The 57,671-nt window shown below is 47.5% G+C and carries 45 protein-coding genes (1 of these 45 only partly in view); 23 read left to right on the forward strand and 22 right to left on the reverse strand.

Features of this window, described 5'->3' with window-relative positions; genetic code table 11:
* From LWL52_RS02830 to LWL52_RS02865, 8 genes are all read left to right on the forward strand, one after another.
* Positions 1 to 540, forward strand: the 3' portion of a protein-coding gene (locus LWL52_RS02830; RefSeq protein WP_242920641.1) for a GumC family protein. Its footprint begins 1,803 nt before the window's first position; 540 of the gene's 2,343 nt are visible here — the last part of the coding sequence; the start codon falls outside the window, past its left edge; its stop codon occupies positions 538 to 540.
* A gap of 141 nt (positions 541 to 681) precedes the next feature.
* Positions 682 to 2,145: a lipopolysaccharide biosynthesis protein gene (locus LWL52_RS02835; RefSeq protein WP_242916734.1), complete on the forward strand. Its 1,464-nt coding sequence runs from the start codon at positions 682 to 684 to the stop codon at positions 2,143 to 2,145.
* Between the two features lie 29 nt (positions 2,146 to 2,174).
* Positions 2,175 to 3,170, forward strand: coding sequence for a glycosyltransferase family 2 protein (locus LWL52_RS02840; RefSeq protein WP_255748288.1), 996 nt, complete (start codon positions 2,175 to 2,177; stop codon positions 3,168 to 3,170).
* 140 nt (positions 3,171 to 3,310) lie between these two features.
* Positions 3,311 to 4,207: a glycosyltransferase family 2 protein gene (locus tag LWL52_RS02845; protein WP_242916738.1), complete on the forward strand. Its 897-nt coding sequence runs from the start codon at positions 3,311 to 3,313 to the stop codon at positions 4,205 to 4,207.
* A gap of 15 nt (positions 4,208 to 4,222) precedes the next feature.
* Entirely contained in the window at positions 4,223 to 5,392 is a 1,170-nt protein-coding gene (locus tag LWL52_RS02850) for a glycosyltransferase family 4 protein (RefSeq protein ID WP_242916740.1), read from the forward strand.
* A complete protein-coding gene (locus tag LWL52_RS02855) occupies positions 5,373 to 6,641 on the forward strand; it encodes an O-antigen ligase family protein (RefSeq protein ID WP_242916742.1) in 1,269 nt (422 codons plus the stop codon). Before LWL52_RS02850 ends, LWL52_RS02855 begins: the two co-directional genes overlap by 20 nt.
* Before the next feature lie 1,320 nt (positions 6,642 to 7,961).
* Positions 7,962 to 8,240 (forward strand): hypothetical protein, encoded by a 279-nt coding sequence (locus LWL52_RS02860; RefSeq protein ID WP_242916744.1) that lies wholly within the window; start codon positions 7,962 to 7,964, stop codon positions 8,238 to 8,240.
* A 55-nt stretch (positions 8,241 to 8,295) separates the two neighbouring features.
* Complete coding sequence (locus LWL52_RS02865) at positions 8,296 to 10,293, forward strand: T9SS type A sorting domain-containing protein (RefSeq protein ID WP_242916746.1); 1,998 nt, start codon at positions 8,296 to 8,298, stop codon at positions 10,291 to 10,293.
* A gap of 259 nt (positions 10,294 to 10,552) precedes the next feature.
* Here LWL52_RS02865 and LWL52_RS02870 read toward each other — a convergent pair whose 3' ends face one another.
* The 6 genes from LWL52_RS02870 to cysQ form a co-directional block, all read right to left on the reverse strand.
* Positions 10,553 to 11,452 carry a sulfotransferase gene (locus LWL52_RS02870; RefSeq protein WP_242916748.1) on the reverse strand — a complete coding sequence of 300 codons (900 nt, stop codon included), beginning with the start codon at positions 11,450 to 11,452 and terminating at the stop codon, positions 10,553 to 10,555.
* A gap of 82 nt (positions 11,453 to 11,534) precedes the next feature.
* Entirely contained in the window at positions 11,535 to 12,776 is a 1,242-nt protein-coding gene (locus tag LWL52_RS02875) for a sulfate adenylyltransferase subunit 1 (protein ID WP_242916751.1), read from the reverse strand.
* 12 nt (positions 12,777 to 12,788) lie between these two features.
* On the reverse strand, positions 12,789 to 13,694 hold the full coding sequence (gene cysD / locus LWL52_RS02880; RefSeq protein WP_242916753.1) for a sulfate adenylyltransferase subunit CysD: 906 nt from the start codon (positions 13,692 to 13,694) through the stop codon (positions 12,789 to 12,791).
* Entirely contained in the window at positions 13,687 to 14,295 is a 609-nt protein-coding gene (gene cysC, locus LWL52_RS02885; protein ID WP_255748294.1) for an adenylyl-sulfate kinase, read from the reverse strand. Before cysC ends, cysD begins: the two co-directional genes overlap by 8 nt.
* Before the next feature lie 3 nt (positions 14,296 to 14,298).
* The gene (locus tag LWL52_RS02890) at positions 14,299 to 16,074 is read right to left on the reverse strand and encodes an SLC13 family permease (RefSeq protein WP_242916757.1); all 1,776 of its coding nucleotides are present in this window, start codon (positions 16,072 to 16,074) and stop codon (positions 14,299 to 14,301) included.
* Positions 16,071 to 16,859, reverse strand: coding sequence for a 3'(2'),5'-bisphosphate nucleotidase CysQ (cysQ, locus tag LWL52_RS02895; protein ID WP_242916759.1), 789 nt, complete (start codon positions 16,857 to 16,859; stop codon positions 16,071 to 16,073). The genes LWL52_RS02890 and cysQ overlap by 4 nt, the downstream gene beginning before the upstream one ends.
* Before the next feature lie 1,572 nt (positions 16,860 to 18,431).
* On the opposite strand from cysQ, the gene LWL52_RS02900 reads away from it, so the two are divergent.
* The 7 genes from LWL52_RS02900 (at position 18,432) to LWL52_RS02930 (ending at position 29,981) form a co-directional block, all read left to right on the forward strand.
* Positions 18,432 to 21,755 carry a T9SS type A sorting domain-containing protein gene (locus LWL52_RS02900; protein ID WP_242916762.1) on the forward strand — a complete coding sequence of 1,108 codons (3,324 nt, stop codon included), beginning with the start codon at positions 18,432 to 18,434 and terminating at the stop codon, positions 21,753 to 21,755.
* A gap of 307 nt (positions 21,756 to 22,062) precedes the next feature.
* A complete protein-coding gene (locus LWL52_RS02905; protein WP_242916764.1) occupies positions 22,063 to 22,980 on the forward strand; it encodes a hypothetical protein in 918 nt (305 codons plus the stop codon).
* 90 nt (positions 22,981 to 23,070) lie between these two features.
* The gene (locus LWL52_RS02910; protein ID WP_242916767.1) at positions 23,071 to 24,156 is read left to right on the forward strand and encodes a glycosyltransferase family 4 protein; all 1,086 of its coding nucleotides are present in this window, start codon (positions 23,071 to 23,073) and stop codon (positions 24,154 to 24,156) included.
* Between the two features lie 189 nt (positions 24,157 to 24,345).
* Complete coding sequence (wecB, locus tag LWL52_RS02915; RefSeq protein WP_242916768.1) at positions 24,346 to 25,467, forward strand: non-hydrolyzing UDP-N-acetylglucosamine 2-epimerase; 1,122 nt, start codon at positions 24,346 to 24,348, stop codon at positions 25,465 to 25,467.
* 40 nt (positions 25,468 to 25,507) lie between these two features.
* The gene (locus tag LWL52_RS02920; RefSeq protein WP_242916769.1) at positions 25,508 to 27,019 is read left to right on the forward strand and encodes a heparinase II/III domain-containing protein; all 1,512 of its coding nucleotides are present in this window, start codon (positions 25,508 to 25,510) and stop codon (positions 27,017 to 27,019) included.
* A 12-nt stretch (positions 27,020 to 27,031) separates the two neighbouring features.
* Entirely contained in the window at positions 27,032 to 28,234 is a 1,203-nt protein-coding gene (locus tag LWL52_RS02925; RefSeq protein WP_242916770.1) for a glycosyltransferase family 4 protein, read from the forward strand.
* A 745-nt stretch (positions 28,235 to 28,979) separates the two neighbouring features.
* Positions 28,980 to 29,981: a sugar transferase gene (locus LWL52_RS02930; protein WP_242916771.1), complete on the forward strand. Its 1,002-nt coding sequence runs from the start codon at positions 28,980 to 28,982 to the stop codon at positions 29,979 to 29,981.
* Between the two features lie 124 nt (positions 29,982 to 30,105).
* On the opposite strand, the gene fahA is transcribed toward LWL52_RS02930, so the two are convergent.
* The 3 genes from fahA to LWL52_RS02945 all read right to left on the reverse strand — a co-directional run bounded on the left by fahA (position 30,106) and on the right by LWL52_RS02945 (position 32,954).
* Positions 30,106 to 31,377, reverse strand: coding sequence for a fumarylacetoacetase (gene fahA / locus LWL52_RS02935; protein WP_242916772.1), 1,272 nt, complete (start codon positions 31,375 to 31,377; stop codon positions 30,106 to 30,108).
* Between the two features lie 199 nt (positions 31,378 to 31,576).
* Positions 31,577 to 31,846: a NifU family protein gene (locus LWL52_RS02940; protein WP_242916773.1), complete on the reverse strand. Its 270-nt coding sequence runs from the start codon at positions 31,844 to 31,846 to the stop codon at positions 31,577 to 31,579.
* Between the two features lie 4 nt (positions 31,847 to 31,850).
* Positions 31,851 to 32,954 carry an Mrp/NBP35 family ATP-binding protein gene (locus LWL52_RS02945; protein ID WP_242916774.1) on the reverse strand — a complete coding sequence of 368 codons (1,104 nt, stop codon included), beginning with the start codon at positions 32,952 to 32,954 and terminating at the stop codon, positions 31,851 to 31,853.
* 526 nt (positions 32,955 to 33,480) lie between these two features.
* Here LWL52_RS02945 and dnaG point away from each other — a divergent pair.
* The 3 genes from dnaG (at position 33,481) to LWL52_RS02960 (ending at position 37,862) form a co-directional block, all read left to right on the forward strand.
* Positions 33,481 to 35,394, forward strand: coding sequence for a DNA primase (gene dnaG / locus LWL52_RS02950; RefSeq protein ID WP_242916775.1), 1,914 nt, complete (start codon positions 33,481 to 33,483; stop codon positions 35,392 to 35,394).
* A gap of 346 nt (positions 35,395 to 35,740) precedes the next feature.
* Positions 35,741 to 36,988, forward strand: a complete 1,248-nt coding sequence (locus tag LWL52_RS02955) for a bifunctional 3,4-dihydroxy-2-butanone-4-phosphate synthase/GTP cyclohydrolase II (RefSeq protein WP_242916776.1) — start codon at positions 35,741 to 35,743, stop codon at positions 36,986 to 36,988.
* Between the two features lie 196 nt (positions 36,989 to 37,184).
* Positions 37,185 to 37,862: a hypothetical protein gene (locus LWL52_RS02960; protein WP_242916777.1), complete on the forward strand. Its 678-nt coding sequence runs from the start codon at positions 37,185 to 37,187 to the stop codon at positions 37,860 to 37,862.
* Between the two features lies 1 nt (position 37,863).
* Here LWL52_RS02960 and LWL52_RS02965 read toward each other — a convergent pair whose 3' ends face one another.
* Both LWL52_RS02965 and LWL52_RS02970 read right to left on the reverse strand, forming a co-directional pair.
* Positions 37,864 to 38,634 carry an ABC transporter permease gene (locus LWL52_RS02965; RefSeq protein WP_242920643.1) on the reverse strand — a complete coding sequence of 257 codons (771 nt, stop codon included), beginning with the start codon at positions 38,632 to 38,634 and terminating at the stop codon, positions 37,864 to 37,866.
* Positions 38,634 to 39,530: an ABC transporter ATP-binding protein gene (locus LWL52_RS02970; protein ID WP_242916779.1), complete on the reverse strand. Its 897-nt coding sequence runs from the start codon at positions 39,528 to 39,530 to the stop codon at positions 38,634 to 38,636. The genes LWL52_RS02965 and LWL52_RS02970 overlap by 1 nt, the downstream gene beginning before the upstream one ends.
* Before the next feature lie 317 nt (positions 39,531 to 39,847).
* Here LWL52_RS02970 and LWL52_RS02975 point away from each other — a divergent pair, with 317 nt between their 5' ends.
* The 3 genes from LWL52_RS02975 to LWL52_RS02985 all read left to right on the forward strand — a co-directional run bounded on the left by LWL52_RS02975 (position 39,848) and on the right by LWL52_RS02985 (position 43,083).
* Positions 39,848 to 40,594: a DUF72 domain-containing protein gene (locus LWL52_RS02975; RefSeq protein ID WP_242916781.1), complete on the forward strand. Its 747-nt coding sequence runs from the start codon at positions 39,848 to 39,850 to the stop codon at positions 40,592 to 40,594.
* Positions 40,595 to 40,742: 148 nt separating this feature from the next.
* Complete coding sequence (locus LWL52_RS02980) at positions 40,743 to 41,372, forward strand: HAD family hydrolase (protein WP_242916783.1); 630 nt, start codon at positions 40,743 to 40,745, stop codon at positions 41,370 to 41,372.
* A gap of 223 nt (positions 41,373 to 41,595) precedes the next feature.
* Positions 41,596 to 43,083 carry a S10 family peptidase gene (locus LWL52_RS02985; protein WP_242916785.1) on the forward strand — a complete coding sequence of 496 codons (1,488 nt, stop codon included), beginning with the start codon at positions 41,596 to 41,598 and terminating at the stop codon, positions 43,081 to 43,083.
* Positions 43,084 to 43,287: 204 nt separating this feature from the next.
* On the opposite strand, the gene LWL52_RS02990 is transcribed toward LWL52_RS02985, so the two are convergent.
* On the reverse strand, positions 43,288 to 43,803 hold the full coding sequence (locus tag LWL52_RS02990; protein WP_242916787.1) for a cupin: 516 nt from the start codon (positions 43,801 to 43,803) through the stop codon (positions 43,288 to 43,290).
* 114 nt (positions 43,804 to 43,917) lie between these two features.
* Here LWL52_RS02990 and LWL52_RS02995 point away from each other — a divergent pair, with 114 nt between their 5' ends.
* The gene (locus LWL52_RS02995) at positions 43,918 to 45,222 is read left to right on the forward strand and encodes a DUF885 domain-containing protein (RefSeq protein WP_242916789.1); all 1,305 of its coding nucleotides are present in this window, start codon (positions 43,918 to 43,920) and stop codon (positions 45,220 to 45,222) included.
* Between the two features lie 72 nt (positions 45,223 to 45,294).
* On the opposite strand, the gene LWL52_RS03000 is transcribed toward LWL52_RS02995, so the two are convergent.
* The 5 genes from LWL52_RS03000 to LWL52_RS03020 form a co-directional block, all read right to left on the reverse strand.
* Entirely contained in the window at positions 45,295 to 45,927 is a 633-nt protein-coding gene (locus LWL52_RS03000) for a nitroreductase family protein (protein ID WP_242916791.1), read from the reverse strand.
* A 171-nt stretch (positions 45,928 to 46,098) separates the two neighbouring features.
* On the reverse strand, positions 46,099 to 47,850 hold the full coding sequence (locus tag LWL52_RS03005; protein WP_242916793.1) for a M14 family metallopeptidase: 1,752 nt from the start codon (positions 47,848 to 47,850) through the stop codon (positions 46,099 to 46,101).
* The gene (locus LWL52_RS03010; protein ID WP_242916795.1) at positions 47,792 to 48,109 is read right to left on the reverse strand and encodes a hypothetical protein; all 318 of its coding nucleotides are present in this window, start codon (positions 48,107 to 48,109) and stop codon (positions 47,792 to 47,794) included. The genes LWL52_RS03005 and LWL52_RS03010 overlap by 59 nt, the downstream gene beginning before the upstream one ends.
* Positions 48,110 to 48,558: 449 nt before the next feature.
* The gene (locus LWL52_RS03015) at positions 48,559 to 48,999 is read right to left on the reverse strand and encodes a DoxX family protein (RefSeq protein WP_242916797.1); all 441 of its coding nucleotides are present in this window, start codon (positions 48,997 to 48,999) and stop codon (positions 48,559 to 48,561) included.
* Positions 49,000 to 49,039: 40 nt separating this feature from the next.
* Positions 49,040 to 49,672 (reverse strand): mechanosensitive ion channel protein MscS, encoded by a 633-nt coding sequence (locus LWL52_RS03020; RefSeq protein ID WP_242916799.1) that lies wholly within the window; start codon positions 49,670 to 49,672, stop codon positions 49,040 to 49,042.
* Positions 49,673 to 49,777: 105 nt separating this feature from the next.
* Between LWL52_RS03020 and surE the strand changes: the two genes are divergently transcribed.
* Positions 49,778 to 50,554 (forward strand): 5'/3'-nucleotidase SurE, encoded by a 777-nt coding sequence (gene surE, locus LWL52_RS03025; protein WP_242916801.1) that lies wholly within the window; start codon positions 49,778 to 49,780, stop codon positions 50,552 to 50,554.
* A gap of 190 nt (positions 50,555 to 50,744) precedes the next feature.
* Here the strand turns inward: surE and LWL52_RS03030 are convergent, their stop codons facing one another.
* The 5 genes from LWL52_RS03030 to LWL52_RS03050 all read right to left on the reverse strand — a co-directional run bounded on the left by LWL52_RS03030 (position 50,745) and on the right by LWL52_RS03050 (position 57,642).
* A complete protein-coding gene (locus tag LWL52_RS03030; RefSeq protein WP_242916803.1) occupies positions 50,745 to 51,209 on the reverse strand; it encodes an energy transducer TonB in 465 nt (154 codons plus the stop codon).
* Between the two features lie 96 nt (positions 51,210 to 51,305).
* Entirely contained in the window at positions 51,306 to 52,643 is a 1,338-nt protein-coding gene (locus LWL52_RS03035) for a M56 family metallopeptidase (RefSeq protein ID WP_242916805.1), read from the reverse strand.
* Positions 52,627 to 53,019, reverse strand: coding sequence for a BlaI/MecI/CopY family transcriptional regulator (locus LWL52_RS03040; RefSeq protein WP_242916807.1), 393 nt, complete (start codon positions 53,017 to 53,019; stop codon positions 52,627 to 52,629). Before LWL52_RS03040 ends, LWL52_RS03035 begins: the two co-directional genes overlap by 17 nt.
* A gap of 138 nt (positions 53,020 to 53,157) precedes the next feature.
* Complete coding sequence (locus tag LWL52_RS03045; RefSeq protein WP_242916809.1) at positions 53,158 to 54,522, reverse strand: RagB/SusD family nutrient uptake outer membrane protein; 1,365 nt, start codon at positions 54,520 to 54,522, stop codon at positions 53,158 to 53,160.
* 18 nt (positions 54,523 to 54,540) lie between these two features.
* Positions 54,541 to 57,642, reverse strand: a complete 3,102-nt coding sequence (locus tag LWL52_RS03050) for a SusC/RagA family TonB-linked outer membrane protein (RefSeq protein WP_242916811.1) — start codon at positions 57,640 to 57,642, stop codon at positions 54,541 to 54,543.
* Positions 57,643 to 57,671 lie beyond the last annotated feature (29 nt).

A 57,671-nucleotide genomic window follows, 5' to 3' on the forward strand; every position in this document is an offset into this window, starting at 1 on the left:
ATACTTGATTTCGACTTTAGAAAGCCGGCTTTGTTACGGAACCTGGATTTGCCAAATGATGAGGGCGGTATTACCAGTTACCTGTCGTCCAATGCTCTCTCTATCCATGATGTGATACTTCCTTCGCGCGTTATGCCGGAGCTGTTTGTGATCGGGTCTGGCCCGGTACCGGAAAACCCCTCCGAGCTTATGTTGCTTCCGAAGGTAGGCAGACTGATTAATGAGTTGAAAGAGATCTTTGATTACGTGATTATTGATACCTCGCCGGTAGGGCAGGTTGCCGATGCATTGGCCTTGGCACCTCATGCAGATGCCAGCATTTATATTGTCCGTAACAACTATACTTACAAAACGCAGTTAAGTATTATTGATGATATTTATAAAAAGCAGAAGTTTAACCAGCCAATGATTGTGGTAAACGATGCACAAAAAGAAGCTGGTTATGCGTATGGGTATGGTTATAACCTGAAAGAGCCTAAAAAAGAGTGGTTCACATCAAATAAGCAGGCCAAAGGCACCGATGTTCAGTATCCTGGCTAAGGATTTCAGGTCCACATTGTTTATTTCAGCAATAACACATATTAGCAACGGGAGCTTTTACACAGCGTCCGATGCACCCTTATCCTATTTTTTATCCTGGTCGGAAAGACTATATTATTTGCTGTGTAAGCACTTCAATAAATGAGTTCTAAGAATTTTAAAAGCTCGGTTGTTACCGGTATAGTATGGAGTGCCGTTCAGCTAGCTATCAACAGAGGCCTCAGTTTTATAATTAAGATGGTACTTGCCAAATTGCTCTTTCCGGAGCAGTTTGGCCTGGTAGGTATGGCAGCTGTGTTTGCCAGTTTTGTGCAGGTTTTTAATGATATCGGCATCGGGGCTGCTCTTGTACAGCGCAAGGATAAAGATTTAAGAGAAGAACATTTTCAGACGGCTTTCTGGACTGGCGTTATCTGGTCAACAAGTATTTACTTATTGATCGTAATTGTTGTGTCGCCACTGGCAGCAATCTTTTATAAAGAGCCTATGCTGCGCCAGATCATCCCGGCCCTGAGCCTTGGGGTTTTGGCCTCTCCGGTAAACCTGGTGCATCAGGCACAGCTTACCCGGGCCATGAGCTTTAAAAAGCTGGCTTTTATCAGCAACGTATCAACCGCTTTTTCGGGTGTGCTGTCCTTAACCCTTGCCTATTTAGGCGCTGGTGTCTGGTCGCTGGTATTTAACTCTGTGGCAACTATCGTTATCGCTATGCCCTTGTTCTTCAGAGCCACCGGCTGGACGCCCAAGCTCATGTGGGATAAAAAGGCCTTTAAAGATGTTTTTGGCTTTGGGGTGTATACTACCGGAACCAACCTGTTCAATAACCTGATCTCGAATATCGATTACCTGCTGATCGGCAAGCTTTTAAGTGCGGCAGCACTGGGAACGTATACCCTGGCATTTGTACTAACCGATACGTTCCGAAACCAGCTGATGGCCATGATGGGGAAAGTGATGTACCCGGTTTACGGTAAGAAACAGGACGATCCGAAAGCGCTGAAAAGGTATTATCTCAAAGTTGTAAAGTATAACAGCATCTTTGTTTATCCGGCAATGATATTTTTTATTACCCTGGGTACCCCGTTTGTTCAGAATTATTTCGGGCAAAAGTGGATTGGTGCTATAGAGCCATTAAAGATATTAGCCGTCTCGGTGATGATCCATATGCTGACCAACAGCCACGCCTCGCTTATCCGCGGACTGGGAAAGCCTAAACTGGAAATGAAGATCCAGTTTTTTAAAGCTGTCTTTTTGTATGTCCCGCTTATTTCGTTGGGCATCCATTTTTATGGGATTGTGGGGGCAGCGTATGCGTATGTTCTAAATAAGATATTTGAGGTATTCATTGCGCAGTATTTCCTGAAGAAATTAGTGAATGTTACTTTCGGCGAGCTGTTATTTCATATGCGCACGCCATTAATAGCCAGTGTCGTGGCATTTATTGTTTCTACCTCGCTCTATAGCCTTCACCTTCACTACATCCTTTGTGGCGTTGCTTTATTTATCAGTTACTGCGCTGTAGTTTGGCTCTTTATGAAGGACGAACTTAAAACTCAGCTGAGCGATTTGAAATTCTTAAAAAAAAAGAATCTGGCAGTCCAATAACAAAGTAGCGTAAAATATTAAGTGTATCAATGCAACCTGACCATCCTATATTAGTCTCAGTTATTATTCCGTGTTACAATTGTGAAGCGTTGATTGGGAGAGCTGTCGACAGCGTGCTGGCCCAGACGCACCCGAACATTGAGTTACTGCTGGTTGATAATAACTCTACAGACAATACCCTGCAGCAGCTGAAGGAATTTGAACAGGCACATCCCGGCATGATCAGGGTATATGCTGAGGCGAAGAAAGGAGCATGCGCTGCCCGTAACAAGGGATTAGGGAATGCAAAAGGGGAGTGGGTCCAGTTTCTGGATGCGGATGATGAATTACTACCTCAGAAAATAGAAAAGCAGGTTGCCTTAATCAGTAAACATAGCCCCGACCTGATCATTGATGATTACCGCAAGATCAGGACCATCAGGGGCAAGCTGCTAACAGAAGATATAGTGGCGGAGGATGATTGCTGGACGGGGCTCATCAATTCGAGACTAGGTATTACAAGCTCTAATCTTTGGCGAAAGGAAATGTTGTTGCAGGTAAATGGCTGGAACGAAAGCTTAAGCTCCTCGCAAGAATACGACTTGTTATTCCGGGTACTTCGCTTAAATGCAAAACCCCTTGTGAGCCATCAGGTGCAAACGTTGATTCATGCGCAAACGAACTCGATTTCGAGAACAACAAACAAAGGCAAGTTGTATGAGCTGATCTTGAACCGCTATAACTTAAGGAGCCAAATTTATACTTATTTAAGCGAGAACAAGCTGTTAACGGATAAGTATAAACAGCAGCTATACCAATACCTGTATTACCACCTGCTGCTGATTAGCGAGCTTGATATGCCGTTTTTTAAGGAGCAGCTCAAAAAATATAATGATCAGGAAATTACATTCCGGAATAAGATCAAGGCAATAAACCTTTATGTCCGGAACAGCTCAAAACGAAAGTTTGCGTATGCGAACCCATTCCTGAAATTACCCGAGTGGCAGTTTTACTTCTTTAAAAGCTTATACCTATTAAGGTACTGATAGTATAGAAAACAAAAGATAAATAGAATAGTCTTTTGAACCATTATATTATTTTATCTCTTTCATTAACCACCGCTTTGCACAACAGGTATAAGTAGTATTTCTGTTGTGCGTCTATAAAAATAAAGTTTACTTATTTTATGACTTCAAACACTTTCGTTTCCATAATAATGCCTACTTACCACGATTGGAAGAGGCTCACGCTTTGCATCGAAGCACTTGACAGGCAAACGTATCCGAAGGATAGCTACGAAGTAATAATAGTAAATAACGACCCGCAGGACCAGGCGCCCGCTTACTTTTACCTGCCTGCTAATTTTACCTTAGTGCACGAAGGCAAGCCAGGGTCCTATGCTGCCCGAAACAAAGGCATTAGCTTAGCTAAGGGCAATATTTATGGCTTTACCGACTCTGACTGCATTCCGCAACCTACCTGGATCGAGAATGCAGTAAAGCGCTTTGAAAAAGGAAACGTAGACAGGATAGCTGGTAAAATCGATTTCATTTTTCAGAATGAAGCGCAGAAAACATTGGTGGAGCTCTACGAAAGTGTGTATGAGTTTGATCAGAAGAGAGCTGTAAAAGTGCACCAGGCCTCGGTTACCGCTAACCTTTTTGTGAGGAAAGAACTTTTTGACGTAGTAGGGCTCTTCGACGCAAGTAAAATGTCCGGAGACGACTTTGGTTGGAACAGAAGAGCAAATGCCTGTAACTTCAACATTGAGTACGGCGATGATGTCATCATTAAGCATCCGGCCAGAAGTACGCTCAAAGAATTTAATGAAAAGAAAAGAAGGGAGTTTGGGGGCAAGAAAAGCTATAAGATCTCTGGCATTAAAAGTATAGCCAAGCATGCCGCATTTCTTCCTTATTTATTTTATACCATCGTCATCAAAAAGAACCTTCGCCTATTTTCTGTAGACCGGCAGCTTTCATCTGCCGATGTCGTTAAAGTGTTTTTTGTAAACGGCTACCTTTATTTAATCTGTTCGTCAGAATATTTCAGGCTTTTGTTTAAAGGAACACAAATCAGATAAGCGAAACAACCACGTATGCGAGTTTTAAAAATAGTTAATAGCGAAGACGGAGGCGGCATATTTACCTGCGAGGCACAGTTTATTGATAAACTGAAGAAAAAGAATGTCGTAGTTGATGCTGTGATTCTTGGTCAGGGAGATAAGCTGGCACAGTATCAGTACATGTGTAACACCACATGGGTTATTCCGGCGTTCAATGCTTCTTACAGTGGCTCGCCAGTAACTATTATACGGGCAATTGTAGCCTCCCGCAAGTATGGTACAGTGCAGGCAGCTGCGCTTGCCAGGCAAATCAAGGACCGTAAGTATGATGCTATTATTTACCAGCGTCCTACTTATATTCACCTAGCCGGTAAGCTGGCGCAGTTGCTGGGTACTGTGAGCCTGTGGCATTTACCTAATACCATTAATTCATCCTTCTCTAAAAAATATTATAACTATTACTGCTCAAAGTATAACATTGTGCAGGTTGCAAACAGTATCTATACGAAGAACACCCTGGGCAAACAATGCCAGTATGTTGTATACCCGGGGTTTGAGAGCGAGCGGGTAACCAATGGAGAGCCGACTTATCGGGCTAAGCTGGGCCTGGATGAGAATGTACCGGTATATGGAATGGCCTCACGGATCTTTAAAGATAAAGCGCAGGACATTGTTGTGGAAGCCTTTGTGAACTCCAGTATACCTGCTGCCGGCGGTCATTTGTTAGTTGCGGGCGGCCCCCTGGATACCGAATTTGCACGTATGATAAAGGAGAAAGCCGGTGTGCTGTTAAATCAGCAGGTCCATTTTTTAGGGGAGACCCGGAACATGCCTGATTTTTATGCAAGTGTGGATGTGATCATCAACGGCCGCAGAAATGCAGAGCCTTTTGGTATTAGTGTAGCAGAGGCGATGGGTGCAGCAAAGCCAGTGATGGCCTACTACTTAGGCGGCCCATCTGAAATGCTGGTGCAGGATGAGAATGGCTGGCTTATACAGGAACCAACTGTTGATGCCTACAAACATGCCTTTGATGCCTCCTTAGCGAGCAGAAACAAATGGGCCACCATGGGAGAGAACGCCCAGGTAAGAGCAGAACGCTTTAGTGTTGAAAGCAACGTAGACAAGTTAATTGATATTATCAGTAAACAGCGTAGCAAAACTGTAACAGCAAAGAAAGCTGATGGTCTTCAACAAGTATAAAATGTATGTTATAGCCTTTTTTGGGGCTATATTCTTTACCTTCTCAGGATATTATGTACTGTTGATGGTTGGTAACAACACCATAGGCCCGCAACTTTCCAGGTACATCACTATTCCGCTTAGGGTCTTTATTGTGCTTCTTTTAGGGATCTGCTTCTTGCTTGTTGGTAAAAAAAAGAGCTTTAAACAGCTCCCATTTTTAGCATTTTTGACTTTTTCGCTTCTATACCTCCTGCGCATTGCTTTAGAAATGCTAAAGGGAACAGCAAACCATATAAGCAATGAGTCGTTCCTACTTTATTTTCTTTCGTTCGGGTTTCTTCCATTTCTAATTTTGTATTTGAAAGAGGATTTAGAGCTTGACCAGAAGCTTTATAGGTCTGCCATGTTAATTTCAGGTGCCCTATTAGCGATATTCACACTTCTTTTTTACCGGGACTTAATTGGTACTGTTGGCCGGATCTCTTTGGCAGTTTCCAGGGACGAAAATTATATATCCCCGCTGGCTTTATCATATTCTGCCTCATTAACAATGGGCATCTCATTGATTTTGCTGCTTTCCAAAGCAAAAGGTGTCAGTAAATGGTTTTTACTTGTAGTGGCAGGCCTTTCATGTGTTCCTTTCTTTCTGGGCGCATCCCGGGGCTCGGTTATGGCACTTATATTTCCCTTTCTGCTTTTTATTGTTAATCAAAAAAATAAGCTTAAAAGCTTTTACTTGCTGGCAGCCCTCGTTTTTGCCGGTGCAATAATTGTTATACTTAGCAGTTATTTCGGGAGCAACATTATTGAAAGGTTTACGAGTATAGGAGACGGCATTCAATCAGGGAGTTCCTCTGCAGAGCGGATCGTCATCTGGGAAATAGCACTGGAACATTTTAAGCGCAATCCTTTGCTAGGGTTTGGGCTCGAGTCCCCTGAAACAGGCAACTATCCGCATAATATTTTCGTGGAAGTGCTCTTAACGACAGGTATTCTTGGCTTTATTCCTTTCGTGTATCTGGTTATAAAAGCTGTCTTGAATGCGTTGTTTATTTTTAAATATGTCCCGCATAAAGCCTGGATAGGACTTATCTTTTTAGAATGCCTTATTCAGAATCAGTTCAGCGGAGGGATTTATACTGCCAGTTGGCTTTGGTTTTCTATGGCATTTGTTCTAGCTGCTGATTATAAAGTTAACTATATGCAGGAAAGACTTGATTATATTGAAACCTTAGACGAGGAAAGAATGGTAACACATGGGCGTTAATCCTGAAGCATAAGTATAGCTTTTGTATATACGTACCTTCTCGGCAATGTAAATTTCAGAGTAATGCAAAGCTTAACACTGGTTATACCTAGCTGCCATATTACGCAAGAGTTTCTTGCTACTCTGTCAAATAAAAGCGTTTATAGTCCCTTCCTCCCAACTGTTCATTAATGGCTGCCTAGATCAGCACGAGACTTTTCTAAATTCCTTAAGCTAGCAGCCCTTTGTATGCTCTGTTGTAGGATCTCTTCGGCAAACTACGCATCATAAAACAAGCCTGTTTATGCTATATTATAGCATAAACAGGCTTGTTCGCATTTAACCAGCATAATTATTTCTCAAAACTCTGGCTAAAAGAGACCTGATGTAACTAGTTAATAAAAGGAAAGCGCCAGGGGGAAATTGTGCTTAATGCGGCTGCCAAGCGTGCATCAGATATAAAGCTAATTGTACCCTTACCACATAATTACTCCTTGAGCTTAAAGACTATATGGGCAATTACTCCACAAACTGTGGAATATTTCCACACTATTCGCTTCACTCCACAACTTTAAAAATAGCTGCTATTTGTAAAAAGTACATAATAGATTGATAAACAATGGATTATGTATTTTTTTTAATATTGGCACGGTTATGTATAAGTGACAGGGGTATGATGAGCAAAAGCTAGAAATCTAGTCTGCCTCTCCTCTTACTGAAGTGTTCTTTATTCATTTTACGCGATCTACCTCCTGGAGGTTACTCCTAAGAAAGTAGAAAGTAAAGATGTCGCTACTCCAGCAAGTATGAATAGAGAAAAACTTTGTTTGTTAAAACATTAAGATGCTAAGATATGTGTCTTTGATGGTTTATGATAAAAATATTAAATAACCTGTATTGGAGTGTTTTTTATTCCGGAAAAATAGGTATTTTAAATATTGAAAAACAAAGATAATTGTTTGAGATGTTTTCTGGTTTAAATAGTTTGTATTGCTGTAGTTTTTAGCACTAAGCCAATATATTTCTGTAAATTAAATCTGCCTTTTTGATTCTTGATTTGCTTATTATTTTAGTAATCTCTACTAATGATTGATAATAAGTAATATAAGGAGTAATTTTTCTTCTTATTTACGAATGCCCTTCTTTTTTCTGATTAAACGCTTATCCTTAAAATATAAAAAAATTACGGTTGTTAACTTAGTAAATTTGGAGTGTTACGGTATGTATTCGAATATGTTATATAAATAATAAAAGAAAGTTATAGAAAGCTATTGCAGTTCTGAATTTTTGTATAAATTTGCTTCTGTAATAAATATTAAACGAGAGTATAATATAATGTTTATGAGATTTCAACTTTTAGCCAAAGGGGATTTTATTAAACATCAACGCACTGCCGGAAGCGGCAAGCTGCGGAGGTGGAAATCTGAAGAAAGCCTTCCGGAATGTGGTCCCGCCACAGTAAAAGGCTTAGTAAGGATTAATCAGGTTATTGAAGAGAAGTGTAGGGAAGGGGTTCGCCACCTGCAGTTGGAGGATCAAGGTTTTTCTGATAGCAGCTCTGCTTTGATTGAAAAGATAACTGTTTCTTTCCATCCCAGCTTCAATTGCGCGACAGCTTAGTCGCCAGCAATTTCTAATAACTAAAATATTGATTTGATTAATCCTTAAGAAGATAATGAAAAAATATCTATTGTCGCTTGTTGCAGTTCTAATCCTTTCTGCTCAGGCTTTTGCCCAGGTAGCCCCTAACTTTGACATCTTTATTCTCCCATACCGATTCGGAGACAAGTCCGTGGCCTACTTCGAAGGAAGTGGTTTTAAGACTAAGAATATCCGTATTATGACCCAGGGTAATATTGTTTATAGTGATAATCATAATAAATACGACCTTTCTAAGGTTAGAAATTTCATCGAGCGGTTTTACCCTGACGCTAATTCAAATGAAACGCTGGTATTAGACTGGGAATCAGGTCCTTTTAAATCTCTTCGTGATTATCCTGAAAGCGACAGCCGTTTTAAGACTGCTGAAGCTACGCTACTAGGTTTGATGAGCGATATCAAAAAAATGCGGCCAAATCTGAAGCTTTCTTATTATACACTCCCTTTCCGTACTTGGAACGACTGGCAGGCTGCCAACTACAATGCCCCAGGTAAGTTGGATAACATCATGTCTAAAATGGATTTTATTTCACCATCTCTGTACCTGTTGTTTGCCGATGAAGAGGTTGGACGTTCAAGAAACATGCAGTACATGAAAGAGAACCTGGATATGGCCATGAAGTATGGACAGAAGTATGGCAAGCCAGTTTATCCTTTCTTATGGCACCGTGTGCACTTTGGCAGTCCGCTGTATGGAAAAGATATCATTCAAAAAGATGTATACACAGCTTATGTGAAGTACATGAAGGACTACTCGTATAATGGTGTCAAACTGAAAGGTATGTACTGGTGGGATGGCGTTGAAGGCAGATTGGAAAACCTTGGTGGTATCAAAAACTGGCTGAACGGTTCAGTATACAATGAGTCAACGTACGATGGCATGATCGTCAACATGGCTAAATCTATCAAATCAGCACTTAATTCTGGTACTACTACAGAGGAGCCTGAGCCAATTGCAGCACCAAGCACTGATACTTATAAAGTAACAAGCTTTACTTTACAAGATGCCAGCACAGGAAAAGATATTCAGACCCTAAGCAACGGCGCAACATTGAACTTGGCTAATTTGCCTTCAACTAAATTGAATGTGCGTGCTAACGCAAGTTCAGGTACCGGAAGTGTGGTGTTTACCCTTGGTGGAGAACAAAGCAAAAAATCAACGGAATCTATTGCTCCTTTCGAGCTGATGGGCGATAATGGCAGCTGGACACCAGCCGTGGGATCATATACCCTAAAAGGGACGCCTTATTCTGGTAAAAGTGCTTCTGGTTCGGCTGGAACTTCTCTTTCCCTGAATTTTGAAGTGATTAACTCAACTTCTTCGTCAACTGAAAACGGCACCTTTACACTTGTGAATGCCGATACAGATAAAGATATCCAGAAGCTGACTAGTGGTGCTACGTTAAACCTGGCAGCACTTCCAACCAAGAATCTGAACATCCGGTATACTCCAGATTCCAATGCAGGTAGTATTGTATTCTCTTTGAGTGGTGAGCAGACTAAGAGCGTGACAGAGTCAGGAGCGCCTTATACGTTGGCAGGTGATGATAACGGTAACTACTATGATTGGACACCAGCCCTAGGAAGTTATACGCTGAAGGCCACCGCGTATTCTGAGAATAGTGGTAAAGGCACAGCAGGTGCTTCTTCTACGATCAAGTTCTCAGTGGTAAACAATACAAGCAGCAGTTTAGGTGTAACGCTTGCCAGCAATGCGGTAGCTGCAGAAGATCAGCTGGCTACAACAGCAGATCTTTCGGGAGATGAGCTGACAGTATACCCTGTTCCTGCTACAACAGTTCTTTACGTGGACTTAGGTGCAAATGCGGCGGAGGGTACTACTACCATCCAGTTGAGCGACTTAAATGGTCAGGTGGCTTTAACAAAAGAAGTAAATGTTTCTGCCAGCGGTCGACACATTGAACTGGACGTAAGTGAACTGCCAGAGGGGCTTTACTCACTGACAGTGACTTCCTCAACTGGCCGTGTTAGCAAGCGTGTGCTGATTAATTAAGTAAGTATTAGAGAGTGAAATCTCAATCATAAAAGCAAACAGGCATGCCCTTGGGTATGCCTGTTTGCTTTTTGTTATTTAAATCTTTATCGCAGTCATCAGTAAACTACTGGTTTATAGCTAATAATTGGTTGCTGCTTTATACTTGTAGTTCTTCCGATGCTTGAAGTATAAAAATGCTGATCTGAATTCTTTTACTTAGCAAGTATACTAAGGCGGAGTTTAGATAGGAAATTTATGAAACAGGACAGTATGGTGCTTAGTATTTATAAATCAGTCTTAGAGGCCAGGTTGTAACCAGCACAATCATGGTTTCTAATTTTGACAACGATCGTTTGTCTGGTGTTGTTTTAAGAAAGATTTTGTTATCGTTTCTAATATGATTACCTCCAATGTTATGACCCACAATAAAACCGGTATTTGAATTTTGCTTCTCCCGGATATCACTTAAATCTACTCCGATAAATTCTTCTAGTTCTTTCGTGCTTTGATCAAACTGAGAGAGCATCTTCTCGTGCTGAAACTTAAAAATTCTGTTAGGATACTTAAGTTTCATTACCTCGATCATTAAGTTGCCAAAGGTCCAGCTTAGCCCAATAATAGCAGCAAAAAAGAAAAAGTACTTTTTGCTCTCGTAATTTCTTCTCAAAAATCGAAAGTAGCCATACTTTACAAACCGTTTTTTATAGCTGTTAGCTACATCCAGGGGGTCTCTTAATATATGGATAATCTTAGATTGGGGATTAGAAGACAATAAGAATAAAGCTCTCGTAGGCTCTTTAGAAGAGTCCAGTATCCAATCAGCATTTGCGTTATCTTGAATGAGGTTATGAATGACCTCATTGATCTTAACCAGTTCTGCATTTCTTTTTCCATAGCTCCCGGAGAGTAGCAGTTGTGGCCAGTATTTAATATGTGATCTGTCTTTAAGAAAAAGAACATCTGTCAGCCAGTCCCTTTTGGATGATTGATACGATGTTATTACAGACGACCAAAAGGGGCATTCAGCCATTACCTGGCCGCAGCCGCAATTACTGTCCAGCCTGGCAATAGCAGAAATAACTTCACCGTAACTCTCTATTTTCTTATTATTGCCTAAAACAATATCCAGAAAGGTTGAGCCACTGTGGCCTCGACCGGCGATATACAACCAAGACATAAGAGACTTAATTTAAAGGGTTATAGTTTAGTTAGGTAAGGGGTAGCATCAAACTCCCTTTACTTAAAAGCATTTGTATAGCTTAAATAATCATTCCGGCTGCCACTGTTTCATTGGTGGTCTCGTCAACCAGAATCAGACTGCCTGTCTGGCGATTGCGAGTATAGGAATCAGCTAACAATGGTTTTGTGGTCCGTAGGCGCACCCGGCTAATCTCATTCATGTTAATTTCTTTATCGTCCTCAATACGGTGCAGCGTATTAATATCGACTTTGTATAGTACTTCTTTGATCATGCTGCGAACCTCGTTGGTTGTATGGCGGAGCACGTATTTTGCATTTGCTACCGGTTTGTTCTGGCTTAGCCAACACAACATGACATCGATGTCCTGACTTATTTCTGGCTGATTATTTTCGCGTACAATCATGTCGCCCCGGCTGATGTCAATGTCATCGTGCAGCCTTATAGTTACAGACATAGGTGGAAATGCTTCCTGCAGAGGGCCCTCAAACGTATCTATACTTTTAATAGTGCTACTAAAACCTGAGGGTAGTACCAATACCTTGTCTCCTGGTTTAAACACACCGCCTTCTATACGGCCGGCATATCCTCTGTAATCGTGATATTCATCGCTATGTGGCCGGATAATCGTCTGAACTGAAAACCGGCAGTCAATAAGGTTTTTATCATTGCCTATGTGAATTGTTTCCAGTGTATGTAAAAGTGTTTCGCCTTGGTACCAAGGCATATTTTCAGAGCGGTTTACAATATTGTCGCCATGTAGTGCACTAATGGGTACAAAGCGTATATCGGTTACATTAAGCTTTGCAGCAAAAAATTTATACTGTTCCACAATTTTATCAAATTGCGCTTCAGCGTAATCAACCAGATCCATTTTGTTCACGCATACTATGATGTGCGGGATTTGCAGAAGAGAGGCGATGAAGGAATGTCTTGCTGTCTGTTCTACTAACCCTTTGCGAGCATCTATTAAGATCAGAGCCAGGTTTGCTGTAGAGGCGCCTGTTACCATGTTCCGTGTGTACTGGATATGGCCTGGAGTATCCGAAATGATGAATTTTCGCTTGGGAGTAGCAAAGTAGCGGTAGGCTACATCAATGGTGATACCCTGTTCCCGCTCATCTTTCAGGCCGTCAGTTAATAAGGATAAATCCATATGGTCCAGCCCTTTCTTTTCACTGGATTTCTTGACGGCTTCCATCTGATCCTCAAAAATGGATTTTGAATCATATAATAAGCGGCCGATGAGGGTGCTCTTCCCATCATCAACACTGCCGGCAGTTGTAAATCGTAGCAATTGCATAGTCTGTATCCGTTAAAAATATCCTTGCTTTTTTCTGTCTTCCATAGATGTTTCGGAGCGCTTATCGTCGGCGCGGCAACCGCGTTCGGTGTTGCGGGAAGCCGCTATTTCCTGCACAATTTTATCGAGGGTATCCGCATCAGATTCCACGCCGCCTGTAATCGTGATATCCCCTAAAGTCCGGAATCGGATAAGTTTGCGCATGACCTGTTCTTCATTCCGGATGCTTATGTATTCCGAAACCGGGAGCCAGGTAGCGTCCCGGAAGACCACTTCGCGTTGATGTGCAAAATACAGGGAAGGTATGGCGAGGTTCTCGGTCTTGATATATTGCCAGACATCCATTTCGGTCCAGTTGCTTATTGGAAAGATGCGGAAGTGCTCTCCCTGGTTTTTCCGGCCATTAAATAAATTCCATAACTCGGGACGTTGGTTTTTAGGGTCCCACTGGCCAAAGTCGTCGCGATGCGAGAAGAAGCGCTCTTTGGCGCGTGCCTTTTCTTCGTCGCGGCGAGCGCCCCCGATAGCGGCATCCAGCTTATACTCTTCAATGGTGTCTAAAAGCGTAGTGGTTTGCAAGGCGTTCCTGCTGGCGTTTCGGCCTGTTTCTTCTTTCGAGCGGCCTTTATTAATAGAATCCTGGACCGAACCTACAATTAACTGAACACCTAAGTCTTTTACCAGGACATCTCTGAAAGCTATGGTTTCCGGAAAATTATGTCCCGTGTCGATGTGTACCAAGGGCATGGGGATCTTTGCTGGGAAAAAAGCTTTACGAGCAAGGTGTGTAACAACGATCGAGTCCTTGCCTCCTGAAAACAGGATAGCAGGGCGCTCAAATTGCGCAAATACTTCGCGGATTACATAAATGGCCTCTGCTTCCAGCTCTTGTAAATGGCTTAGAGAATAATTACTCATGGCTGAAGTTCAATTTGGGTTCAATGAAAGAAATAAGTTTCTGTAAGGAGCTTTCTGGTGATTCCTGGGCGGAGCAGATATGCAGGTGCGGGTTTGCCGGTGCCTCAAACGGGGAGCTGATGCCTGTAAAATGCTTTATTTCACCGGCCCTTGCTTTGGCATAAAGTCCTTTTACATCCCGTTGCTCGCAGATTTCTATCGGGCAATCCACAAAAATTTCGATGAAGTTTTCTTTGCCTACAATAGTGCGAACCCGTTCTCTGTCTTCTTTAAAAGGCGAAACAAAAGCTGATAGAACAACGAGCCCGGCGTCAGTCATCAGGTTTGCTACTTCTCCTATACGTCTGATGTTTTCTTTGCGGGCCTCATCTGAAAAATCAAGATCGCAGTTCATGCCCTTTCGTACATTGTCTCCATCCAACACGTAAGTATGGTATCCTTGATTATAAAGATATACTTCCATCAAATTGGCGAGTGTGGACTTTCCACTGCCTGAGAGCCCTGTAAACCACACGACTAGGGAGCGATGACCGTTCATCTTGTTTCTGCATGCCCTGTTTATCTGGTGCAAGTGCGGAATTATGTATAGTTTTTCATGCATAATTTAGAAGTACCTAAGAATGATGTAGGTTAAGCAGATAACAGCGTAAAGCAGAGTGAATGGGATACCAATTTTCAAGAAGTCTTTGACTTTATAGGAACCGGGCCCATAAATCATAAGATTCGTCTGATATCCAAAGGGAGTTAAGAAACTGGCAGATGCCCCGAAAGCAATTGCAACATAAAAGCCTGTTGGATCCAGGCCCATACGGTGGCTCAGAGAATAAGTTATAGGAAATATAATAGATACAGCTGCAACGTTGGTTAAAAAGGAGGTTAATAGAACTGTAATACTGAATAACCCAATTAATACGCCATAGCTGCCCCAGCCCTGGAGAAAATTAATTACAACCAGTGCGACATCGCTTGCAATGCCTGTATCAATTAATGCCTTGCTAAGTGTTAAAGCGCTTCCCAGCACGATAAGCAGGTCCAGATCCAGGAGCTTCTTGATTTCCTTCGCATTAAGCAAGCTGGTTAGTGCCATTAATACCATAATGAGAAAAAGGCTAAAAAAGAGGTTGAAAACGCCTGTGGCCATTAACATAAGAACTAAACACATTCCTATGCCAAATACAGTTTTTTTCCATTGAGGCGTGCCGTTACTTTTGGCGATCACGGATACTGTATAAAGGTCCCGGTCGTTTTTATTGCGTGTCAGAAACTTACGCCCTGCTGATAAAAGCAATAAATCGCCCGGCTCCAGCACAATGGAGCCAATGTTGCCACGCAAATTTTCTCCGTTCCGGTGAATGGCTACTACGGCGGCATCATACTTGTCTCTAAATTGTTTTCCTTTCAGCGTGCTGCCAGTTAGTTCACTATTCCTGGGAATAACAGTCTCTACTAAGTTTACGTGTTGTTTTATACCTTGTCCATTAGAGGGGGGGATTTGTAAGCCATTATCCTGTTGTAGGAGCTCTACTACCTTTTCCGTGTCGCCTGCAAAAAAAAGGTGATCACCGGTTCGTAAGACTTCATCGGGGTTTACAGGGCTGATTATTTTACCATCCCTTACAATTTCGAACAGGTAAATTCTTTCCAGATTACGTAAGTTGGCAGAGTTTATACTTTTTCCTGCCAGAGTGGAGCCATCGGAAATACATGTTTCTACCAGATACTCTCTGGCATTCGTTTTAAATTCATCCAGGGGGTTACTACGAGAAGGAAGTAGTCTATAGCCGACAGTGGCTAAAAACGTCAGGCCTCCAATGGTAACAAGTATACCTGGTATAAAAAAGTCTAGAAAGGCTAGGCCTTCAGATTCTTTTGAAAGGATAAAGCCATTCAGAACAAGGTTAGTTGAGGTGCCGATTACCGTCATCATGCCACCTACAATAGTGGCAAAGGACAGTGGGATAAGTAACTTGGAAGGAGCTACCTTGTTGCGCTTAGACCATTGGTAAACATACGGAATCATGAAAGCGACGATAGGTGTATTATTTACAACTGAAGAAAGAACAGATACACCAGCCGTCATCTGTAACATAAATCCCTCAGGTGTTTTTGCAGATTTAAAAAGTCTGTTTAAAAAGCCAATGATGTTAAAGTGCTCCTTTATGCCGGCGGTAATAAAAATCAAGAGAAATATGGTGACAATGGATTCATTGCTCATGCTTTGCAGAAAGTCTGCTGGTTTAACTAGCTTACTTAGCATCAGCACAAGTATGCCACTCAGGAATACGATGGATGGCCTGATCCTGTCAATTGATAAACCCACGATGCACCATACCAGAACCGCCAGGGTTATTCCTTTCTCAAAGGATAGTACGAATATCATCGCTGTACAACAAACCAGGGGTTTAACAGCTCTACTTTATTATATTGCAGGGGTTCACCATTTATATATTGCACTACTTTGCAGCCTGCACTTCGGGCAATGGCATCGCCGGCGGCAGTGTCCCACTCCATGGTAGGAGCTAATCGCGGGTATATATCTGCTAACCCTTCTGCTACCAGGCAAAGTTTTAGGGAACTGCCCATCGAGATAAAAGATAGGTCGCCATACTTGGTCTCCAGCCCAGCTACAAAATCATCTGTTTCTTTCGATGCATGAGATCGACTGCCTACAACGGTATATCTTTTCTTTTCGCTTGTAGTTAATGGCAGCAATTGTGCTTGCTCTTTCCAGTTATTTGGCAGCGCATGATCCGCCAATTCTAATTTCCAGGCGCCCTCCTCGGCTATTCCAATGTATAGCCACTTTTTTATCGGAGCATAAACAACTCCCATAACTGGTTCTTTGTGCTTAATCAGGGCAATGTTAATGGTAAACTCGCCATTACGCTTAATAAACTCTTTGGTGCCATCCAAAGGATCTAACAGCCAGTAGACGGGCCATTGCTTCCGGGTGCTATAAGCAGCATTCCTGCTTTCTTCGCTTATTACCGGATACGGTGTTTCTTTCAGTATTTGCGCTATTATTTCATGCGATGCCTTGTCTGCCATAGTAAGGGGCGACAGGTCTTCTTTTAATTCTACTGTAAAACTGTTCTCATTATATATGTCGTTTACTTTTTGCCCTGCCTTAAGTGCAGCATTTATAATAAGTTCTGTGTTTATCATCCTTAAAAGAAGTTATTGCTTGGCTTAGTCAATGTTTTATATCTGCGATAAATGCGAAATGGCGTGAAGCGTCTTAATGGGAGCATACATTAAAGGGTTGTATTATATTTCTGGCAAATGAGCACCTGTCAGAACAATCATAGTATACATTCCGGGTATGGGCTATCCTTTTAAACAACATTTGATTTTTAAATGTATTTAGAAGTGTTTTACAGCCTTTTTTAGGCCTCACATCTTTAAGGGAGTGGCTTTTATTTTACTCCCGAGAAAGCCTTGTTATAAATAACAATAAGCTTGTAGCGATCTCTTTAAGTAACAGGGGGTATCCCTGCGAAAGCAGCATATGTATGCCAATGGAAATATATAGGTATATAAGTATGCAAAAGAAAAAGGTTTCAAATAATCTAATAAAAATCCTCTATTTTCATTAAAAAACCTTTAGACTAAAGCAAACGGAAGATTCTGCTAGTTTATAGCAGTTATGATTTCCTGATAGACTCGCATTAACCGTTCAGGTGATTATCTAACTATTTAGAGAAAAGCTATTGATTTTCCTGTTAGCCAGAACTAATGGATGAGGTTTTAAAGATATTTAACGTTAGATACCTTATCTGTTTACTCCTAGTCAACTGTATGGTGAGCACTCTCTACTCATTAACACAAGTTAACTTCATATCAAATCAACTGCTTAAAACAGGGAATTTACAAACATAGCTAATGCAGTCAGTATAATTCGGGATCAAATTCAAAGTAGTTAAGGAAGAGCTATTTTAATTGTATATTACTTATTGTTAATTAGGAGTAAACTATAATTACTATTTCAATAAATTTCCCACTTTCCCTGATCAATTAAGCCTTTTTTTGTTTTGAATAAATATAACGCTTCATTAAATGATGCAGGAAAGCTTGTCGAAAGCAGGGTGAGCTGGTAACTGTTTTGTTCTCTTTTATTCTCTTTGAATTATTGCATCCGGATTTCTGATGATCCAGATCATTTTTGTAAAACAATGGTTAAGAGCTTAAATACCAATGTTTATACATCGTAAAACCGAAAAGAAGCATTATGAATCCGCGAGATAATCTTTATACCAGATTATTGGAATTATATAATTCTATATTTTAGAGTGAGATGAATACGTATGTTTAAGATATAAGTTGTATAAATTTTCAATGAATGTGGTGTGTGCCTATTGCAGGTTGAGTGTTTTGTATATTTTTGCTTCAGTAGTAAAAAGGTGTAACACTTAAAAATGTAATGTTTATGAGAATCCAACTTTTAGCCAAGGGTGATTTCCTCAAACATCTACACACATCTGGAAATAGAAAAGTGAGTAGGTGGGATTTTGTTTCGTGCCTTTACCGGCTTGGTAGCTTTACCAACCCAGGCATACAAAGAAGTAATCGATTTTTAGAAGGAGTGCTGAAGCAGCCGCTGCTAATAGAAGTGCGACCAATGTCTAATTTTTTCATCGGCTAATTCAGAACCTTCAGCCGGGCAATTCTCCTGCCTTGGCGGCGCTGGAACCAACCAGTGTCAACAAATAAAAATCGATTACTTTTTATTTAAACAATATGAAGAAACATTTACTCGCATTAACTTTATTTTTGATCGTATCAGCGCAGGCCTTTGCCCAGGTGGCTCCCTCTTTCGATATTTTCATACTTCCATACCGTTTTGGCGACAAATCAATGACCTATTTCGAAGGCAATGGATTTGATACCCAGAATGCGCGCATCATGACCCAGGGGAATATTGTTTATTCCAGCACGAACTCTAAGTATGACCCGGCTAAAGTAAAAGACTTTATTCTGCGTTTCTACCCGGATGTTAATACCACAGAGAACCTGGTGCTAGACTGGGAAGCTGGTCCCTACGCTGATCTTCGAGATTACCCTGTAACAGACAGCCGTTTCAAAACGGCAGAGGCTACACTGCTGAACTTGCTAAGCGAGATACGAAAGTATAGACCGCACCTGAAGCTCTCTTATTATATGTTACCGTATCGCACCTGGAACGAATGGCAGGCAGCTAACTATAATGCACCCGGTAAACTGGATAACATTATGGCAAGTGTAGACTTTATTGCGCCATCACTGTACTTTTTGTTTGCCGACGAAGAGGTAGGGCGTACAAGAAACATGCAGTACATGAAAGATAATCTGGATATGGCCATGAAGTATGGACAGAAGTATGGCAAGCCGGTTTATCCTTTCCTGTGGCACCGTGTGCATTTTCGTAGCCCACTCTATGGAAAGGCGATTGTGCAGGAAGGTGTTTATACGGACTATGTTAAGTACATGAAAGACTACTCGTATAATGGGGCCAAGCTAAAAGGTATGTACTGGTGGGATGGCATTGAAGGCAAATTGGAAAACCTTGCTGGTGTTAATAACTGGCTGAACGGCTCGGTATACGATGAGGCTACCTATGATCAGATGATCGTAAATATGGCTAAATCGATGAAGGCTGCCTTAAATTCGGGTACAGCTGCGCCGGCGCCATTACCACAGCCTCTACCTGTTCCAATTGTGATTGCGCAGCAGGTTGTAGAACTTGCCTTATATGATGCCGTTACCGGACAGCAGCTGCAGACGCTTGCAAGCGGCGCGACGCTGAATCTGGCCACCCTGCCGACCAAGAGCTTCAACATCCGGGCTACGACCAACACCACTGTAGGCAGCGTGCAGTTTGTGATGAGCGGTACTGGGAGCAAAACAGCTACCGAAACACTGGCTCCTTACGACCTGATGGGAGATACCGGTAGCTGGACACCTGCCGTGGGTAACTATACTTTAAAAGCCACTCCTTATACAGGTGCTAAAGCCACTGGCGATGCCGGTACTGCACTTTCCGTTAGCTTTACTGTCATCAACCAAACACCACCGGCCGTTGTAAGCTATACTTTATTTGACGCAGCCACACGTCAGGAACTGCAGACGCTTGCAAACGGTGTGACGCTCAACCTGGCAACCCTTCCCAGCAAAAGCTTCAACATCCGGGCAAATACCAGTGCTCCGGCCGGTAATGTGGTTTTTGCGCTTAGCGGCGCAGAAAGCAAGAACGTAACAGATGCTGCAGCTCCTTTCGAACTGCTGGGTGATGCCGGCAGCTGGACGCCGGCTGTAGGTAGCTACACGCTTCAGGCAACTGCTGCTTTGGCTGCCACAGGAGAGACAGGTGCTACGCTGGCCATCGGCTTCAATGTGATCAACCAGGCGCCGCTGGCCGTAACAAGCTATACTTTGTATGATGCCACTACCGGACAGCAGCTGCAGACGCTTGCAAGCGGCGCGACGCTGAACCTGGCCACCCTGCCGACCAAGAGCTTCAACATCCGGGCTAACACAAATAATACGGCCGGTAAGGTGTTGTTCACTTTAACTGGCGCAGAGAACAAGAATGTAACAGATGCTACAGCGCCTTATTACCTGGCAGGCGAAGCCGGCAGCTGGACGCCAACAGTAGGTAACTATACACTTCAATCTACAGGATATTTAGATGCGACTGATGAAGCTGGAAAAACCTTTGTAGTAGACTTTACTGTCATCAACCAAACACCACCGGCCGTTGTAAGCTATACTTTATTTGACGCAGCCACACGTCAGGAACTGCAGACGCTTGCAAACGGTGTGACGCTCAACCTGGCAACCCTTCCCAGCAAAAGCTTCAACATCCGGGCAAATACCAGTGCTCCGGCCGGTAATGTGGTTTTTGCGCTTAGCGGCGCAGAAAGCAAGAACGTAACAGATGCTGCAGCTCCTTTCGAACTGCTGGGTGATGCCGGCAGCTGGACGCCGGCTGTAGGTAGCTACACGCTTCAGGCAACTGCTGCTTTGGCTGCCACAGGAGAGACAGGTGCTACGCTGGCCATCGGCTTCAATGTGATCAACCAGGCGCCGCTGGCCGTAACAAGCTATACTTTGTATGATGCCACTACCGGACAGCAGCTGCAGACGCTTGCAAGCGGCGCGACGCTGAACCTGGCCACCCTGCAGACCAAGAGCTTCAACATCCGGGCTACGACCAACACCACTGTAGGCAGCGTGCAGTTTGTGATGAGCGGTACTGAGAGCAAAACAGCTACCGAAACACTGGCTCCTTACGACCTGATGGGGGATGTTGGTAGCTGGACGCCTGCCGTGGGTAACTATACTTTAAAAGCCACTCCTTATACCGGTGCTAAAGCCACTGGCGATGCCGGTACTGCATTCTCGGTTAGCTTTGCTGTGGTTAACATACCACAGGGGCCAACACTTGTACTGGTAAATGCGGATACCGACAAAGACATTCAGATTCTGACGAACGGGGATGTTCTGAACCTGGCAACCCTCCCGACCAAAAACCTGAATATCCGGTATAACAATATCACAGCAGTAGGTAGTGTAGTGTTTTCGCTGAGTGGCGCAAAAAGCCAGAACACAATTGAATCAGGCGCACCTTATGCCTTGTTCGGAGATAATTCCGGCGACTATAACGCCTGGGTGCCTGCAGTAGGCTCCTATATGTTGAAAGCTACGCCGTATTCTGCCTTAAAAGGTACTGGAACGGCCGGAACATCTCAGACTGTAAGCTTCTCTGTTGTGAACAGTACAACCGGCATCGCCCTTACCAGCAAGGCATCAACTGAAACCGGTCCTACTACTGGATTAACAGTATACCCTATTCCTGCCAAAACAGAGCTTCATGTGGATCTTAATTCAGCAGCTGAAGCCGGTATGGCAACAATAGAGTTGCTTGATGTAAATGGCCGAGTAATCCTGAGCAAGAGCGTGAACACCGCTACTGATGGCCATACAACAAAGTTGGACCTGCAAAGCGCAAGCCAAGGCGTCTACATTCTCTCTGTAAACTCCGCTGCCGGCCGTACTACAAAGCGCGTAGTGATCAACAGATAATCACCTGAACCTTCCTGGTAACACAGGAAAATTTATCCAAAATAAAAAAGGCCCCGGCAAACGCCGGGGCCTTTTTTATTTTGGATATGTAACTACCAGCAAGCTGGATAGAGCCCTGATAAGCATGCTTATATTTACTTATATAAATTTATGCATGTTTATTCTTTTTCTATCTTATTATAATAAAGTTAGTTACTGAATGGTTAAGGATTTAGGTGCAAGTTTCCGGCAGAAATGAATAAACCTTTAAAAGGTATTGCCGTTGAATGACATTGTTGAGTTTACAACATCATAATTGCTTAGTAAAGTGAAAATATTTTTAGCCGCCTTATTAGTCGCTGTCATTGCTTTTTTTACCCAAACCAATGATCAGGCAGTACAGAAGGCTACATTAAAGAAAAGAGCTGCCTCGTTTAGTGTATACATCATCAATGAAAGGTTTGGGCCTAAAACCACGGAATATTTTAAGGACCATAGGTTTAAGTTTGCTACGTTACAAACACAGGGATCCATTGTGCAGCGCGACAACAAATCCGTTGTTGACCTGGCCCGTGTAGAACGCTTCCTGGATGATAAGTTCCCTAAAAAGGATAGTGCCGGAATACTGGTACTGGACTGGGAATCGGAGCCATTCAAAAACTTAAGGATTTACAATGCTTCGGATAGTCGCTTTAGAGATGCGGAAAATCAATGGGTGTTGTTGGTAAGGGAAGTGAAACGGCTGAGGCCTCAGGTTAAAGTCGGGTTTTACGGACTACCTTTCAGGTCGTATCATGATTGGCAGAAAGTTAAATTTAACCAGCCGGGCAAATTAAATAAACTATTATCAGAAGTCGATTTTATAGCCCCTTCGTTATACATCATGTATGCTGATGAAGCTGTTGGCCGCGACCGAAACTTGCAGTATTTAAGAGATAACCTGGATGTAGCTCTGCAATATGGCAAGGAATTAGGAAAACCGGTTATCCCTTTTGTGTGGCACCGCGTCCATTATTCTGATAATATAAAGGGACAATCTCTGATTCCGAAAGAAGCATTTGCGACGTATGTAGATTACATCGGCAGTTATGTGCATAACAATAACCAGGTGAGTGGCGTGCTTTGGTGGGATTATGCCTCAAATGATAAAAGGATCAAAAATATTACCACCGTCAAAGATCCTGCCGAGTACGACTCCCTTATGAGGGAATACGCCAGTACGCTGGTAAAAGAACTCAAGTATTAACAACAATGTATAGCCCGCTTTTCGGGAAAGCTATTTCCAACCAGATATTTTAAAGGGGAAGGACTCCTCGGAATTAAATAAATTGAATTTATGAAAGTGCTGTTTGTTTTTGAGTTAGGGCTGTTACATTACAGAATTCCTATACTGGAAAAAATTGCAATGGATGAAAGTATCGAGAAATGCGATATCATTCATACCGAAGAGCATACGAATAATGTATACAAGTTTATTGAACTTAAGGCTACTGTAAAAACATACGGTAAATTTAAACTCTTGCCGGAAGTAAAGAAGCTAAAAGATGACTACGATGTGATCGTGTTTTCTTTTAACCTATGGCGCCCTAGCTGGATTTATACTTTGTTTTCGGCCAGAAAAGCCAAGTATATTTTGTGGGGGCAGGGCTTTGGCAGAGACAATAACTACTGGATAGCCCGAAAGGCCAAGCTCCACTTTGCAAATTGGGCCGATGCGCTCATCTTTTATACCGAAAGCGGATGTGCCGATTTCCAGGCGCATGGAATTCCCCGCGAAAAAATGTTTGTGGCCCGCAATACCCTGCATGTAGGCAATTCAGAGAGATCGGCAGAGGCCCTGAAAACAGATCTGCTTTATGTCGGCCGTATTCAGGAGCGCAAGGGCGTCGATTCGCTCATCAAAGCTTTTGCCATGATCAGAGAGGAGGTACCTGAATACGTGAAGGTGCGAATAGTGGGTAATGGGGATGTCACTTCGCTCAGATCGCTTGTGGAAGAGCATGCCTTGCAGGATAGAGTGATTTTTGAGCCCGGTGTATTTGAGGAAGAAAAGCAGAAGCAGGTATTCTTTAACGCCCTGGCGTATGTATCACCTGACCACGTCGGTTTAGGAGTGGTGCACAGCTTTGCCTATGGCGTGCCTGTTATAACCAATAAGAACCGGAAGCACGCGCCCGAGTTTGAATACTGTGATGAAACAAACAGCCTTTTATACGAAGGAGGGGTACAGGAACTGGCTCAAAAACTAAAGCTAATTTGCAACAACAGAGCGCTTCAGGAAGAACTGTCTAAGGGTAGTTATACTTATTATGATAACCACCTGCGCTCTGATATCATGGTTAAAGGTTTTCTGGATGCCTTTAATTATACTATGTCCAGGCGCCCGGATAAAGCCATGGCAGTTGGAATGGATACTGTATAGCAGGTGCCCGCTTTGTGATGCAGGAGCTGAACCCTCCCGGACAAAGCATTTCCGGATGGCGGTACACTGTTTCCGCAACCCATTCGCTTACATAACAATAAGATTATACAATGTATAGGATAGGCAGGCAAGTCATAGAAGCACTGTCTATACCTGTTAAAACATTTCGACACTTAAAACCAAACCCTTATGCTTGTAGCTATCATAGCTGGTGCTCGCCCGAACTTCATGAAAATAGCCCCCATCATCGAAGAAATTAAAAAGGCAAAAGAAGAGGGCAAGAATATCTCTTACCGCTTAATTCATACAGGCCAGCATTACGACAAAAAAATGTCTGGTGCCTTTTTTGAGCAGTTGGGTATTCCGGAGCCAGACGTAAACCTGGAAGCAGGTGGCGGCACCCAGGCCGAACAGACTGCTGCTATTATGGTACGTTTCGAGAAGGAACTACAGGAGAATAGGCCCGACCTGGTAATTGTGGTAGGCGATGTAACCTCAACCATGGCATGTGCCATCACGGCCCAGAAACTTTGCATTCCGGTAGCGCATGTGGAAGGAGGCATTCGCTCAGGCGACTGGACCATGCCGGAGGAAATAAACCGCCTGGTAACCGATAGTATCAGTAATTACTTTTTTACTACTTCTGAGGTAGCGAACAACAACCTGAAGAACTCGGGCATTGCCCCCGAAAAGATATTATTTGTGGGCAATACCATGATAGACACCTTGTTGAAGCAGATGCCCAACTTTACGCAGCCGCCTTTTTGGGATACGTATGGATTAAGTGAAAAGCAATACCTGGTGATGACGCTGCACCGCCCCTCTAACGTGGATGATCCGGAGCAGCTGAAGAAGTTGCTCGATGTGCTGGAAAACGGCGATAACAAGCTTCCGGTTATTTTTCCGGTGCATCCGCGCACGCGTAATAACCTGCAGAAGTTTGGCATTGCGTTAAAGCAGGTTAAAATGGTAGACCCGTTGGGATACTTGGAATTCAATTACCTGGTGCAGCATGCCAAAGGGGTTATTACAGATTCGGGTGGTATTACTGAAGAAACTACTGTAATGGGCGTGCCCTGCATGACGTTGCGAAATTCTACTGAAAGGCCAGAAACCTGTACCCTTGGAACAAACGAATTGCTGGGCAGCGATCCGCAAGCTTTAAAGCAGGCGCTGGACCGTTTATATGCGGGTAACTGGAAGAAAGGCAGCATTCCTCCGCTTTGGGATGGCCAGACAGCAAAACGTATTGTAGCGCATATTTGTGAAATATTTCACGTAAAAAATGAAGAAAGCTGCCCTGCTTATTAATACCGTACGGCACCTAAAAAGCAGACAGGTTATATACCAGGTGGCTTACCGCCTCCGCAAAATCAAGCCTTTGGGCGCCTATCAACCGGATGGGGGTATTCCGGAAGTACAGCCATTAACTTTTTCTGATTTTCTTCCGCCTCTTTCCTGTGCCGATGCGCACGGAACATTTGATTTCTTAAACAAGCCGGTCTGCTTTAAGAAGGAGGTAGATTGGGATTATATGCAGCATGGCAAGCTTTGGAATTATAACCTGCATTATGCACATTATGTGTTGCAGGAAGAAATTCCGTTAGCGAAGCGGCTGGAATGGCTTTATAGTTTGCACGCAAAGCTTAAAAGCGATGCTACAGGACTGGAGCCGTATCCTGTATCGGTAAGGGCCATGAACATCATACGCCTGCTTTGCCGGCACAAGCTGGAGGACCAGCAGGTGCTGCAAGCGCTGTTTGCGGAGCTCCGTTTCCTTTCCGGTCGGGTAGAGTATCATCTGCTGGCAAACCATGTCCTTGAAAATGCATTCGCCCTGTTTATGGGCGGTGCATACTTTAAGCAGACTGCATGGCTGGAGTTGGGCCAAAAACTTTTAAAGCAGGAATTACAGGAACAGGTGCTAGGGGATGGTGCACAGTATGAACTGAGCCCCATGTATCACCAGATCATACTTTACCGCATGCTGGAGCTGATTGATTGGTACCAGCATTACGATGAAAGGGATGAGCCCTTTCTAGCCGAGCTTCGCGCAAAAGCAGCGCTGATGCTTGGCTGGCTCCAAAACATTACCTTCCGGGACAATCATATACCCTATTTAAACGATAGCGCGCCCGGCATTACCTATACTACCGGGGAACTGCTCGGGTATGCCGAAGCATTGCGCCTGACACCGGCAGCAGTCGCCTTATTTGATTCAGGGTATAGAATGTTCCGGCAGGGCAAGTATGAATGTGTAGTGGATGTGGCCGAAATTGGCCCTTCATACCAGGCGGGCCACGGCCATGCAGATGCGCTTGCCTTTATCCTTCACTACAAGGATCGTCCGGTTCTGGTAGAAGCGGGTACTTCTACCTACGAGGCAGGAGCAATCAGAAACTATGAGCGTTCTACCCAGGCACATAATACGGTTGTGGTAAACCAAACAAACCAATCTGACGTATGGGGTGGGTTTAGGGTAGGCCAGCGAGCGCATGTAGCGCTGCTGAAAGATGAAGCAAACATACTTTCTGCGGAACATGATGGCTACCTGAACAACTTTAAGGTAAAGCATAACAGAACCTACACTTTTGGTGCATCCGAGATCATGTTGGTGGATCAGTTGCTGGGGCGCAACGTAACAGAAGCTGTCGCATACTTTCATTTACACCCAGACGTAACCTGTGAAATCGAGAACGATGCTGTGCGCCTGGAAGCGGTTGGTACCATGAGATTTGTAAACTCATTACGTATTGAGAAAAGCATTTATAATATGGCAGCCGGATTTAATAAGTGTATTCCGGCAACTGTAATCAAAGTTTTTTTTGAAGATAAGCTCGAAACCAGAATAGAATTCCTTTAACTATACTTCCTTATGAAGATTGTTTACTTCTACCAGTACTTTGCAACCCCCAAAGGCTCTTGGGGAACCCGTGTGTATGAATTTGCCCGAGAATGGGTAGAGAAAGGCCACGAGGTAACGGTTGTTACCAGCATCTATAGTAAATCAGATCTGACCGCGACTAAGTTTATAGAAGACCAATATTTTGAGGGCATTCACGTGAAGGTTCTCAATATTGTTATTGATAACAAGCAGTCATTTTACAAACGTATCTGGACGTTTCTTCAATACAGCATTCTCTCCTCTTATTATGCACTTACCTTAAAGGCCGATGTGGTTATTGCCTCGTCAGGGCCAATAACAGTAGGCATACCGGGGCTGGTTGCCCGCTACCTGCGGGGGCGGAAGCTGGTGTTTGAAACGCGCGATCTTTGGCCGGAGGGAGCTATTGAATTAGGCATAATCAATAACCCGCTGATGAAGAAGTTAAGTTACTGGTTTGAGAAACAGTGTTACAAAGCTTCTTCTTACATTATTACTCTGTCGCCAGGTATGACGCAGGATATAAAGCGCAGGTTCGGTATCCGTAACGTCGATGACGTAACAAATGCTGCTAACATCCCGCTTTTCTCCACTCCGGCGCCGTTTCCGAACAGTGTTGTCGAACCTTACAACTATGCTATTTATACCGGCAACATTGGCATGGTGAACAACTCCTACTGGCTCTACGAGGCAGCAAAGGAGCTTCGAAAGCTGGGCCGATCTGATATTGCCATTCTTATGATAGGAGAAGGGCAGCAGCGAGAGGAACTGGAGGAAAAAGCAAAAAAAGAAGGTGTTACCAATTTTATCCGGCTTGGCTTAATGCCTAAAGATAAGTTGGTAGGCTATGTTCAGAAAGCGCTCGTGTCTTTGGTGCCGCTAAAAGGTACTCCCGTGCTGGATACTTCATCGCCTAATAAGTTTTTTGAATCGTTGGCAGCAGGTGTTCCGGTCATTCAGAACACACAGGGGTGGATGAAGGATTTTTTAAACGAGCACAACGTCGGTTTTACCCTTAACCCAAATGACCCGGAAGAGCTGGCAAAAACGTTGATCTGGATGAAAGATAACCCGGACAGGATTCAGCACATGGGTGCCAAAGCGCTGGATGTGGCTACCCGGTTTTTTGATAAGGATTATTTAGCAGATAAAATGCTGCACATCCTGGAAGACGTGCATGCCGCTAAGCAATAATCCAGGCAGTGACAGGTATTTAAGACCGGGATTGTCTTTATCCTTTCATGTAGGGGTGCATCGCTCCTATAAGAATTCTTTTAAGCTACTGAGCTCCTTTCTTGACTTTTATGTGTGGTGAGGGTATCCTGTTATTTATCCCAAACAATATGGTCCAGCTAAAAGCTGCAGGCAAGTAAGCTCCCTATCCCTTGTAAATTTTCAACAAGATTTAATCTCCTGTACCTGGTTGTTATGTCCTTAGTATAAGGTATTTGGCGTTAAAAAAGAAAATTGCCGGATGGTGGTACGTTCAAATAGCTTATACTTTACAATACCAATAGTCGTGCAAAATGCGTTAACCTTTTTGAAAAAGAAAGGAGAATGGGGCGTTGTGTTTAGGCTGTTAAAAATAAAATAATTATGCATTAGAACAAAACAAATGGTAAAGAATACTAGTAATAACCTGCGGTTTGTTTTCTTAAAAAAGTAGTGAACAGGAAAGCCTTAATGGAATATATAGCTAAATTAAAAAGCTTAAAAAAATGATTTACTCATTTCTAGTAACCATTCACTAAAGAAGCCCGTTGGTTTATCAATAACTCTAACTCTTTAATAAATTAAATTTTACAGTTAGCTATACACAAACATGCCTTCGGCGTATATACAGTTACTCTGTTTTAATCTTCTTTTAGCCTTCGGTTTATTTGTGTTAAAATAATCTGTCAAATACAATTTTAATTATATTAATATAATCCTCAATACTATGGGTATGCAAATATCTCTACCTACCAAAGCCCTTCTTAATCGAAGCACACTCAAAGTGTTCAAAGAATATAACGTTAAGCTTAAAAAGTGTCTAATCGTTCATCCGGGAGATATGGCGGCAGAGTTTGTAAAAGAACCTGGTCTGTCTGACTTCTATTCGGTTGAATTTTGGGACGGTACCAGCCAAAAGGATCTTGCTGCAACACTTAACTCAAACAAATATGATGTTGTGTTACTGGATCCTAGTTCTACTGTATCGTTAGACAAATCGCAGCTAAAGCATATTAACAACTTGCGGGTTAACCAGATTTCTGTCTATAACCTTGCTTCCTTTCACGAGAATTTTTCAAAGCGTATTCCGCTGGCCCACTTTAAGTCGTGGCTTATCAACAGCGATATGTTCTTTGTGAGCTCCAGAAGCATGTTTATACTTCAGAAGCGTATCATTGATATCCTGGTTAGCCTCATGATTGCGCCATTTGCCTTAATGCTGGTGCTTTTAGCTGTGTTAGCGATAAAATGTACATCAAGAGGTCCTGCTTTTTTCGTTCAGAAAAGGGTAGGGATGAAGGGGCGTACGTTTAAGATATTCAAGCTGCGCACTATGTATCATTCGCCAGAAAAGGAAAACAATAGCCATACTATAAAGAATGATGCCAGAATAACGCCTGTTGGATATGTGCTTCGGAAAACTAAAATAGACGAGTTACCACAGCTTTTCAATATTTTATGCGGCCACATGAGCCTGATCGGGCCAAGACCAGAGAAAGAAGATATTGTGCAGAAGCTGATCGAAGATGCGCCTTATTATAATCTTCGACATTCCATCCGTCCAGGTGTAACGGGTTGGGCGCAGGTTAACTATCCTACGGCTACGCCGGAGCAAAGCCTTCAGAAGCTTGAGTATGACTTGTTTTATGTGAAAAACGCCTCTCATTCTCTTGATTTCAAAATTATACTTCAAACTATCAGAGTGGTATTTACATTAGATAGTTTGTAAGCAGCTAGACCTATTCGTAAGGCAATCAGAAGCGCTTAAAGAGATCGGATAAAACAAAAAGCCCGGATGAGCAATTTTGCTCATCCGGGCTTTTTGTTTGAAAGAAGCAGCTAACCTAATTAAACTAACCAGCCGGCAGTATTTCGGTGCTTACCTGGCCAAAGCCAATCCGGATGCCGTGGCGCTCTCCGTAGCCGCGCATGATCACGGTATCAAAGTCGTTAATGAACTGGCGCTGGGTGCCGTCTGAGAGCGTAATGGGCTGCGTGCCGCGCCAGGTTAGCTCCAGCATCGACCCGTATGAATCTTTCTCCGGGCCGCTGATGGTGCCGGAAGCATACAGGTCGCCGATTTGGATGTTGCAGCCATTGCTACTTTGGTGCGCCAGCTGTTGGCTGATATTCCAGTAGAGGTGTTTATAGTTAGAGCGGCAAATGCTGGTTGCCATACTTCCTTTTGGCTGCAGCAGCACTTCCAGGTTAATGTCATAATGGTGGTGGCCGGGAGAATCCAGGTAGGGAAGGGGTTTGGGGTCCTGCTCGGGGCCTTTCACTTTAAAAGGTGCCAGTGCATCCAGCGTTACCACCCAGGGCGAAATAGCCGAGCCAAAGCTTTTGGCCAGGAACGGGCCAAGCGGCACATATTCCCAGGTCTGGATATCCCGGGCCGACCAGTCGTTAAAAAGTACCAGCCCGAAAATATAATCTTCCGCTTCGGCAGGGGAGATGCTTTGCCCTAACTGGGTTTCTTTTCCGGTTATAAAAGCTACTTCCAGTTCAAAATCCAGCATCTTGCTTGGTCCAAAAACCGGAGCATCGGCATCTGCCACTTTCAATTGTCCTTTCGGCCTGTACAGGCTGGTACCCGAAACAACAATAGAGGAGGCCCGCCCATGGTAACCGACAGGCATATGTTTCCAGTTAGGCAGCAGCGCATTGGCTGGATCCCGGAACATGGCGCCTACGTTGGTAGCATGGGCCTCGCTGCTATAAAAATCGGTGTAGTTGGGTATTTTTACCGGCAGCAGCATTTCGGCCTCGCTTTGCTTTACTAGGCACTGCCGGATCAGGTTGCTGTCGCCGCTGATCTCTTCGTTGTCGTTGCGCAGCAGGTCGGAAACCCGGTTGCGAACCGCCCGCCATATTGGCTTTCCCAAGGCCATAAAGTCGTTCAGGTAGCGGCGGTGAAACACGTTCGGGTCCAGATCGATGAGTTCGAACATGTTTTGCTGGCCCACCACGCACAGATCCAGGATATACTCTCCTATTGCCACACCCACCCGCGGGTCGCGCGTATCCGTCCGGAAGATCCCATAAGGCAGGTTCTGAATCGGGAAGTCGCTGTCTGCTGCTATTTCTATCCAGGAGTGGAGGGAGGGGTCGTTTGCTTTTAACATAGGAAGAAGCCTTTGGGGTGAATAAACAAATATAGCTTTTTTGGCTCAGAAGGGAAACAGGGAAGCAGGGCTGTTTATCATGCCTGGCTGCAGGCCCCCCGTGCACCAGTTATACTTGCAATAGGGTTACCAGAAAACAAAAGCGGGTATAGCCGGCCTCTGCCCGCTATACCCGCTTTCAGCAAGTATACGTGATAGCTTAGATAGATAAAGGAGCTACGTTGATCGCCTCCACCGCCCGTATCTCCGGCACTGCTTTGAGCACCGACTGCTCTACGCCCGCTTTCAGCGTCATGGTAGACATCGGGCAGGAGCCACAGGCGCCCAGAAGCTCCAGCTTCAGCACCATCTCATCGGTTACTTCCAGCACTTTTACGTTGCCACCGTCAGCTTCCAGGTAAGGCCTGATCTGGTCGAGGGCGCTTTCTATGCGGAGTAAAAAGTCCTCATCTATGTTTACTACTCCCATTTTATTAACTTTTAATTTCTACAGGTTTGGTTTGCGCAAGCGAGGCATTTCGAACAGACACTTGTTGTGCCACAGCTTGTGCCAACTCTTTGAAAACACCAGAGGCCGGAGAATCGTTCTGCAGCACCACAGGCGTTCCGGCATCGCCGCTTTCGCGGATGCCCTGCACCAGGGGCACCTGGCCCAGCAATGCCACTTCATACTTCTCGGCCAGGGCTTTGCCTCCGCCTTCGCCAAAGATATAATATTTATTCTCCGGAAGCTCGGCAGGTGTAAAGTAAGCCATATTCTCTACCACACCCAGCACCGGCACATTGATCTGTGGCTGACGGAACATCTGCAGGCCTTTCATAGCATCGGTTAGGGCTACTTTCTGGGGCGTGGTCACAATTACAGCGCCTGTTACCGGCAGTGCCTGCACCATAGTCAGGTGAATGTCGGAGGTGCCTGGTGGCAGGTCCAGCAGCAGGTAATCCAGCTCGCCCCAATCCACATCCGAAATAAACTGGCGCAGCGCAGAGCTGGCCATCGGGCCACGCCAGATAACAGCGCCGTCGGCGGGTGTCAGAAAGCCGATCGACATCATCTTGACGCCATACTTCTCGACCGGTAAAATATAGTTCTTGCCGTGGTCACCCTGGATCATACGGGGGCGCTCCTGCTCGGTGCCAAACATCGTAGGGATAGAAGGACCGGAAATATCGGCATCTATCAGTCCGACACGCGCGCCGGACTGGGCCAGGGCGATAGCCAGGTTGGTGGTAACCGTTGATTTGCCGACGCCGCCTTTGCCGGAGGCCACTGCAATAATGTTTTTCACGCCGTTCAGTACTTCCGAGGTATCACCGCGGCCGGAGGTCACGCGCGAGGTCATGTTTACCGTAACCTCAGCGTCTTTGTCCACCATGGTATGGATGGCCGTGATGCAGGCTTTGCGGATCAGGTCTTTGAGTGGGCAGGCAGGCGTGGTCAGGATAACGGTAAAGCTGATGTCCTTTCCGTTCACCTGCACGTCCTCCACCATGTTCAGGGTCACCAGGTCTTTGCCAAGATCCGGCTCCTCCACATAGCTGAGGGCTTTGAGTATATCTTCTTTTGTAATAGCCATAGTGTGAATGCTAAAGAAATGCACAGCAAAGATACAAACAAAAAAGTCTATTCGCATGCAAAGCCTTAAGAGAGCAACAACCAATACAAAGTATAAGTTTTGCTCTTTGCAGATTAATCCGCATCAGCCGGTTCGGGTAAGAAAATGCAGCGGCCGTAAGTATAAGGTCCGGTGTTTTTTGGTGGGAGAAATGCCGGCAGGTTATGAAGCAGTTCGTGTATACTTTAACAGCTGCGAAGTATGAAAACCGCATCAGTTTCAAGTATAAAGTATGAATTATCTATTGGTTTGAAGTGTAAGCACGTTCTATCATGATGAAAGAAATGTGGGTGAAGTTTTTCCAGGCAAGCAGTGACCTTGTAGTATAAACGAGATAGATAAGAGCCGAAGGAGGGAAGTTGGGATAAAAGCGCTAGTTTAGGCATTGCTAGCCCTAAGCGCTCGAACCAACAACGAACAACTTAAAACCAGCATCCAACAAACCGCTATAAATGCTATCTTTGTCATCCGCTAGTATTTTCTGCCCATGTCTCTGATACCCAAAGAAACCGTTGACCAGGTTATTGCCCAAGCCGATATTGTGGAGGTAGTGGGTGATTTTGTATCGCTCAAGAAAAAGGGGCAGAACATGTGGGCCTGCTGCCCGTTCCACCACGAAAAATCACCCTCTTTCTCAGTTTCGCCGGCGAAGGGCATTTACAAGTGCTTTGGTTGCGGCAAGGCGGGCAACTCGGTGCAGTTTATCATGGATGTGGAAGGCACCAGCTTTCCGGAAGCCATCAAGTACCTGGCCAAGAAGTATGGCATCGAGGTGCCCGAGGAAGAGCAGCACCCAGAGTTTGCGCGTGAGCAGAGCGAGCGCGACAGCCTGTTCATTGTTTCGGAGTTTGCCAGCAAGCACTTTCAGCAGCGCCTCCACGAGCACGAACAGGGTGGGATCGGGCAGAGCTACCTGAAGCAGCGCGGTCTGAGCGGCAACACCATCCGCAAATTTGAGCTGGGCTATACCCTGGATGAATGGTCGGACCTGACCGATGCTGCCCTGAAAGCCGGTTTTCAGCAAAAATACCTCGAAGCCACAGGCCTCACCATTGCGCGCGAAGACGGCAAACGCTACGACCGTTTCCGGGGGCGCGTGATGTTCCCCATCCATAATATTTCGGGGCGCGTGGTAGGCTTTGGCGCCCGCACGCTCAAACCCAACGACAAGAAAAGCCCCAAGTACCTCAACTCGCCCGAGTCGGATATCTACCACAAAAGCAATGTGCTCTACGGCTTGTTCCAGGCCAAGCAGGCCATCCGGATGCAGGACATGTGCTTAATGGTGGAAGGCTACCTCGACGTGCTCTCGCTGCACCAGGGCGGCATTGAAAACGTAGTGTCCTCCTCGGGTACTTCCCTTACCGAAGGCCAGATAAAGCTCATCTCGCGCTATACCCAGAATATCACAGTGCTCTACGATGGCGATGCGGCGGGTATAAAAGCCTCGTTGCGCGGCATCGACCTGATCCTGGAAAACGGCCTGAACGTAGATGTGGTGACCTTTCCGGAAGGCGAGGACCCGGATTCCTATATCCAGAAAGTAGGCGATACGGCCTTTAAAGCTTACATAAAGGAGAAGGCGCAGGACTTTATCTCGTTTAAAACCAGCCTGTATGCCGAGGAGTCGAAGGGCAACCCGGTAAAGAAAGCCGAGGCCGTGCGTGAAATTGTAGGCTCCATTGCCAAAGTGCCGGATGCTATTAAACGCACCATCTTTTTCCGCAGCTGCAGCCTCATTTTTGATATCGACGAGCAGATCCTCATCTCGGAGTATAATAAAATGCAGCTGCAGGACCGGCAACAACCAAAAACAGGCAACAACTATGAACCTGCTGAAGCGCCGCATGAGCCTGTTGCGCCGGAAAAGCAGGATTCGGATGTAGATGTGCTGAAGCGCTATGAGCGCGAGATCGTACGTATGCTGCTCAACTACCCGGACCGGGTGCTGGAAGAAGGCATGACCACCTGCCAGTATATGTCGGAGCAGCTGGAGGATGTGGCGTTCCGGACACCGCTCTATGCCCGCCTGCTGGAGCTGGTAAAAGAAAAGCTGTCTGCCGGCGTGTTGCCTACAGCCGAAGATTTTATCAATTATCCCGATCAGGAAATACGCACCGAAGCAACCAACCTGCTTTCAGACCCGCATGAGCTGAGTCACAACTGGGAAACGCACCATATTTTTGTGCCCCGCGAAACGGACCTGTTGCCTTACGGCGCAGAGCGTGCCGTGCTCCGCCTGAAATGGCGCAACGTGGAACTGCTCCTGAAAAGCGAAATCGAAAAGCTCCGCCTCGTAACAGATCCGCAGGAGCAGGACCGGCAGCTCAATAGCATCATCATGTTAAAAACACTGCACAGCCAGCTCGGCGATATGCTGGGCATTGTGGTAAATAAGTAACGATTTACCTCTCTCCGGGCTTTCCTTTTCAGAAGGCTCATACTTTAAACCAGGAGCCAGCAGTTCCGGATCAGTCCTTTCTGGCGCAAGCGCCCGCTTGTGCCCAGCCAGCTACAAGGCAGCCAAGAGAACGGTAAGAAATTCAATCCATAAATACGGTAGCCGGACTCCAAATCAAAATTTCAAATATCACCCCTTCTTCAACTAAATCTGTACTTTAAGTGTTATTCAAATAAAATCAGGATTGCGGCATAAAACGCTTATTTTTGTGCTGCTTTAGCATTAGATAATAACCAAAGCCTGTTGCCGCTCAGAAGCGCCGCAGAAGGCCAAATAAAATAGTTGTATGGAAACTAATACGTCACAGGCATTAAGGCCTCTCGATACCATAGCCGCAGCAATAGAAGATATACGCCAGGGCAAGGTAGTAATTGTGGTGGATGACGATGACCGTGAGAACGAAGGCGACTTTGTATGCGCAGCCGAGAAGATTACGCCTGAAATTGTAAACTTTATGGCAACGCACGGCCGTGGCCTGATCTGCACGCCGCTTACCGAAGAGCGTTGTGATGAACTGGGCCTGGAACTGATGGTGGGCCGCAACACCGCCCTGCACGCCACGCCCTTCACCGTGTCCGTTGACCTGATAGGCCATGGCTGTACCACGGGCATCTCCGCTTCTGACCGGGCAAAAACAATCCAGGCGCTCGTAGATCCGAATACCGATCCGCATGACCTGGGCAAGCCGGGCCACATTTTTCCGCTTAAAGCCAAGAAAGAAGGCGTGCTGCGTCGCGCCGGCCACACCGAAGCGGCCGTAGACCTGGCCCATTTGGCAGGATTGGCACCGGCCGGGGTGCTGGTAGAGATCATGAACGAGGATGGCTCTATGGCCCGCCTGCCCGACCTGATAAAGGTGGCCGAGCGTTTCGACCTCAAACTCATTTCCATTAAAGACCTGATCGCCTACCGGCTGAAAAATGAGAGCCTGATAGACCGCGAGATCGTGGTGCAGCTGCCCACTGATTTCGGCACTTTCGACCTGTATGCGTTTACCCAACGGAGCAACGGGGCCAAGCACCTGGCGCTGGTAAAAGGCACCTGGGAGGAAGGTGAGCCTATTCTGGTACGCGTGCACTCGTCGTGTGTAACCGGCGATATTTTTGGCTCCTGCCGTTGCGACTGCGGGCCGCAGCTGCACGAGGCCATGCGCATGGTAGATAAGGAAGGCAAAGGCGTGATCGTATACATGAACCAGGAAGGGCGCGGCATTGGCCTGATCAACAAACTGAGAGCCTACAAGTTGCAGGAGCAGGGCCTGGATACGGTAGAAGCAAACCTAGAGCTTGGCTTTAAAATGGATGAGCGGGATTACGGGGTTGGTGCCCAGATCCTGCGCGACTTAGGGGTGCAGAAAATGCGGCTCATTTCCAACAATCCAAAGAAAAGGTCCGGCTTAATGGGCTATGGCCTGGAAGTGGTGGAGCGCGTGCCGATAGAGATGAAGCCGAACGAACACAACCAGAAATACCTGACCACCAAGCGTGATAAACTGGGACACGAAATTCTTAAAACCGTGACGGTGAATAAATAAACTGACCGGAGTTTCTTAGGAAAAGTCCTGCCCTTGATCTGTTCCGATCAAGGGCAGGACTTTTGTTTTAACATTAAAAATTTATCTTAAATATAGGAAACATTCCTTTTTAACTGGTGGTAAAAAATTGTAAGTGCCTGTTTTGTAGGATGTAGCAGCTGTGAGCATGTGCTCGCAACTATAAAAGGAAAGGTGTATGAAGGCAACCACGTTAAGAAGACTAATAATAGCGGTGTTTATGGTTTGGTCGGGCTTAACGTGGGGTTACAGCCGGGCCCAGAACCGCTCTGCCATTGACATACAAGTATGGCCCAGCGGTGAGGTTGTGCTCACTTCCGGCGATACCGTTAGCGGCCCCTTAATGTTTTACCGCAACCAGGATGTGATCAACGTGCAGCACAAGGATGGCACGGTCAGCGCTTTTTCTCCGGTTAACGTGCAGTACTTTATTGCCAACGAGCTACCGGGCGGTAACCATCATGTATTCCGGACCTACGCCTGGGACCAGGGCCACAACTACTCCAATTTCAGGAAGCCCACTTTTTTTGAACAGCTCAATGATGGGTATATCACCCTGATCATGCGCGAGACGTATACGGCACGCGATCTGGCCAATACGGGCGGCTACCGATACTACAACTCCGCTTATTATGCGCCTTCCAATTCGGAGTGGGCCGAGCAGGTAACCGAATTATACTATGCCCTGCTCCCCGATGGCACAATTATCACGTTACGCAATGTGCGCAAAGACCTCGGAAAGCTTTTTGGAAAGAAGTCGTCGCTCGTAAAATCCTTTGTGAAGCAGAACAAGTTGAGCTACGAAAACCCCATGGAAGTGGTCGCCATTGTCAACTACTTCAACTCGCTCGAGTAAGCTACAGATCCCGTAGTTTCAACGTATAGTACGCCAGAAACAAAAACAGGTCGATATACCCGATCGCCGGCAAGACCGCCCACTGCGGCAGGAGCAATTCCGTCGGTGTGGTGAGCTGGTCCATCAGTTCCTGCCCCGGCATGGGCGTCAGGCTCTTCCATACTTTCATGGGCATGAATTTATCCATACTATCGGAAAGTTGAAAATTGAGGATGGGCTCCACGATCTGCGCATACGCGATAAAGGCAATGATGGCAAGGCCGCTGCGCTTGATTAAAAAGGCGCTGAGCAGGGCCAGCGTCATATAGCCCACTGCCTGCACAAAGTAGTAAGAGAGGCTGTCTACCTGCCCGAAGATGGCGGCAACGCTTTTATCGGTGCTGTACACCATGCCAAAGTATAAACCCATCAAAAACAGGAACAGGGTGGCGGCCATACTTACAGCCAGGATCACATAAAACTTTGCCACCACCAGCTCCGCCCTTGACATGCCATCGATGACCTGCTGGCGAAACGTACGGTAACTATACTCGTCGGTGACCAGCACAATGATCAGAATGCCGAGCAGCAGATTAAAATAGCTGGCCACATACGCCAGCCGTTGCCAGATAGCCGGAAACTGGTACACATCACTGCCCAGCGCACTGCCGTTAATCGTAATATTGCTCATGGCATACATCACCAGTACCAGCAGCACCGCATAGATCGCCAGGATGACCCAGGCCGTGCGGTAAGGGAATATTTTCTGAAATTCGATGCGAAGTAAGTTCATCAAGATTGTGTTTTAACGATTTCCAGAAACTGGGTTTCCAGGCTTTTGCGCCGCACCACTACCTGCGAGAGCACGATGCCTGCCTCAAACATGGCCTTGTTCACATCAGCGCTCGTGCAGCCTTCCTGCAGGGTGAGCACCAGGTTTTCTTTTTCCGGATGAAAAGCGGCCACGCACGGCATTTGCGGCAAAAGCGCCAGCGCCTGCTCGCGGCTGTCGGTGCTGATCACCACACTGTCTTTGGCGGATAGGATCGTACCCACGGGACCTTCGGCCTTCAGCACACCTCCCTGCAGCACGGCCACATGGGTACATACTTTCTCCACCTCGTCCAGCAGGTGACTGGCAAGTATGATCGTCTTGCCCTCGGAGGCGATGCGCAGTATGAGCTGGCGCACCTCGGCGATACCTTCCGGGTCCAGGCCGTTGGTGGGTTCATCCAGCACCAGCACTTCCGGGTCGTTGAGCAGGGCAGCGGCCAGGGCAAGCCGTTGTTTCATGCCAAGCGAAAAGCCTTTAAAAGTCGTATGCCTGCGATGGTCGAGCCCCACCAGGTGCAGCGCGTGCCCGATCTTTTTAGGATCGGCGCCTTTGATGCTGGCAGCCACCTCCAGGTTGCGATGGGCCGTGAGGTAAGGGTAAAAGTTTGGCGTTTCGAGCAGGGCGCCCACGCGGCGCTTGGTGCTGCGGCTAACCGGCTGGCCAAACCAGCTGAAACTGCCCGCATCCGGCCGGATCACATCCAGCACCATACTCAGGGTAGTGGTTTTTCCGCTGCCGTTAGGCCCGAGCAGTCCGTAAATGCTGCCCTGCGCTACCTGCACCGATAGCTGCTGCACCGCCTGTATGGCGCCGTAGCGTTTACTAAGGTTGTTAATGTCGAGTATTGCTGCCAAGCGTATAGGTTTTCAGTACTGGTGTCTGGCTTTTTTCTATTGCATTACCGGAATATAGGAAAGTAAGTGAAGGCATCCAACTATCCGCCCGCGGTATCATCGATAATTAAAAAATGAACTCGAAACGTATGCTGCCCAATAACTGAATTTCGGCGCCTCTTCCGGCCACGAGCAAGTATAAATCCTTGCTTATCAGGTTGCAGCAAGTATGTGCGTGCTGTAACTGTTTGCATGTATTGGTGAGGCAGCCTGATGAGAATGAAACGCCACCGCCCGGAAAATAACGCCATGCAACAGCGCCTTACGTATGGCTTTCTATGGCATCAACAGAAAAACTATATATTGGCACCTCCGGCTGGAGTTACCGCTGGCAGGGCATCCTCTACCCCGAAGACATGAAATCGGCCGACTTCCTGCCGTATTACGCCACCCGGTTCAACACCACCGAGCTCAACAGCAGCTTTTATCATTTCACGATGGTGAAGACCATTGAGAAATGGCTTAGCCTTACGCCGCCGTCCTTTCGGTTTGCCGCCAAGCTAAACCAGGAGATCACGCACAAACGACGCCTGGTGGATGCCGAAGAGCCGCTCGATAAGTTTATGGGCCGGTTTCTGGCCATGGGCGAGCGGCTGGGGCCGGTGCTGGTGCAGCTTCCCGGTAGCCTGCATTTCGACTTTGGTGTGGTGGCGCCCTTTGTAACGATGTTGCGCGAAAAATACCCTGAGACGATCTTTGCCCTGGAAGCCCGTCACAAGTCGTGGTTTACCGAGCAGGCCCAGGAGCTGTTGCAGGAGCATGATATTTCGTGGGTGATCTCCAGCGCCGGCAAGCGGTTTCCAAAGCTCGAAACCACCACTACCGACACCGTTTACCTGCGCCTGCACGGCGATGAGCGCATGTATAGCTCGTCCTACTCCGACGAGCAATTGGAGCGCTACGCCTTCATGATCTACGACTGGCTGCTGGACGGAAAGGAAGTATGGGTATATTTTAACAACACCATTACCGGCGCCGCTGTGCAGGACGCGCAAAAGCTGCGGGAACTGGTGGAGCAAATGTGAAAGTCCTGAATTTCTCTAGAACCTGAAAATTGATACCTTCCGCCGGGGCTAAATCCGTACCTTTGTGCGGCAAATAATTGCTGCTTTTATTTTAGCTATACTTTGGCAGCCCCTAACCCGGGCTGCTCTTTTTTAACGGATGACACCTATGTTCAACAATACCGGTACCCTTATTTTTGACCTGGATGGCACCCTTTGGGATGCTACCCAAACCGTGGCCGATGCCTGGCAGGAAGCGCTGAAGAAGTATGATTTTATAGACCGCTCGGTGACGCAAAAGGATGTGCAGTCGTTGGCGGGGATGCCGTATGATGCTATTTTCGAAAAGCTTTTCCCCAACGTGCCGGATAAGTATAAAACGGAGCTGCAGGAGACCTGTGCCGCCCAGGAGCTGCAGCACCTCAGCAGCGCCGGCGGCAGGTTGTACGACGGCCTGGAAGAAACCCTGGCTTACCTACAGGGCAAGTATAAACTGGCCATCGTGAGCAATTGCCAGAGCGGCTACATCGAGGCTTTCCTGCAGCACAGCAAACTGCACGCCTACTTTACCGACCATGCCTGCTACGGCACTTCTAAACTGGCCAAGGCCGACAACATCCGCGAGGTAATCCGAAGAAACAACTTTACCAACGCTGTATACATTGGCGATACAAAAGGCGATTACGAAGCCAGCGTAGGCGCGAACGTGCCCTTTATTTTTGCCGCTTACGGGTTTGGCGAAGTAACGCAGCAGGTGCCCCGGATCGCAAGATTCAGCGAGCTGCAGCAGTTGTTCTAAGAGGCTTTTTGATCAGCAGAAACGTGGTTGGCTGTTGCCCAACCGCGCATCGGAAGCTTCCCCCTATACTTTGGGGTTGCGCCCGACTTCTGCATGCTTGCATAAGGGCAGCAAGAAAACGGATTTCGGTAGTCTTCTCTATTTTTATATCTTGTGAGCATACTTGCCGGATGCGTTATTCCGAAGGCGTATCAGGTGCTTTAAAGCCAACAAAATATTTAAAATGAGGAAGCTAATTACACTGGCTATACTACTGGCGCTGCTCGTTCTGCCCGGAATGGCCCAGAAACGTGCGATCACCCTGGACTCTATGGTGACGACCAAACACGACGTAACCATCAACGGCAAACGCGTGCCTTATACCGCTACAGCCGGCACGCAGCCGGTGTGGGACGAAGACGGCAAGCCCATTGCGGGGCTGTTTTATACTTATTATGAGCGCTCGGATGTAAAAGACCGTGCCGCCCGCCCGCTCATCATCTCTTTTAACGGCGGCCCCGGCTCTGCTTCGGTGTGGATGCACATTGCCTATACAGGTCCGCGCCTACTCAATATCAACGACGAAGGGTACCCCGTGCAACCTTACGGCATCAGGGAAAACCCTTATGCGCTGCTCGACATGGCCGACATCGTATTTGTGAACCCGGTAAACACAGGCTACTCGCGCATGGCGGCCGGCGTGGACAAAGATAAAATGAAGGCGAAGTTCTTTGGCGTGAATGCTGATATCACTTATCTGGCCGAGTGGATCAACACCTTCGTCACGCGCAAAGGGCGCTGGGCTTCCCCCAAATACCTAATCGGCGAGAGTTACGGCACCACGCGTGTGTCTGGGCTGGCGCTGGAGCTGCAGGAGTCGCAGTGGATGTATTTGAACGGCGTGATCCTGGTATCACCTACGGAACTGGGCATCGAGAGGAGCGGCCCTGTTGATGCTGCCCTACGCCTGCCATACTTTGCTGCCACGGCCTGGTACCACAAGCAACTGCCCCCGGATCTGCAGCAGAAAGACCTCACAGCCATGCTGCCCGAAGTAGAGGAATTTACCATCAATGAGCTGATCCCGGCCATCAGCCGGGGCGGTTTTCTGGACGAAGCGCAGAGAAAAGCCATAGCCGCCAAAATGGCCCGCTACTCCGGCCTGTCGGAGCAGGCTATCCTGCAGCACAACCTGGTGGTGCCCACTAACTTTTTCTGGAAAGATCTGCTGCGCGACCAGGGCTTTACGGTGGGTCGCCTCGACTCGCGCTACAAAGGCATTGACCGCGAAGATGCCGGCGAACGGCCCGACTTCAATGCCGAGCTCACCGCCTGGCTGCACGCTTTTACGCCGGCCATTAACCTGTATCTACGCGACGAGCTCAAGTATAAAACCGATGTGAAGTATAACATGTTCGGCTCCGTGCATCCCTGGAACAACGAGAATAACCATGCCGGCGAAAACCTGCGCCAAGCCATGGCCGAAAACCCTTACCTGCACGTCATGATCCAGTCTGGCTACTACGATGGCGCCTGCGATTACTTTAATGCCAAGTATAGCATGTGGCAACTCGACCCGAGCGGCAAGCTGAAAGACCGCCTGAGCTGGAAAGGCTACCGCAGCGGCCACATGATGTACCTGCGTCGCGAAGACCTGAAAACCGGTACCGACGATATCCGCGACTTTATCCGTGCCTCCCTGCCCAAGAAGGACCAGCCGGCGATGTATTAAGACGTTAGATTTTAGACGTAAGATTTTAGACAAAGGACAAAAGACCTGCTCCCCGCTCTTCCGGGCTTCCTAGTCCGGAAGTTGCCTGATGGGGACTTCTTAGTCCCCATTTGTATTTGAACTGGATATCTCCCGAGGATATCCCTGTCCCCATACCGGCACCAGCGGATAAGGATAGTTGAATCAGCAATGGTAGGGCCTCTTCTACGGGCGCTGCCACTGTTTTAGAAGGGGCCCATCCTTTCCGGCAATCGGGTCGGCAGTGGGCAGGGGCACCCGGGCGATGTGCTTTTTCGTTTCTGCCGGATCGTTCTTTTCGGTGCAGATGTCATAGTTTTCCTGCCCGGCGGGGTAAGCGCCCACAACTTTAAAATCCGCAGACGACGACTTGAGGCAATGCCCAGTGCCTGCCGGCAGCACCAGCAGATCGTTTGCTTTTAAGGTTACCTCTGGGGCACCTGGTCCGCCAAGTATAAGGATAGCCGAGCCTGCTGCCACGCCCAGCACCTCGTGCGAGCGGCTGTGGTAATGGTGATAATCAAACACCCCGTTTACCCAGCTGCCGCGCCAGTTGTTGGCGGCAAAAGATTCTTTAAACTGTTGCACCAGGTTCTCCTTGCTCTCAAATACATGCTGGTAAATCAGCATCGGCAGCTGCTGGTTGTTGGGGATGTTGCCGTACGGCGGTAGCAGGTGCGGGGTTACGGTGAGCTGTTTCATACAAGGCTAAAGTTTAAAGAATGTACGTAAGTGCCCGTCCCTTCCGCTATCCTTCTTTTCTTGCAAATTAAGCTTAACTTGAGAGTTGAATCATACTGTTAAAACGCACCCGCTATGAAAAAAGCCCTTTTCGTTATACTTGCTGCCGCGCTCTGGTCCTGCTCGGCCAGTAAAGAAACAAAGCAGCCGCCCCTGGCTATGGACGAGTTGGCTGAGCGCTATGTAAAAACCCTGCTGCAACTGGGGCAGTACGACGCCGATGTGGTGGACGCCTACTACGGACCGGCGGAGTGGAAGCCAAGCGGCCCCCCTTCAGATACGCTACCAGCAGCGGCGATGCTGGCCGAGCTGCGCCTGATCCAGCGCAACCTACAGACGCAACCTGCAACTGCCTTATCCGATATGGAGCAAAGACGGCTTGTGATGTTCCAAAAGCAGGTGCGCGCCGCTATGACCAAAATAGAGATGATGCAGGGCAAGAAGCTGGACTTCGACACCGAAGCGGAGCTGCTATACGATGCTACACCTCCGCATTACCCGTTGGCACATTTCGACTCGCTGCTTACGGCCATAGACAGGCAGCTGCCAGGCAAAGGGAGCATTTCGGAGCGTTGGGCAGCGTACCAGGCGCACTTCGAGATCCCAAAAGAGAAGCTGGATGCTGTTTTTCAGGCAGCCATAACCGAGGCGCGCAACCGAACGAAAGCCCATTACAAGCTGCCCGCCAACGAGAACTTCCGGGTAGAGTATGTGACAGACAAGGCATGGTCGGGCTACAATTATTTTAAGGGTAACGGCTACAGCCTGATCCAGATCAACACTGATTTCCCGATCTACATTGAGCGCGCCATTGACCTGGCCTGCCACGAAGGTTATCCCGGCCACCATGTGTTTAACACCTTGCTGGAGCAGCACATGGTAAACGAGCAAGGCTGGAAGGAATACGCTATTTATCCTTTGTTCAGCCCGCAATCCCTCATAGCCGAGGGTAGCGCCAACTATGGCATCGAAGTGGCTTTTCCGGCGCAGGAACGGCTGGTATTTGAAAAACGCGTACTGTTTCCGCTGGCCGGCCTCGATCCTGCAGAAGCGGCGCGTTATTATAGCATACTTGGCCTGATCGGGAAACTAAATTTTGCCGGTAACGAAGCCGCCCGCCAGTATCTGAACGGCACCATGAGCCGTGAGGAAGCAGCTGCTTTTTTTGTGAAGTATAATTTCTATCCCATCGATAAAGCCCTGCAGCGCACCCGCTTTGTAGACAAGTACCGGAGCTACGTGATTAACTATAACCTGGGGCAGGAGCTGGTCCGCAGGTATGTAGAGGCGCATGGCGGCACCGACGAGAACCCGGAAAAACGCTGGCAGGTATTCGGAGAATTACTCTCGCAGCCCAACACTGCCACCATGCTGCAGTGAGGAGTTATACTTGCCGCTCATAAAAAAAGCCACCGTTGCGGTGGCTTTTTTATGACTCGGAATGGCGTGGGCTTAAGCAACTTTCACAAAAAGCTGCTCTTTGCTGCGACGTACTTTTTTAGCAGTGGCCAGGAAGTCGGCTTCTGCGTGGCGGTAACCCAGCGGAAGCAAGGCAACGCTGCGCAAGCCTTTTTCTTTCAGCTGCAGGAGCTCGTCTAAGGCAGTCGGATCAAATCCTTCCATGGGCGTGGCATCCACGCCTTGCTCTGCGGCAGCAGCCAGGGCGGTACCCAAGGCAATGTAGGCCTGGCGGGCAGACCACTCATACTTTTGTTCCTGCGTGCGGCTCACAACAGAACCCATCAGGCTGTTCTTGAAATCGGCGAGCGATTCAACAGGAATGTTGCGTACAGTGGCAATATTGAGCATATACTCGTCTACCTGCGCCTCGGTCACGTCGTTCCAGGCTGCAAAGATCAGCAGGTGCGATGCTTCCACAATCTGGGGCTGGTTGTAGGCTACTTTCTGGATCTGCTTGCGCAGCTCAGCATCTTCTACTACCAAAATAGTATAAGGCTGCAGGCCCATAGAGGAAGCGGATAAACGCGTGGCTTCCAGAATGTAGTCTACCTTGTCCTGCGGCACCTGCTCACCCGTCATACGCTTGGTCGCGTAGCGCCAGTTCAAATGATTTAAAAGACTCATATTTTTTCTAATTATTATCTATACAATTAATGTATGTACATGCAAATATAAGCATTAACATGGCATCCTATACATTAGTTTCCTGAAAAATGCAGTGTTTCTGAGGAGAAGCCACAAAAAAGCCACCCAGTAACAGGTGGCTCTTCTATACTTAAAGTATAAGCTATACTTCTACAGCGGCAATTTCACGTCCTGCATCAGGCGCCCCACCGGGTAAAGCATGTGCGTAGGCTCGTAATGGGGCGAATGGCGGTATACGAATTCCAGCTGGGTGCGTGGGTTCTTGGCAAAATCCATATCCGTTTTCTTTTTCTCCTCCAGCTGCCGGCGCAGCGCCGGGTCTTTCTGCAGGATATCCGCCGCCAGGTCTTCGAACACATAGCTCGAGAAATACTCTTTCTGCATCAGGATGGAATCGAAGAAATTCCAGTTAAAGTATGAGTCCACAGCCTGTGGCTCCAGCACCTCTACCACAAAGCGGTTGGTGGGCTGGTTGAGGTACACCACATAATCACCTTTAAAGAACTGGCGTGGCATGCGCTCGGTGCGCAGCTGCACCTCCGAGTGGATGTAATGCCCTTCATACGGTCGGGGGCTGGTTTTATAGTCGGTAATATAATACGAGTCCAGGGTGAGGGTTGTATCTTTTGTGAGCTGCCGGAGCTGCACTTTGTCCAGTTGCAACCGCTCGATCACCTCGTGCCAGGCCTGCGGCACAATATAGGCCACGGGTTTTTGCACCGTTACAGTCGGTACGAATTCATCATAATAGTTGATCATTTTGCTGTAGGGCGCTTTGCGGTCGTAGTACAAGCGGTTAGCGCCGCTCACCTGGCTGGGTTTATACTTGGCAGCATACCCCAGGAACGGGATCTGCTTTACCTTGGTGGTATCCAGTTTCCAATCCAGCGGGAACTGCTTTTGCGTGAGCGTTTCCTGCTGCGCCTTAGCGCGTGCCTGGCCGATCTCGTCGGCATCGCGGTGGATGGTTCCGATCATGTTTTCCATCAGCTTATAGGTGGCATCCACGCGCTGCTTGTAAGGCTTGAGCATATGGGTTTCGGGCACAAAACCAATGGTGTTATACAGGGTCGTATAGCCCGTGTCGTAGCGGGGCGATTCCATAAAGCCGATAATGCCTTTGTCGGGCGTCTCGTCTACGGTGTTCATGTAGGGCACCATCGGGTACTTGTCCTGCTTCATCCCGGCATACAGGCTCGGAATCATTTCACCGGTGACATAACCTGCCAGCGTCTGGTTCATTTTGTTGTGCTGTGTGGGGATGAGCGTCATCACGTGCTGGTAATCGGCCCCGTTCGAGGTATGATTGTCCATGAACACATCGGGATTCCAATCGCGGAAGATCTGGTGAAAGGTGCGCGCATTTCGGGAATCTGTTTTGATGTAATCGCGGTTGAGATCCAGGTTGCGGGCGTTGCCCCGGAAACCGTAGCTTTCGGGGCCGTTCTGGTTGGTGCGCGTGTGGCTGTTGCGGTTCAGGGCGCCACCGATGTTATACACCGGGATGATGATCAGCACCACGTTGTCGAGCTGTTTGCGCAGCTTTTTATTTTGCAGGTAGTCACGGGCCAGCATCATGGTCGCATCGATGCCTTCCGGCTCGCCGGGGTGGATACCATTCTGGATGAGCAGCACGCGCTTGTTTTTCTGATGCACAGCAGCCGGGTCAAACTCCCTGTCCGTGGATACGATCACCAGGTGCAGCGGCCGCCCCACATCCGTCATGCCATAGGGCACCATCTTCACTTCCTCGTAGGCTTCATCCAGTTTCTGGTACCAGGCAATGGCTTCGTCGTAGGTAGCGGTTTGGTTGCCGTTGCCTTTCTCAAACGGTGTTTTCAGGTCAGGTTTGGATGGCCCTGTAGTGGAGAGGAGGGCTGTGAGGAGCAGTGTGGTCAGCATTCGTTTTAGCGTTGTTGAAACAAGGCTGTAAGAACGTAAAAAGCAGGAAGAGGTGAAAGGCAATAGCGGAGAAATGATGGGATTGATAGGTGGTTACTGTGGTTTTATACTTCTGGTTATACCTGGTAGGAGGCTTGATCTTCAAGTAAGGTATTCCGGCTATACTTACTAGCTGCTGGTTGATGCTCAGTTTTATACTTTCCTGTTTTATCTTATACTTTGGAGCGCTCCAAGCCCGCGAGGGCTCGTCCTTTGGCATCGCGCTGCTGATTTGAAGCTGCCCTTGCGGGCTGCCCTGCCGGGCACCGCAACAAATCAAAGGCGCTCAACCCAAGGACTGGGAATCATTCGATAGCGCCTACTTATACTTCAGCTCAAGTATAGGAAGTAATAAAATTGACTACTATTGCACTGCAACTTAAACCAAGTCCCCTTTTGAAGGGGGTAGGGGGATGAACCTGAGTAGGCCAAATACAATGCTTAAACATGCATCAAAGCAATTACAGAACTCCCCCTCCTTAGACTAGTGAGAACGCGAGTTCGAAGCTAGCGAGCGTAGCTCTGAGGGGCAGGGATGGTTGGACCCGGTACTGAAAACGCTTATACTTCATCAGCAGCAATTACAGAATTCTCTCTTGGGCATTTGATAAAGGGGAAGAGGTACATAGGATAAAACCGGAAGGAGGCCAAAATTTATGCAAGACTTCCTTAAAACCTGCTGCGGTCTTTTTCTTTGGGGAAGAACAGGTAGTCGAGGCTATACTTACCCGGGCCGATAAAAAGCAGGGATAAAAAGAGGATGGCCGCTTCCAGGGCATGCGAATACCCGTTAAAGTCATCGCCGCCGGCTATGTGGTTGGTAATGGCTACCAGCATGGTCAGTAGCAGCAGCACGCAGGCCGGCCGGAAGAACAGCCCCAGCACCAGTAACAGGCCGCCCACCGCCTCCGAAAAACCGGCCATAAAACCCCAGAAAGCCGGCGCAAAGTCAATGCCTACTACTTGCATCACCTTCCCAATCTGTTCCCAATGCTCCTGGCCTCCGGCCAGTTTAGGCCAGCCATGCAGGATAAAAGCAAGGCCCACTCCGAGCCGGAGAATTAAAATACCTAATTTCTGATAGCGGTAGCGGGAACGTAGTATAGCCATGAAAGCAATAATAGGTATTTATACTTAATATTACAAAGTGCTAATATACTAAAATGCTTTTAACCACCGTATTGCCGGGCACATCCGCTGGTTTTATACGGGTAAGCTTGTCTTTTGGCAACTGGCTTTGGTCAAGCACAAACGAGAGCCCCATTTCTTCTACCACCGCCACAAAATTGCCTTCGCCCTGGCTCACATAACTGATCGGGTAAGCGCGCTGCACCTCGCTGAAAGTGGATCCGATACCAATGCCTTTGGCCGTTTTATACCGGGGGTTGTGCACTGCTATGCGCCATACATGGCAGGCAGGCTCGCAGACCTGCTCTACTAAAAGCCCTTTCGTTTCGTTTTGCGGGTACAACAGGTACGCGGTAGCCTGCATGCCTTCCTGCTGCAGGGTGGTGTCGGCGATGGTGTAGCCAACGGGTATGTGCTGGCGCAGGTCCTCGGTAAGCGTGCCCAGGCGCACATTGCCCACATGGCCTTTTTCAATGACGAAGCTAGCTGGATCGGGCTGCACGGCTACTTCTGCAGCTGCTACCGGCGAGGGACCGGCAGTAGCAACGGTATCGGGCCGGGTTTCCGGCTGGTCGCTCTGCGAGAGGCAGGCAGCCATACTAACGCCCAAGAGTACGGCGTAAAGGATATGTTTCAGGATGCGTAGTTTTCTCATAGTAGTTTAATTTACTCTTAAACCTTGTTGTTGGGGAGCAGGTTGTAGTATATTAGCACGAAAAGTTGATTCATTTATTTTATTATATATTAACTAAATTTAATAATGGCAAAACCATTAATCTTAGTATCTAACGACGACGGCATTACCGCTCCCGGTATACGCATGTTGGTAGAGGTGGCCATGAGAGTAGGAGAAGTGGTGGTGGTAGCCCCTGACAGCCCGCAGTCGGGTATGGGCCATGCCATCACGATTGGCAACACGTTACGGCTCGACAGATCCATTGCGCTCGACGACCTGGACGTAGAAGCGTACGAATGCTCGGGCACCCCGGCAGATTGTGTGAAATTAGCTAAGTACCATGTGCTGAAAGACCGCCGCCCGGACCTGGTGGTGAGCGGCATCAATCATGGCTCCAACTCCAGCATAAGCGTGCTGTATTCCGGCACGATGTCGGCGGCGATCGAGGCAGCAATCGAAGGGCTTCCGTCCATTGGTTTTTCGCTTTGCGATTATGGCCATGAAGCCAATTTCTCGCACATCCCCGACTTTGTAGAGCAGATCATCCGGCAGGCAATTGAAAACCAGATACCGGAAGGCACTGCTCTCAACGTCAATTTCCCGAAGAAGAACGATAAGCCGATAAAAGGGATAAAGATCTGCCGGCAGGCACAGGCCAAGTGGCAGGAAGAATTTGATGAGCGCCTGGACCCGCACAACCGCAAGTATTACTGGATGACGGGCAGCTTTGTGAACTTCGACAAAGGAGAGGATACCGACGAGTGGGCGCTGGTCAATAATTACGTTTCCATCGTTCCCTGCCAGTTCGATATGACAGCGCATCATGTCATTGCCCTGCTCAACAACGACTGGACGTTCTAGTCTTACCTGCAGGAAAAGTGCTGCTTATCTAACAAAACGCCCGGCTTACTGCAAGCCGGGCGTTTTATCTTTATACTTAGTTTGAGGTATGAATAAATATCCATGATGATGCCGCAACTGCTCCTGAAAACGGGAATTGGTTTATGGTCAAGTATAAGCGAATGTACCTGCGCTGCTGCGGCCAGGGGGCTTACTTTAATGCAAACCTGATGGGCAAAGTATATTGCACCGGTACCAGTACCCCGTTTTGTTTGCCGGGCATCCAGCTGCCGCTTGTCAGCTTCACAACGCGTGCTGCCTCCTGGTCCGTTTCAGGGCTCAGGCTTTTAACAGTTTTTATACCGGTCACGGAGCCGTCCGTCTCCACCACAAACGAAACAACGGTTAGTCCTTCCAGGGCTGCCTCTTTGGCTACGGCCGGATACATGATATGACCCGCTAAAAAGGTAAACAGTGCTGCCTCACCACCCTTAAATTCGGGCATCTGCTCTACATAAGTATACGCCTTAGCTGTGTCTGATTTCTTTGCAATGGTGGCTTGCCGGGTGGGCGCTGTTGCTACCGCATCTTCGTCCGAAGTGCAGGAGCCGAAGGCAAACAAACAGGCGCATACGAGGGCAACAAAGGCGGTTTTGCGTAAGAGGGGCTTTTTCATGATGATGTTAGTTAGAGGTTTAAAATTTATTTTAAAGGCAATGGCTTTCCAGGCACGGCGTTAGCGTGCAGAAAAAGGATATAAAAGAGAAGGTTTTTACTTTAAGGCGAAGCGGAGCGGCAGGGTATAACGGACAGGAACAGGCTTGCCGCCTTGCTTACCCGGTTGCCACTTTCCGCTCATCAGGCCGGCAACACGCATGGCTTCCTCGTCTGTTCCGTTGCCCAGGCTTTTAAGTACTTGTATGGCATCCACTGTGCCATCGGGTTCCACCGTAAAGGAAAGCACGACCAGGCCTTCTGTTTTTGCTTCCTGGGCCACTTTCGGGTAGCGGATATTGGTTGCCAGAAATTTGAGCATTTCAGCATCACCGCCTTTAAATTCTGGCATCTGCTCTACATACGTATAAGGTTTTTCTGTCTCCTCGTGCGTAGCAGCATCTTTCTCGCGAGGCAGGGTAGGGTTGAATCTTTCCTGAGGAGTTGCGGCAGTTGCTTTTACATCCTGCTTTAAGGGATTAGTTGCCGTGGCGGGGGCAAGTATATCAGCTGTAACTTGCCCGGAGCCAAATACAAGTATAATGCCCAGGAGCAACGGCACTGTGAGCAGGGGTCGGAGCCAGCCGGTGTGGCGGCCATGTTGCTGCAACATGTGCAGGCGCCGGATCACCTGCGGTTTACCAAAATAGCTGCCAATGGGCAAGCCCATACTTAACAGCACCTCTTTGGAGAGCAACGAACGATAGGCCTGCAGCTGGCAGTTACGCAGCACACGGGCATCGGCCTGAAACTCGTGCACATCGCGGAGTTCCTGTTTCAGCAGCCACACCACCGGGTTAAACCATTGCAGCGCCGTCAGCAACTCAAAGTATACGATGTCGAAGCTATGGCCCAGTTGCACATGCGCCAACTCATGCGCTAGTACCTGCTGCTGCTCCGCTTTGCTGAGCTTTTTCTGGCCCGTCAGGAAAATGGCCTTTCCAAATGCAAACGTGGGCAGCGGATCCTGCAACTGGTATACCTGCGCGGGTGTATCAGCCGCTTCTACAGGTATGGCTGCTGCTTTCAATTGCCGGATAGTGGCTAGCTGCCGGCTCAGGCGGTAAAGTATAAGGGCTGCTCCTGCCAGGTATACTGCCAGCAACAACGTCTCGAAAGAAAATACTGTGGCACCTGGGCCCGAAGCCGGCCTGTGGGAGCTTATCACCACCTCCCGGAGCCGGATTGCCTGCAGGGTTTTCGCCAAAGCAGTATCAGCAGAAAGCAATGATGGCCATTTTACCAGCGGTACCAGGAGCGCGGCTACGGGCGCCAGCAGCAGGTATACGCGGTTAAAGGCAAAGCAGTGCTGGGTGCGCAGCAGCACATAATAAAACAGGTAGAGGGCCGCCAGCACCAGGGCGGAGGGAAGTATAAAGCTAAGCGTTGCTTCCATCGTCGGGGTCCTCCTCGTCTAAGTTGGCTTTTACATGTTGCATCAGCTGGTCCAGTTCCTGCACATTCAGGTTGTTGTCTTTGGCAAAGAAGGATACCAGCTTCTCAAAAGAGCCACTGAAATAGCCGCTCATAAAGTTTTTCAGAAAAAAGCTTTTATACTTGTCCTGGGCTATCAGCGGGTAGTACTGGTGCGATTTACCAAAAGCATCGTGGCCTACAAAGCCTTTGTTTTCCAGAATCCGCACAATCGTGGAAACGGTGTTGTACGCCGGCTTCGGCTCGGGAAGCTGCTCCCGGATATCACGTACAAAGGCCCGCTCCAGTTGCCACAGCACTTGCATGATCTCTTCTTCGGCTTTGGTTAACTCTTTCATGTAAAGTCTAGGTGGTAATATTGGTTATACTAAGATATAACTAAATACTTAGTTTAAAAACTAAAGGTTTAGTTATATACGAAATAAATAAAAAAGGCTCCCGGTAGGGGAGCCTTTTTTTGTAAAGTAAGCCGTGGTTTAGTAACCTGGGTTCTGAGTCATGTTCGGGTTGGCGTAGATTTCGCGCTGCGGAATAGGAAACACGAAGTTGGGCGCAGTGGATGGTGCAGACCCGATATTCCGGCCGGTGCGCTTGGCATCGAAAAGGAAGAAACCACCTTCAAAGGCCAGTTCCAGCTCCCGCTGCTTTAACACATCCTCCACCGTTACCGATGTAACCGACGCAAGTCCTGCCCTTGTTCGGATCTTATTGATATCATTTAAAGGGGTATCGCCGGTGGTGGTGCCTAGCCGCAGGTTTGCTTCTGCCCGGGTAAGGTATAGCTCGGCCAGCCGTATCACCTTTACGTTGCCATACAGGTTATCGAACTTGCTGGTTCTGGTGGAGCCCCCATCGTCGTAGAAAGTATTAGCGCGCTCATCTTTGGCTTCATATTGGGCGATAAAACCCGGCTTGATCTCGATATCACCCCGTCCGCCAAAGTCAGAGGAGGCATAGAACTCATTTAAGCTGTTGGAGCCTTGCTGCGGCGTAACCTGGAGAGCAAAAATGTCTTCGGAGGTATTTTCTACGTGCACAGCTCCCGGATTTGGAAACAAGTCTGCATAGTTCGGTACGAGCGCATAACTTCCAGAGCCTATCACAGTAGTCGCTTCGGCAGCAGCATTTACATAATCCCCTTTCTGCAGGTATACCCGCGAGAGGATAGCAGAAGCAGCGTACGTGTTGGCATAAAAGCTCTTTGTATCCGGAAGTTTTGCCTTGGCATCGTTTAAGTCTGCCAATACCTGGTTGTATACTTCTGCCACCGTAGCCCGGGAAACATAAGAGTTTTCATCTATCTGCAGCGTCGGCGTGAGTACCAGCGGAACGCCCAGGTTGGCATTCGGATCGCCATTATTCCAGTCGTTTCCATAAAGACGCACCAGGTCGAAATAAGCCAGGCCGCGCAGAAACTTTGCTTCGCCTTCTACACGGTCCCGGTCGGCTTCATCCACTTTGTCGATCGAAGCAAGCACGTTGTTGAGCAGATTGATCGCTTGGTAGCCTGAGATCCAGATGTTGGAAATGAAGCCATTATTAGTTGGGATGGTCTGGCTATAGATCTGCGTTAGTCCCGTATAGGTTCCGGTCCAGGTAATGGCAGTCTGGCCGGCCAACAGATCAGGCTCCAGGTATATTCGTCCGCCATACAGATCCGCTACGCCCATGCGATTGTAAGCACCTATCAGGGTAATTTTTACATCCTGTGAGGTAAGTAATGCTTTGCTTTGCTCAATCGAATCAGAGGGGCTTATATCCAGTTTTTTATCGCAGGCACTGAACGTAGCTGCTAAGCTAAAGCCCAGGGCTGTTATATATATATAATTTCTTCGTTTCATTGCGTAGAGTGTTAAGAATTAAAAGCCAATGTTAACGCCAAATGTAATGGTGCGCGGTTGCGGCGCCGAGTAGAAATCAACACCCAGGTTGATGTTGGATGCCTGGTAATCGGCGTTCACTTCTGGGTCCCATCCGTCGTAATTGGTGATCAGGAACAGGTTGTATGCATTCATGAACACGCGGGCATTCTGCATTTTTACACGGCTTACCCAGGCTTTCGGCAGGTTATATCCCATCGAGAAGGTTTTCAGGCGCACGTAGGAACCATCTGATAAGTAGCGGCTGGAAGGACCTACACCATTTCCATAAAACAGGCGGGGCTCCGGAATATTGGTGATATCGCCGGGCTTGTCCCAGTAATTCATCTGGTCTGTGGTCTGGTTATCAAACCCGTTGCTGCCATTGGCGCTCATGTACTGGCCGCCTCCGTTATAAATTTTGTTTCCGGTAACGCCCTGGAAGGAGAAGGAAAGATCAAAATTCTTGTAGGAGAAGTTGTTTGTCAGGCCACCGATATAATTAGGCGTTGGATTGCCCAGGATAACATCCTGTGCAGCACTGTAATCGTTTGTGGTGGTGCGGTCAATAGAGCCGTCGGCGTTGGTGGTGTTTAGATAGTATATGGCATCACCGTTAGCAGGGTCCACACCGGCATACTCTTTTCCGAAAAACACGCCGATCGGCTGGCCTTCTATTACGCGGTTCAGGTCGTTGGTGCCCAGTACCTGGCCCTGTATGTCTGTTACGCGGTTCTTGTTGTAGGAGCCGTTAAACGTGGTGGACCAGTTAAAATCACCCACAATGTTCTGCGAGGTTACGGAGAGCTCATAGCCCTGGTTGTAGAGCTTGCCCAGGTTCTGCAACTGGGTAGCAAAGCCCGATGTTGCCGGAACATTCACATAGAGCAGCAGGTCATCGGTATTCTTGCGGTAATAATCAAAAGAGCCGGAAATACGGTTGTTCAGGAAACCGAAATCCAAGCCAAGGTCCAGTTGGGCAGTAGACTCCCACTTGAGGTCAGGGTTAGCAATTTGCGTGATGCGCTGTCCTGCGTCGCCGTTGTAGCCAGCATCGCCGGTAAACAAGCCCAGCGAAGCAAAGTTCGGAATCTCGGCGTTTCCTGTCAGGCCGTAGCTGCCACGCACTTTCAAAGTAGACAGGTAGCTGATGCCTTTCATGAACTCTTCCTCCGAGATCATCCAGCCAATAGAGCCGGCCGGGAAGAAACCGTAGCGGTTGTCAGCACCAAAGCGGGAAGAGCCGTCTATGCGGGCACTGGCTGAAACGAAGTACTTGTCGCGGAACGAATAATTACCCCGGGCAAAGTATGACAGGAAGCTATAGCCTGTTTCAGAGGATGATCCGGCCGAGATCTGGGCTGCAGACGACAACTTCTTGTAGGCATCTGACGGGAACTGCTGACCCTGTACGTCGCTAAGATTTGTTCTAGACTGCTGATAGCTCATACCTGCTGTTATATCAAGCGCATTATTCTCGTTGATGGTGTTGCGGTAAGTGAAGTAGTTGTTGGTGTTATAGTTGATCACCTGCGTAGAGGAGTTTTCCCCGAAGCCATTTGGTGTACCTGTGTTCCGGAAAGTCAGGCGGCCATAGTAGCTCTCTTCGTGCTGGTTCAGCTGGTCTACGCCAAACTCAGAGCGAAACGCCAGCCTATCGGTTATTTTCAACTCGCCGTATACGTTGCCGATGGTGCGGTACACACTTGTCTGGTACGAGGCATTGCCCAGGGCAAGCAGCGGGTTATAGTATACCGGGTAATTGTTTGCTACTCCTGGCAGGCTGCCGCTCAGCAGGCCGGAACGGGGGTCAATGATCGGCGTGATCGGCGATAAGGCTACGATCTGCATTGGAGTAGAGAAAGCATTATCGTTGGAAACCCGGTCGTTCTCTGTTTTGGCAAAGCTCAGGTTCATACCTACGTTCAGGATGCTGTTCATCTTATTATCCAGGTTGATGCGGCCCGAGTATCTTCTGAAAGCATTCCCGATCAACAAGCCTGTCTGGTCCAGGTACTGCCCGCTGATGTAGTAGGTAGTGTTCTCGTTACCACCGGACAGGTTGAGGTCGTACTGGGCCTGCGCTGCACTCTGGAAGGCTTCTCGCTCCCAGTTGGTGTTCACCGCGCCTGTTTCCCAATCCTGGTTGCCAGCTGAATAGCGGGTCATGCGGCTGTTCACAAAATCGGCATTATCAGCTATTGCATCCTCCAGCGTTGGATAATCGTCTGGATAGTTAGCAAAATCAAGTGGTGCAGCGCCAAGGCCGGCGCGTTGCATAAGCTGTACATACTGCTTCGCATTTAAGAAGTCACGGTGGCGCGATGGTTTGCTGCTGCCCCACTGGGCAGAAAAGTTAATGCGGGAGGTACCGGCTTTGCCTTTTTTGGTGGTGATCAGCACTACGCCGTTAGAACCTCTTGCACCATAAATAGCTGCAGCCGCTGCGTCTTTCAACACCTCAATAGAGGCCACATCATTAAAATTGATGTCGGCCAGCGGGTTGGTGCCCGCCGAAGTACCGGACAGGTTTTCTGTTGTGATCGGAATACCGTCAATTACATATAGCGGCTGGCTGCCGGCAGACAGAGAGGACGTGCCCCGTACGCGCACCTGAATGCCCTGGCCCAGCTTGCCGTTATTCGACTGGATGAACACACCGGCGGCTTTGCCCTGTATGGCCTGCTCTACTGAGGTAACCGGGGTTTGCTCTACTTCTTTAGAGGTCAGGGAGGCAATAGAACCCGTTACGCTGCGCTTTTCCTGCGTACCATAGCCCACCACCACTACTTCTTCGAGTTGCTGCTGGTCGGTGCGGAGCTGCACATTAATGCTGGTGCGGCCTTCAACAGGAATTTCCTGGCTTTCCATTCCGATAAAGCGGAATACCAGCGTAGCCTTAGGCTGCACCTGCAGCGAATACTCGCCATTTACTCCGGTAGTAACCCCGTTAGAGGTGCCTCGCTCCAGAACTGTAACACCAGGCAGGGCAGAGCCATCGGAGGCTGCCGTTACCCGACCAGATACAGTTTGAGCTTGTGCCCAGGCGCTGTTTACAAGCGCGAAGAACAACAAAATACTCAACAGTACATTTTTCTTCATGATCGTTTAGGTTTAGCTTAAAAATTAAA

The organism is Pontibacter liquoris, from assembly GCF_022758235.1.
Lineage (GTDB): Bacteria > Bacteroidota > Bacteroidia > Cytophagales > Hymenobacteraceae > Pontibacter > Pontibacter liquoris.

Bases quoted from the DNA above. Each gene is read 5' to 3' on its own strand.
- LWL52_RS02835 (WP_242916734.1), top strand. From the start codon at position 682: ATGAGTTCTAAGAATTTTAAAAGCTCGGTTGTTACCGGTATAGTATGG.
- LWL52_RS02840 (WP_255748288.1), top strand. From the start codon at position 2,175: ATGCAACCTGACCATCCTATATTAGTCTCAGTTATTATTCCGTGTTAC.
- LWL52_RS02845 (WP_242916738.1), top strand. From the start codon at position 3,311: ATGACTTCAAACACTTTCGTTTCCATAATAATGCCTACTTACCACGAT.
- LWL52_RS02850 (WP_242916740.1), top strand. From the start codon at position 4,223: ATGCGAGTTTTAAAAATAGTTAATAGCGAAGACGGAGGCGGCATATTT.
- LWL52_RS02855 (WP_242916742.1), top strand. From the start codon at position 5,373: ATGGTCTTCAACAAGTATAAAATGTATGTTATAGCCTTTTTTGGGGCT.
- LWL52_RS02860 (WP_242916744.1), top strand. From the start codon at position 7,962: ATGAGATTTCAACTTTTAGCCAAAGGGGATTTTATTAAACATCAACGC.
- LWL52_RS02865 (WP_242916746.1), top strand. From the start codon at position 8,296: ATGAAAAAATATCTATTGTCGCTTGTTGCAGTTCTAATCCTTTCTGCT.
- LWL52_RS02870 (WP_242916748.1), bottom strand. From the start codon at position 11,452: ATGTCTTGGTTGTATATCGCCGGTCGAGGCCACAGTGGCTCAACCTTT.
- LWL52_RS02875 (WP_242916751.1), bottom strand. From the start codon at position 12,776: ATGCAATTGCTACGATTTACAACTGCCGGCAGTGTTGATGATGGGAAG.
- cysD (WP_242916753.1), bottom strand. From the start codon at position 13,694: ATGAGTAATTATTCTCTAAGCCATTTACAAGAGCTGGAAGCAGAGGCC.
- cysC (WP_255748294.1), bottom strand. From the start codon at position 14,295: ATGCATGAAAAACTATACATAATTCCGCACTTGCACCAGATAAACAGG.
- LWL52_RS02890 (WP_242916757.1), bottom strand. From the start codon at position 16,074: ATGATATTCGTACTATCCTTTGAGAAAGGAATAACCCTGGCGGTTCTG.
- cysQ (WP_242916759.1), bottom strand. From the start codon at position 16,859: ATGATAAACACAGAACTTATTATAAATGCTGCACTTAAGGCAGGGCAA.
- LWL52_RS02900 (WP_242916762.1), top strand. From the start codon at position 18,432: ATGAAGAAACATTTACTCGCATTAACTTTATTTTTGATCGTATCAGCG.
- LWL52_RS02910 (WP_242916767.1), top strand. From the start codon at position 23,071: ATGAAAGTGCTGTTTGTTTTTGAGTTAGGGCTGTTACATTACAGAATT.
- wecB (WP_242916768.1), top strand. From the start codon at position 24,346: ATGCTTGTAGCTATCATAGCTGGTGCTCGCCCGAACTTCATGAAAATA.
- LWL52_RS02925 (WP_242916770.1), top strand. From the start codon at position 27,032: ATGAAGATTGTTTACTTCTACCAGTACTTTGCAACCCCCAAAGGCTCT.
- LWL52_RS02930 (WP_242916771.1), top strand. From the start codon at position 28,980: ATGGGTATGCAAATATCTCTACCTACCAAAGCCCTTCTTAATCGAAGC.
- fahA (WP_242916772.1), bottom strand. From the start codon at position 31,377: ATGTTAAAAGCAAACGACCCCTCCCTCCACTCCTGGATAGAAATAGCA.
- LWL52_RS02940 (WP_242916773.1), bottom strand. From the start codon at position 31,846: ATGGGAGTAGTAAACATAGATGAGGACTTTTTACTCCGCATAGAAAGC.
- LWL52_RS02945 (WP_242916774.1), bottom strand. From the start codon at position 32,954: ATGGCTATTACAAAAGAAGATATACTCAAAGCCCTCAGCTATGTGGAG.
- dnaG (WP_242916775.1), top strand. From the start codon at position 33,481: ATGTCTCTGATACCCAAAGAAACCGTTGACCAGGTTATTGCCCAAGCC.
- LWL52_RS02955 (WP_242916776.1), top strand. From the start codon at position 35,741: ATGGAAACTAATACGTCACAGGCATTAAGGCCTCTCGATACCATAGCC.
- LWL52_RS02960 (WP_242916777.1), top strand. From the start codon at position 37,185: ATGAAGGCAACCACGTTAAGAAGACTAATAATAGCGGTGTTTATGGTT.
- LWL52_RS02965 (WP_242920643.1), bottom strand. From the start codon at position 38,634: ATGAACTTACTTCGCATCGAATTTCAGAAAATATTCCCTTACCGCACG.
- LWL52_RS02975 (WP_242916781.1), top strand. From the start codon at position 39,848: ATGGCATCAACAGAAAAACTATATATTGGCACCTCCGGCTGGAGTTAC.
- LWL52_RS02980 (WP_242916783.1), top strand. From the start codon at position 40,743: ATGTTCAACAATACCGGTACCCTTATTTTTGACCTGGATGGCACCCTT.
- LWL52_RS02985 (WP_242916785.1), top strand. From the start codon at position 41,596: ATGAGGAAGCTAATTACACTGGCTATACTACTGGCGCTGCTCGTTCTG.
- LWL52_RS02990 (WP_242916787.1), bottom strand. From the start codon at position 43,803: ATGAAACAGCTCACCGTAACCCCGCACCTGCTACCGCCGTACGGCAAC.
- LWL52_RS02995 (WP_242916789.1), top strand. From the start codon at position 43,918: ATGAAAAAAGCCCTTTTCGTTATACTTGCTGCCGCGCTCTGGTCCTGC.
- LWL52_RS03000 (WP_242916791.1), bottom strand. From the start codon at position 45,927: ATGAGTCTTTTAAATCATTTGAACTGGCGCTACGCGACCAAGCGTATG.
- LWL52_RS03005 (WP_242916793.1), bottom strand. From the start codon at position 47,850: ATGCTGACCACACTGCTCCTCACAGCCCTCCTCTCCACTACAGGGCCA.
- LWL52_RS03010 (WP_242916795.1), bottom strand. From the start codon at position 48,109: ATGCCAAAGGACGAGCCCTCGCGGGCTTGGAGCGCTCCAAAGTATAAG.
- LWL52_RS03015 (WP_242916797.1), bottom strand. From the start codon at position 48,999: ATGGCTATACTACGTTCCCGCTACCGCTATCAGAAATTAGGTATTTTA.
- LWL52_RS03020 (WP_242916799.1), bottom strand. From the start codon at position 49,672: ATGAGAAAACTACGCATCCTGAAACATATCCTTTACGCCGTACTCTTG.
- surE (WP_242916801.1), top strand. From the start codon at position 49,778: ATGGCAAAACCATTAATCTTAGTATCTAACGACGACGGCATTACCGCT.
- LWL52_RS03030 (WP_242916803.1), bottom strand. From the start codon at position 51,209: ATGAAAAAGCCCCTCTTACGCAAAACCGCCTTTGTTGCCCTCGTATGC.
- LWL52_RS03035 (WP_242916805.1), bottom strand. From the start codon at position 52,643: ATGGAAGCAACGCTTAGCTTTATACTTCCCTCCGCCCTGGTGCTGGCG.
- LWL52_RS03040 (WP_242916807.1), bottom strand. From the start codon at position 53,019: ATGAAAGAGTTAACCAAAGCCGAAGAAGAGATCATGCAAGTGCTGTGG.
- LWL52_RS03045 (WP_242916809.1), bottom strand. From the start codon at position 54,522: ATGAAACGAAGAAATTATATATATATAACAGCCCTGGGCTTTAGCTTA.
- LWL52_RS03050 (WP_242916811.1), bottom strand. From the start codon at position 57,642: ATGAAGAAAAATGTACTGTTGAGTATTTTGTTGTTCTTCGCGCTTGTA.